The sequence below is a fragment of the Catenulispora pinisilvae genome, assembly GCF_015356865.1.
GTDB classification, from domain to species: domain Bacteria; phylum Actinomycetota; class Actinomycetes; order Streptomycetales; family Catenulisporaceae; genus Catenulispora; species Catenulispora pinisilvae.
The window spans coordinates 1-55,789 of the sequence record NZ_JAAFZA010000021.1 but is presented as its reverse complement, the minus strand read 5'-3'; the positions used below and the strand labels follow the sequence as shown (position 1 = coordinate 55,789).

The 55,789-nt window shown below is 70.4% G+C and carries 51 protein-coding genes and 2 pseudogenes (1 of these 53 cut by a window edge); 31 read left to right on the top strand and 22 right to left on the bottom strand.

The genetic code is table 11. The features are described from left to right. On the top strand, positions 1–117 hold the end of the coding sequence (locus tag IZR01_RS08590; protein ID WP_194923514.1) for a HutD/Ves family protein. 459 nt of this gene lie to the left of the window's left edge; only the last 117 of its 576 coding nucleotides appear in the window; its start codon lies off the left edge, out of view; it ends in the stop codon at positions 115–117. A gap of 13 nt (positions 118–130) precedes the next feature. Here IZR01_RS08590 and IZR01_RS08585 read toward each other — a convergent pair whose 3' ends face one another. Further along, a complete protein-coding gene (locus IZR01_RS08585; protein ID WP_228559058.1) occupies positions 131–430 on the bottom strand; it encodes a MarR family winged helix-turn-helix transcriptional regulator in 300 nt (99 codons plus the stop codon). On the opposite strand from IZR01_RS08585, the gene IZR01_RS50175 reads away from it, so the two are divergent. Together IZR01_RS50175 and IZR01_RS08580 are read left to right on the top strand one after the other, a co-directional pair. Next, positions 323–571, top strand: coding sequence for an SDR family oxidoreductase (locus IZR01_RS50175; RefSeq protein ID WP_323746952.1), 249 nt, complete (start codon positions 323–325; stop codon positions 569–571). The genes IZR01_RS08585 and IZR01_RS50175 overlap by 108 nt on opposite strands. Before the next feature lie 119 nt (positions 572–690). Continuing rightward, a complete protein-coding gene (locus IZR01_RS08580; protein ID WP_194923513.1) occupies positions 691–1,785 on the top strand; it encodes a winged helix DNA-binding domain-containing protein in 1,095 nt (364 codons plus the stop codon). A gap of 60 nt (positions 1,786–1,845) precedes the next feature. Here IZR01_RS08580 and IZR01_RS08575 read toward each other — a convergent pair whose 3' ends face one another. Further along, positions 1,846–2,415: a TetR/AcrR family transcriptional regulator gene (locus IZR01_RS08575; protein WP_194923512.1), complete on the bottom strand. Its 570-nt coding sequence runs from the start codon at positions 2,413–2,415 to the stop codon at positions 1,846–1,848. A gap of 100 nt (positions 2,416–2,515) precedes the next feature. Here IZR01_RS08575 and IZR01_RS08570 point away from each other — a divergent pair, with 100 nt between their 5' ends. Both IZR01_RS08570 and IZR01_RS08565 read left to right on the top strand, forming a co-directional pair. After that, a complete protein-coding gene (locus tag IZR01_RS08570) occupies positions 2,516–3,445 on the top strand; it encodes an NADP-dependent oxidoreductase (RefSeq protein ID WP_194894389.1) in 930 nt (309 codons plus the stop codon). Positions 3,446–3,774: 329 nt separating this feature from the next. Beyond that, on the top strand, positions 3,775–4,578 hold the full coding sequence (locus IZR01_RS08565) for a neprosin family prolyl endopeptidase (RefSeq protein ID WP_323746951.1): 804 nt from the start codon (positions 3,775–3,777) through the stop codon (positions 4,576–4,578). Between the two features lie 15 nt (positions 4,579–4,593). On the opposite strand, the gene IZR01_RS08560 is transcribed toward IZR01_RS08565, so the two are convergent. Both IZR01_RS08560 and IZR01_RS08555 read right to left on the bottom strand, forming a co-directional pair. After that, positions 4,594–5,442: an ABC transporter permease gene (locus IZR01_RS08560; RefSeq protein WP_194923511.1), complete on the bottom strand. Its 849-nt coding sequence runs from the start codon at positions 5,440–5,442 to the stop codon at positions 4,594–4,596. A 24-nt stretch (positions 5,443–5,466) separates the two neighbouring features. Next, positions 5,467–6,459: an ATP-binding cassette domain-containing protein gene (locus IZR01_RS08555; RefSeq protein WP_194923510.1), complete on the bottom strand. Its 993-nt coding sequence runs from the start codon at positions 6,457–6,459 to the stop codon at positions 5,467–5,469. Between the two features lie 115 nt (positions 6,460–6,574). Between IZR01_RS08555 and IZR01_RS08550 the strand changes: the two genes are divergently transcribed. Further along, positions 6,575–7,195 carry a TetR/AcrR family transcriptional regulator gene (locus IZR01_RS08550; RefSeq protein ID WP_194923509.1) on the top strand — a complete coding sequence of 207 codons (621 nt, stop codon included), beginning with the start codon at positions 6,575–6,577 and terminating at the stop codon, positions 7,193–7,195. Here the strand turns inward: IZR01_RS08550 and IZR01_RS08545 are convergent. Then, the gene (locus tag IZR01_RS08545) at positions 7,167–8,081 is read right to left on the bottom strand and encodes a LysR family transcriptional regulator (RefSeq protein WP_194923527.1); all 915 of its coding nucleotides are present in this window, start codon (positions 8,079–8,081) and stop codon (positions 7,167–7,169) included. The genes IZR01_RS08550 and IZR01_RS08545 overlap by 29 nt on opposite strands. Before the next feature lie 38 nt (positions 8,082–8,119). Here IZR01_RS08545 and IZR01_RS53050 point away from each other — a divergent pair, with 38 nt between their 5' ends. Further along, on the top strand, positions 8,120–9,223 hold the full coding sequence (locus IZR01_RS53050) for an EamA family transporter (RefSeq protein ID WP_323746949.1): 1,104 nt from the start codon (positions 8,120–8,122) through the stop codon (positions 9,221–9,223). A gap of 66 nt (positions 9,224–9,289) precedes the next feature. On the opposite strand, the gene IZR01_RS08535 is transcribed toward IZR01_RS53050, so the two are convergent. Together IZR01_RS08535 and IZR01_RS08530 are read right to left on the bottom strand one after the other, a co-directional pair. Continuing rightward, a complete protein-coding gene (locus tag IZR01_RS08535) occupies positions 9,290–11,443 on the bottom strand; it encodes an alkaline phosphatase family protein (protein WP_194923508.1) in 2,154 nt (717 codons plus the stop codon). Positions 11,444–11,669: 226 nt separating this feature from the next. Further along, on the bottom strand, positions 11,670–12,482 hold the full coding sequence (locus IZR01_RS08530; RefSeq protein WP_194923507.1) for a TetR/AcrR family transcriptional regulator: 813 nt from the start codon (positions 12,480–12,482) through the stop codon (positions 11,670–11,672). Between the two features lie 117 nt (positions 12,483–12,599). On the opposite strand from IZR01_RS08530, the gene IZR01_RS08525 reads away from it, so the two are divergent. The 3 genes from IZR01_RS08525 (at position 12,600) to IZR01_RS08515 (ending at position 15,756) form a co-directional block, all read left to right on the top strand. Then, entirely contained in the window at positions 12,600–13,187 is a 588-nt protein-coding gene (locus IZR01_RS08525; protein ID WP_194923506.1) for a flavodoxin family protein, read from the top strand. Positions 13,188–13,306: 119 nt separating this feature from the next. Next, the gene (locus tag IZR01_RS08520; RefSeq protein ID WP_194894396.1) at positions 13,307–13,945 is read left to right on the top strand and encodes a maleylpyruvate isomerase N-terminal domain-containing protein; all 639 of its coding nucleotides are present in this window, start codon (positions 13,307–13,309) and stop codon (positions 13,943–13,945) included. Between the two features lie 194 nt (positions 13,946–14,139). Then, the gene (locus tag IZR01_RS08515) at positions 14,140–15,756 is read left to right on the top strand and encodes an MFS transporter (RefSeq protein WP_194923505.1); all 1,617 of its coding nucleotides are present in this window, start codon (positions 14,140–14,142) and stop codon (positions 15,754–15,756) included. Between the two features lie 144 nt (positions 15,757–15,900). Here the strand turns inward: IZR01_RS08515 and IZR01_RS54095 are convergent. From IZR01_RS54095 to IZR01_RS54090, 4 genes and pseudogenes are all read right to left on the bottom strand, one after another. After that, positions 15,901–16,146: pseudogene (locus tag IZR01_RS54095) on the bottom strand (CGNR zinc finger domain-containing protein); the annotation flags it as partial. A 146-nt stretch (positions 16,147–16,292) separates the two neighbouring features. Then, on the bottom strand, positions 16,293–17,042 hold the full coding sequence (locus tag IZR01_RS08505; protein WP_194923504.1) for a hypothetical protein: 750 nt from the start codon (positions 17,040–17,042) through the stop codon (positions 16,293–16,295). Beyond that, positions 16,982–18,568 (bottom strand): NB-ARC domain-containing protein, encoded by a 1,587-nt coding sequence (locus IZR01_RS08500; protein WP_228559061.1) that lies wholly within the window; start codon positions 18,566–18,568, stop codon positions 16,982–16,984. The genes IZR01_RS08505 and IZR01_RS08500 overlap by 61 nt, the downstream gene beginning before the upstream one ends. 108 nt (positions 18,569–18,676) lie before the next feature. Further along, positions 18,677–19,303 (bottom strand): annotated as a pseudogene (locus IZR01_RS54090) (EamA family transporter); the annotation flags it as partial. A 53-nt stretch (positions 19,304–19,356) separates the two neighbouring features. On the opposite strand from IZR01_RS54090, the gene IZR01_RS08495 reads away from it, so the two are divergent. The 4 genes from IZR01_RS08495 to acs all read left to right on the top strand — a co-directional run bounded on the left by IZR01_RS08495 (position 19,357) and on the right by acs (position 24,221). Next, entirely contained in the window at positions 19,357–20,253 is an 897-nt protein-coding gene (locus IZR01_RS08495) for a LysR family transcriptional regulator (RefSeq protein WP_194923502.1), read from the top strand. Between the two features lie 116 nt (positions 20,254–20,369). Then, the gene (locus IZR01_RS08490; protein ID WP_194923501.1) at positions 20,370–21,185 is read left to right on the top strand and encodes a DUF899 family protein; all 816 of its coding nucleotides are present in this window, start codon (positions 20,370–20,372) and stop codon (positions 21,183–21,185) included. 291 nt (positions 21,186–21,476) lie between these two features. Further along, positions 21,477–22,073 (top strand): acetate uptake transporter, encoded by a 597-nt coding sequence (locus tag IZR01_RS08485; RefSeq protein WP_194899617.1) that lies wholly within the window; start codon positions 21,477–21,479, stop codon positions 22,071–22,073. A 132-nt stretch (positions 22,074–22,205) separates the two neighbouring features. Then, positions 22,206–24,221, top strand: a complete 2,016-nt coding sequence (acs, locus tag IZR01_RS08480) for an acetate--CoA ligase (RefSeq protein ID WP_194923500.1) — start codon at positions 22,206–22,208, stop codon at positions 24,219–24,221. A gap of 121 nt (positions 24,222–24,342) precedes the next feature. Here the strand turns inward: acs and IZR01_RS08475 are convergent, their stop codons facing one another. Beyond that, complete coding sequence (locus IZR01_RS08475) at positions 24,343–24,885, bottom strand: DinB family protein (protein WP_194899616.1); 543 nt, start codon at positions 24,883–24,885, stop codon at positions 24,343–24,345. Positions 24,886–24,920: 35 nt separating this feature from the next. Beyond that, positions 24,921–25,772 (bottom strand): helix-turn-helix domain-containing protein, encoded by an 852-nt coding sequence (locus IZR01_RS08470; protein WP_228559053.1) that lies wholly within the window; start codon positions 25,770–25,772, stop codon positions 24,921–24,923. A 154-nt stretch (positions 25,773–25,926) separates the two neighbouring features. Between IZR01_RS08470 and IZR01_RS08465 the strand changes: the two genes are divergently transcribed. Next, a complete protein-coding gene (locus IZR01_RS08465; RefSeq protein WP_194923499.1) occupies positions 25,927–26,493 on the top strand; it encodes a TIGR03086 family metal-binding protein in 567 nt (188 codons plus the stop codon). A gap of 1,683 nt (positions 26,494–28,176) precedes the next feature. On the opposite strand, the gene IZR01_RS52185 is transcribed toward IZR01_RS08465, so the two are convergent. Both IZR01_RS52185 and IZR01_RS08455 read right to left on the bottom strand, forming a co-directional pair. After that, positions 28,177–31,167: an AfsR/SARP family transcriptional regulator gene (locus tag IZR01_RS52185; RefSeq protein ID WP_194923498.1), complete on the bottom strand. Its 2,991-nt coding sequence runs from the start codon at positions 31,165–31,167 to the stop codon at positions 28,177–28,179. Positions 31,168–31,384: 217 nt separating this feature from the next. Further along, complete coding sequence (locus IZR01_RS08455; protein WP_194923497.1) at positions 31,385–33,085, bottom strand: hypothetical protein; 1,701 nt, start codon at positions 33,083–33,085, stop codon at positions 31,385–31,387. A 212-nt stretch (positions 33,086–33,297) separates the two neighbouring features. On the opposite strand from IZR01_RS08455, the gene IZR01_RS08450 reads away from it, so the two are divergent. From IZR01_RS08450 to IZR01_RS08425, 6 genes are read left to right on the top strand one after another with little or no spacing between them, the layout of a single operon-like run. Further along, positions 33,298–33,597: a WXG100 family type VII secretion target gene (locus tag IZR01_RS08450; RefSeq protein ID WP_194894435.1), complete on the top strand. Its 300-nt coding sequence runs from the start codon at positions 33,298–33,300 to the stop codon at positions 33,595–33,597. A 56-nt stretch (positions 33,598–33,653) separates the two neighbouring features. Further along, positions 33,654–38,087: an FtsK/SpoIIIE domain-containing protein gene (locus tag IZR01_RS08445; RefSeq protein ID WP_194923496.1), complete on the top strand. Its 4,434-nt coding sequence runs from the start codon at positions 33,654–33,656 to the stop codon at positions 38,085–38,087. Further along, positions 38,087–38,371, top strand: coding sequence for a hypothetical protein (locus IZR01_RS08440; RefSeq protein ID WP_194894437.1), 285 nt, complete (start codon positions 38,087–38,089; stop codon positions 38,369–38,371). Before IZR01_RS08445 ends, IZR01_RS08440 begins: the two co-directional genes overlap by 1 nt. Before the next feature lie 16 nt (positions 38,372–38,387). Beyond that, the gene (locus tag IZR01_RS08435; RefSeq protein ID WP_194894438.1) at positions 38,388–39,824 is read left to right on the top strand and encodes a WXG100 family type VII secretion target; all 1,437 of its coding nucleotides are present in this window, start codon (positions 38,388–38,390) and stop codon (positions 39,822–39,824) included. A 22-nt stretch (positions 39,825–39,846) separates the two neighbouring features. After that, complete coding sequence (locus IZR01_RS08430) at positions 39,847–40,602, top strand: hypothetical protein (RefSeq protein ID WP_194923495.1); 756 nt, start codon at positions 39,847–39,849, stop codon at positions 40,600–40,602. Next, a complete protein-coding gene (locus IZR01_RS08425) occupies positions 40,599–41,267 on the top strand; it encodes a hypothetical protein (protein ID WP_194894440.1) in 669 nt (222 codons plus the stop codon). The genes IZR01_RS08430 and IZR01_RS08425 overlap by 4 nt, the downstream gene beginning before the upstream one ends. A gap of 1 nt (position 41,268) precedes the next feature. On the opposite strand, the gene IZR01_RS08420 is transcribed toward IZR01_RS08425, so the two are convergent. Together IZR01_RS08420 and IZR01_RS08415 are read right to left on the bottom strand one after the other, a co-directional pair. After that, positions 41,269–42,390 (bottom strand): hypothetical protein, encoded by a 1,122-nt coding sequence (locus IZR01_RS08420; RefSeq protein WP_194923494.1) that lies wholly within the window; start codon positions 42,388–42,390, stop codon positions 41,269–41,271. Next, positions 42,387–42,932: a SigE family RNA polymerase sigma factor gene (locus tag IZR01_RS08415; protein ID WP_194923493.1), complete on the bottom strand. Its 546-nt coding sequence runs from the start codon at positions 42,930–42,932 to the stop codon at positions 42,387–42,389. The genes IZR01_RS08420 and IZR01_RS08415 overlap by 4 nt, the downstream gene beginning before the upstream one ends. A 122-nt stretch (positions 42,933–43,054) precedes the next feature. Between IZR01_RS08415 and IZR01_RS53045 the strand changes: the two genes are divergently transcribed. Both IZR01_RS53045 and IZR01_RS08405 read left to right on the top strand, forming a co-directional pair. Next, positions 43,055–43,354, top strand: coding sequence for a DUF6412 domain-containing protein (locus IZR01_RS53045; RefSeq protein ID WP_194894443.1), 300 nt, complete (start codon positions 43,055–43,057; stop codon positions 43,352–43,354). Positions 43,355–43,580: 226 nt separating this feature from the next. Then, positions 43,581–44,339, top strand: a complete 759-nt coding sequence (locus IZR01_RS08405; RefSeq protein ID WP_194923492.1) for a YidC/Oxa1 family membrane protein insertase — start codon at positions 43,581–43,583, stop codon at positions 44,337–44,339. Here IZR01_RS08405 and IZR01_RS08400 read toward each other — a convergent pair. Then, a complete protein-coding gene (locus IZR01_RS08400; protein ID WP_438939692.1) occupies positions 44,330–44,827 on the bottom strand; it encodes a DinB family protein in 498 nt (165 codons plus the stop codon). The two genes, IZR01_RS08405 and IZR01_RS08400, sit on opposite strands and share 10 nt — an antisense overlap. Before the next feature lie 133 nt (positions 44,828–44,960). Between IZR01_RS08400 and IZR01_RS08395 the strand changes: the two genes are divergently transcribed. The 5 genes from IZR01_RS08395 to IZR01_RS08375 all read left to right on the top strand — a co-directional run bounded on the left by IZR01_RS08395 (position 44,961) and on the right by IZR01_RS08375 (position 49,302). Next, positions 44,961–45,923 (top strand): metal ABC transporter solute-binding protein, Zn/Mn family, encoded by a 963-nt coding sequence (locus IZR01_RS08395; RefSeq protein WP_194923490.1) that lies wholly within the window; start codon positions 44,961–44,963, stop codon positions 45,921–45,923. Between the two features lie 69 nt (positions 45,924–45,992). Further along, the gene (locus tag IZR01_RS08390) at positions 45,993–47,087 is read left to right on the top strand and encodes a metal ABC transporter ATP-binding protein (protein ID WP_228559060.1); all 1,095 of its coding nucleotides are present in this window, start codon (positions 45,993–45,995) and stop codon (positions 47,085–47,087) included. After that, on the top strand, positions 47,077–47,979 hold the full coding sequence (locus IZR01_RS08385; RefSeq protein WP_194894446.1) for a metal ABC transporter permease: 903 nt from the start codon (positions 47,077–47,079) through the stop codon (positions 47,977–47,979). Before IZR01_RS08390 ends, IZR01_RS08385 begins: the two co-directional genes overlap by 11 nt. Further along, a complete protein-coding gene (locus tag IZR01_RS08380) occupies positions 47,976–48,887 on the top strand; it encodes a metal ABC transporter permease (RefSeq protein WP_194923489.1) in 912 nt (303 codons plus the stop codon). Before IZR01_RS08385 ends, IZR01_RS08380 begins: the two co-directional genes overlap by 4 nt. A 16-nt stretch (positions 48,888–48,903) precedes the next feature. Beyond that, positions 48,904–49,302, top strand: coding sequence for a Fur family transcriptional regulator (locus IZR01_RS08375; RefSeq protein ID WP_323746948.1), 399 nt, complete (start codon positions 48,904–48,906; stop codon positions 49,300–49,302). A 74-nt stretch (positions 49,303–49,376) separates the two neighbouring features. On the opposite strand, the gene IZR01_RS08370 is transcribed toward IZR01_RS08375, so the two are convergent. Together IZR01_RS08370 and IZR01_RS08365 are read right to left on the bottom strand one after the other, a co-directional pair. Beyond that, entirely contained in the window at positions 49,377–50,405 is a 1,029-nt protein-coding gene (locus IZR01_RS08370) for an NAD(P)H-dependent flavin oxidoreductase (RefSeq protein ID WP_194923487.1), read from the bottom strand. Between the two features lie 9 nt (positions 50,406–50,414). Beyond that, positions 50,415–51,740 carry an MFS transporter gene (locus IZR01_RS08365; protein WP_228559052.1) on the bottom strand — a complete coding sequence of 442 codons (1,326 nt, stop codon included), beginning with the start codon at positions 51,738–51,740 and terminating at the stop codon, positions 50,415–50,417. An 84-nt stretch (positions 51,741–51,824) separates the two neighbouring features. On the opposite strand from IZR01_RS08365, the gene IZR01_RS08360 reads away from it, so the two are divergent. Then, positions 51,825–52,169, top strand: a complete 345-nt coding sequence (locus tag IZR01_RS08360; protein ID WP_194923486.1) for an ArsR/SmtB family transcription factor — start codon at positions 51,825–51,827, stop codon at positions 52,167–52,169. A gap of 49 nt (positions 52,170–52,218) precedes the next feature. Here IZR01_RS08360 and IZR01_RS08355 read toward each other — a convergent pair whose 3' ends face one another. Then, the gene (locus tag IZR01_RS08355) at positions 52,219–52,833 is read right to left on the bottom strand and encodes a TetR/AcrR family transcriptional regulator (RefSeq protein WP_194894453.1); all 615 of its coding nucleotides are present in this window, start codon (positions 52,831–52,833) and stop codon (positions 52,219–52,221) included. Between the two features lie 216 nt (positions 52,834–53,049). Here IZR01_RS08355 and IZR01_RS08350 point away from each other — a divergent pair, with 216 nt between their 5' ends. Next, a complete protein-coding gene (locus IZR01_RS08350; protein WP_194923485.1) occupies positions 53,050–53,703 on the top strand; it encodes a peroxiredoxin-like family protein in 654 nt (217 codons plus the stop codon). Positions 53,704–53,787: 84 nt separating this feature from the next. On the opposite strand, the gene IZR01_RS08345 is transcribed toward IZR01_RS08350, so the two are convergent. After that, positions 53,788–54,513, bottom strand: a complete 726-nt coding sequence (locus IZR01_RS08345) for a Type 1 glutamine amidotransferase-like domain-containing protein (RefSeq protein ID WP_194894455.1) — start codon at positions 54,511–54,513, stop codon at positions 53,788–53,790. A gap of 196 nt (positions 54,514–54,709) precedes the next feature. On the opposite strand from IZR01_RS08345, the gene IZR01_RS08340 reads away from it, so the two are divergent. Then, positions 54,710–55,561, top strand: coding sequence for an SAM-dependent methyltransferase (locus tag IZR01_RS08340; protein WP_194923484.1), 852 nt, complete (start codon positions 54,710–54,712; stop codon positions 55,559–55,561). Positions 55,562–55,789: the final 228 nt, after the last annotated feature.

Genomic DNA, 55,789 nt, shown 5'->3' with positions numbered 1-55,789 from the left:
GGGGGAGTGGCGATGGACGCCTTGGACGCGGTGCTGGTGGATGCGTCCGGCAGCGTCACTGTCACCGGGAACGGTTTGCTCGCCGAGCTCAGGGTCGATCAGCGCAGAGCCGACTAAGGCTCTTCCGTAGTCATCGCCTGGCGCGCGTCTTGGGATTGGGCGCGTCGTTGATGGCCAGCAGGAGCAGGTCGTTCAGCTGCCGTTGCTGACTCGCGCTCAGCCCTTCCAGCGGCGAGTCCACGACCAGACTCGCGAGCAGGTCGTCGCGGACCTTGCTCCCGCTGTCGGTGAGCACCAGCTGCTTGGCACGGCGGTCGTTGGGATGGGGCTGGCGCTCCACCAGACCGAGGCGCGCCAGCCGGTCGACGACGTAGGTGACGTTGGACGGTTCGCACGAGCCTCGTGGCTCCGTACCGACGAGGCCGCGCAAGCCGCCGTCGCTGCCCGCTCGCCGCTGAACCGGCTCGGGGTTCCCGATGACGTGGCGGGGATCGTCGCGTTCCTGGTCTCCGCCGACGCGGGGTGGGTGACCGGCCAGACGATCGACGCCACCGGCGGGGCGTTGCTCTGACGAGCCGCCGCAGTAGAGGCCAGAAGCTGACCTCTACTGCGGCCATAGTGGGACCGCCGGCAACGGAAAGAGGCGGTCACCATGAGCAGCGGCGGAGAAGCATTGGGCGGAGAAGGATTGTGAGCGTCCTCGACAACCGCGCGCTCAATCGCGCCACGCTCGCTCGCCAACACCTGCTGGAGCGCGGCGCGGCCTCCGCGGTCGAGGCCGTGTCCCACCTGTGCGGACTTCAGGCGCAGGAGCCGCAGGAACCGTTCGTCGGGCTGTGGTCGCGGGTGGCGGGCTTCCGGTCTCAGTACCTTGATGACGCGCTGACCGGGCGCGCGGTGGTGCGTACTCACCTGATGCGCCGCACCGTCCACCTGGTCACCGCCGATGACGCGCTCGCCTGGCGGGCTCGCCACGACGCCATGCTGCGCCAGCGGGTGCTGGGCACCTACCGGAGCGAACTGGCCGCCATCGACGTGGAGGAGGTCGCCGCTGTGGGCCGTGCGGTTATGGCTGACGGAAGGCCTCGCACTATGAGCGAGCTCGTGCAAGCCGTTGATGACGGCCGGTCGGGCTCACCGCGCCGGGCACTCGGCGAACTGCTCGTCGTGGCCCTCATCCCCATGGCACAGCTGCCGCCTCGCGGTCTGTGGCATCAGCGTGCCGGCGTGCGCAACCTGCCGTTGGCCGCGTGGCTGGAGCGGGACGTCGCGCCGCTGCCCGCGGACGATGCCGATCCCGTCGGGCAGCAACTGCTCCGCCGCTACCTCGCCGCCTACGGTCCGGCCAGCACCTCGGATCTCCGTGCCTGGTGCGGCCTGGCCGGGCTGCCCGCGGCGGTGAAAGCGGTCCGGGACGAGCTCGTCGCGTTCCGGGACGAGAACGGTCGCGAACTGCTCGACCTGCCCGACGCACCGCGCCCCGACCCCGATACGCCTGCCCCTGTCAGGTTCCTGCCGGCCTTCGACAACGCGATCCTCGGCTACCACGATCGCAGTCGCATCATCGACGACGCGCATCTCGGCTTGTCCGTCGCGGGGCACCGGGTCGTTCTGGTCGACGGACGCGTTGCCGCGACCTGGGCTGTCCGAGATCACCGACTCGATATCAGCCCTTTGCGAATGCTCACCGCCTCTGAACAAGAAGCCGTCCACGCCGAGGCCCGGGATTTGATCGAGTTTCTCGACGAAGGCATCGAGGGTGCGATCGTGAGCCGCACTGAGTGACGGTGTGAGGGTGGGACGGTGTGACGGCGCGCGCCGTGGCACAGAGTGACGCGACGTGGCTCAGCCCTGGTTCGCGGCCGCGCGCACCTCGTCGAGCGCCTGCCGCGCGGCGTCCCCGAACTGCTCGACCTCGGCCGTGTCGCTCCACTGCTCGTAGGCGATGGCCATGGCCAGTGCCCCCAGCTCCGCTGTCACGCGTGCGGTGAGGTCGGGTATGCCGCGTTGAACGAGCGCGTCGGCGATCGACGTGGTCAGGTCGCGCCCCTTGCGCGCTTCGCGCTCGCGCAGCTCCGGGTTGGCGGCGATCACCGCGCGCCTGCGGGTGCTGAACCCGCGGCGTTCGGGGGTGAAGACGAGCTCGCCGACGCTGTCGAAGGCGTGGGCGACGGCTTGGAGCGGGGTGGCTGTGGCCGGGGCCGCGGTGATCCCGTCGATGAGGAGCCGGGCCATCGTGTCGCCGCCGAACAGGACTTCCCGTTTGTCCTGGAAGTGCCGGAAGAAGGTGCTTTTGGTCAGGCCGGCGCGCTGTGCGATCTCGATCACAGTCGTGTTCTCGTAGCCGTGCTCCTCGAACAGGTCCAGGGCGGCGGCGGCGAGGCGGTCTGCGGCGTTCGGTTTCCACCGGGTCATGGCGACAGTCTACGGGACCTACGGGACTTGGTCCCATCGCCGGTGCTACAGTGATGGGACAAAGTCCCGTCACGGGGCTTCCCACCCTTTGGAGGTCGTCATGAGCCGTGCTGTCATTTACGAGAAGTTCGGCGGCCCCGACGTTCTGGAGCTGCGCGAGGTCGCCGAGCCGCACGCCGGGCCGGGTCAGGTCCGGATCGCGGTGAAGGCCGCCGGACTGAACCCGATGGACTGGCTGATCTCCTCGACGCCGCAGGTGGCGGGCATGTTCGGGGTCAGCGTGCCGGCCGGTTTCGGGTATGACTTCGCCGGGGTCGTCGACGAGGTCGGGCCCGGCGTCGAGGGCTTCGCCGCCGGCGACCGCGTCTTCGGCGGCGCGATGGCGAAGGCCGTCGCCGACTTCGCGATCGTGAGCGTTCCCTCCACGTCGGTGGACGCGCTGTTCCACACGCCCCAAGGGCTCAGCGACCAGTTGGCGAGCGCGGTGCCCACGCCCGGCATGACGGCCGCGGCCGCGTTGGAGGCGATCGACGTGCGCGCCGGCCAGACCGTTCTGATCGGCGGCGCGTCCGGCGGCGTCGGCGTGTTCGCGGTGCAGCTCGCGAAGCTCGCCGGCGCCCGGGTGATCGGCACCGCCTCGCCCAGTACGTTCGACTTCCTGCGCGAGCTCGGCGCCGAGCCGGTGGCGTACGGACCGGGCCTGGCCGATCGGGTGCGCGCGTCGGCGCCCGGCGGGATCGCGGCGGCGACCGACCTGTTCGGCACCGAGGCCGCCGAGGCCGCGCTCGAACTCGGCGTGCCGGCCGAGCGGATCTCCACGATCGCCGCGGGCCCGAACCCGCCCGGCGGGGTGCGCGCGACCGGCGGCGCCGAGGCCGGTCCGGAGGCCCTGGGGCGGATCACCGGGGCGATCATCGACGGTACGATCACCGTGCCGATCGCCGCCACGTTCCCGATGGAGCAGGTGCGCGCCGCCGTGGAGTTGCAGGCCGGGCGGCACGTGCACGGCAAGGTCTTGATCGTGATGTGAGTCGCGTGGTGTGAGTCGTGGTGAGCGGTCGGTCGCTTTGGGTAGCCTGCGGTCGGTGCGCTGGGGGCGGGGCAACCTGCCGGGACGTCGGGCGTCATAGTGGGTGAGCGCCACGTTCGTTCTTGGGGAGGAAACACATGAACGTCAAGGCATCTGTCGCCCTGGCCGTCCTTGTGGTGTCGACGGTCGGGCTCAGTGCTTGCGCGTCGTCGGCCACCGTGCCGGGTGCGGCGGTGCCGCCGGCGGGGTCTGTGACGTCATCGAGTGCGTCTGTTTCCCCGTCGACTAGCACGCCGTCCCCGAGCGCGTCCCCGAGTGCGTCCAGGAGTGTGTCCGCGACCCCGCCCAGCGATACGGACTCCTCCAGCCTGCCTAGCGACACGGACTCCTCCACCCCGCCCAGCACTGCGGACTCCTCAAGCCCGACCGCGGCGCCGCCGAGCGGCAGCGAGACCGGGAAGTGTTGGTACGGGGCCTGCTACAGCTACGTCACCGGCCGGCAGTACACCGACACAACCGGGGCATCGGTGAACATGGAGCAGGCCTCGCCGGCGAATGTCGCAGCTGACGGTCACTCGCTCCAAGAACTCTCATTGCAGAACTCTGATGACACCACCACCGCGAACACCATAGAGATCGGGTGGACCGTCGACCCGGGTGCCAACGGCGACTATCAGCCCCACCTGTTCGTCTACCACTGGATCAACGGCCATCAGACCTGCTACAACGGCTGCGGCTTCGTCCAGGTGTCGACTTCGGTGACCGCCGGTATGGCGCTGGCCCCGGGTAGGACGGGCACGTTCGGGCTTCGCTTCAACCAGGGGAACTGGTGGGCCTACTACAACGACGTCGCCTTCGGCTACTTCCCCGAGTCCGCATGGAGCGGGGCCTTCACCAGCGCTCAGGTCATATCGGCGTTCGGTGAAGTGTCCGCGGACAAGGAACCCAGTTGCACGCAGATGGGGAACGGCGTCTTCGGCAGTAAGAACGGGGCGTCGTCGATATCCGGCTACAAGCTCTTCGGGGCGACCGATCAGCCGGAGTTCCAGGTTTCGGCGACCGACCCGAACTCGTACAACTACGGCTCGGTGACCGGGACGTCGTTCAGTCTCGGGGGTCCCGGCGCCTGCTAGGTCTTGGCTTCGATCTCAGCTCTTGCGGTTGTAGGCGTGCATGGTCAGTGGTGCGAACACCGCGATCGTCGCGAGTGCCGTAAGCAGTACCGCGCCCACCTGCGTGCCGCTCGCCGTCCCGGCCATGGCGTCGCGGGTGGCGGCGACCAAGTGGGAGACGGGGTTGGCGTCGACGACGGCGCGCAGCCAACCGGGCAGGGTGTGCGGGTCGACGAAGGTGTTGCTGGCCATGGTCAGCGGGAACAGCACCAGGAACGCCAGGTTCGTCACGGCGTTCGGCGTGCGCAGGACCAGGCCGAGCCAACAGAACACCCACGACAGCGCCAGGGCGAACGCGACCACCAGCGCCACGCCGATACCGACGCCGACGGCCCCGCCGTGCGGCCGGAACCCGAGCGCCAGGCCGAGCCCGACGACGAGCGCGGAGGCGAGCAGATAGCGCGCGGTGTCGCCGAGGAGCGCGCCGATGATCGGGGCGGGACGCCAGATCGGCAGGGTGCGGAAGCGGTCGTAGACGCCGGCCGCGTGGTCGGTGTTGAGGTTGATGCCGGTGTACATGGTGGCCAGCAGCACGGCCATGACGAGGGTTCCGGGCAGCAGGGTTTGCAGGTAGCGGTGCGTGGAGCCGGCCAGCGCGCCGCCGAACAGGTACGTGAACAGCAAGGTGAAGATGATCGGTACGGCGATCACGTCAGAGAGCTGTTCCGGGACGTGCCGGATCTTCAGCAGTGCCCGCCAGGCGAAGACGCGGCAGGCGGCCCATGCGGTGGGGCGAGGTGGGCGCTGCGCGGCGAGAATCGTGGCTAGTGGCCGTGGCGCCGGTTGGGTCGCGTTCGGCGTGTCGGCGGTAGGTGTCAGGGTCATGCGAACCTCCGGTGCTCGCCTTGGTTAGGACGCCGCCGCGGCGGGTGCGGCAGTCGTAGTCAGGGCCAGGAACACTTCTTCCAGGCTGGGTTGGTCCAGGCTGAAGCCCGTGAGAGCGATGCCGCCGCGGCTGAGTTCGGCGATCGCCTCGGTGGCGCGTGCCGCGTCGGCGACGGCGACCGTGACGTCGGCGGGATCGGAGCCGGCTGCTTCGACCGATCCGGATCCGGAGCCTGACCCGGAGCCGCCCAGCAAACGGTGCAGCAGTTCGGCGGCATCCGGGCGCCGCTCGGCATCGGCCAAGCGCAGCCGCAGCCGACCGGTTCCGCCGGCGGCACGCAGTTCGCCCGGGGAGCCCTCGGCGATCAGGTGGCCGTGGTCGATGACGGCGACGCGGGACGCCAACTCGTCGGCCTCGGCAAGGTATTGCGTCGTCAACAGGACTGTGGTGCCAGCGTTGGCCAGGGCTCTGATTGTCGCCCAAACCTGGTTGCGGCTGGCCGGATCCAACCCGGTCGTCGGCTCGTCCAGAAACAGCACCTCCGGAGTGGCGACCAGACTGGCGGCGATGTCCAGGCGCCGCCGCATCCCGCCGGAGTATGTCTTGACCTGCCGGGGCGCGGCATCGTCCAGCCCGAACCCGGACAGCAGTTCCGCGGCGCGGATCCGCGCGGCGCGGGGCCGGTAGCCGAGCAGCCGGGCGGCGACGGTCAGGTTCTCGGCGCCGGTCAGGTCCTGGTCGAGCGCGGCGAACTGGCCGGTCAGCGCGATACGTTCGCGCACTGATTCGGCTTGGCGGACGGTGTCCAGGCCCAGCACGCTCGCGGTCCCGGCGTCCGGCCGCAGCAGGGTGGCGAGCATGCGCACGGTGGTGGTCTTGCCGGCGCCGTTCGGTCCGAGGAAGCCGTAGACGCATCCCTTCGGGATGGCGAGTTCCAGGTTGTCCACGGCGTGCGTGCCGCCGAAGTGCTTGGTCAGGCCGGTGGCGTGAATAGCCAGGTCGGATGGTGGATTCATGAACGGTGATCCCCTCGCGAGGCATGGCGGCGGATCGTGATCCGCGGCGTAAAGGTGACAGCAGTGTCACGGTAAGCCCGACCGGGTAAGCTTGGCAAGCGTGTCACCTTTATCTGTGGAACCCGGCTCTGGCCCCAGCCCTCGGCGCCGCCGTGCCGACGCCATCCACAACACGCAGGCGATCCTCGACGCGGCCTCCGCCGTGCTCGCGGAGCGGCCGGAGGCGGGCCTGGCCGTGATCGCCGAGACCGCGGGCATCAGCCGCAAGACGCTCTACGCGCACTTCGCATCCCGCGACATCCTTATCAATGCCCTAATTGAGCGGGCCTCGGCCCGCGTGGTGGCGGCCATAGACGCGGCGGATCTGGATATCGGCCCCGCGGACGCGGCCTTGGTGCGGCTGCTGGAAGCCGGCTGGTCGAGCCTGGACGCCGACCCGTTCCTCCTGCACCTGGCCACGCCGCCGGTCAGCCCCGACCAGGACCGCGACCGGCACGCCCCGATCCTGGAACGTCTGCGATCAGTGGTCGAACGCGGCCGGCGTGCCGGCGACATCGCCGCGGACCTGTCGACCGACTGGATCCTGGCCGCGGTGCTGGCCCTCGGCCACGCCGCCGGGGAGGAGGTGCGGGCCGGGCGCATGACGTCGGGCGAGGCGGTCGAGACGCTGCGCGTCAGCATTCCGCGCCTGGTCCGACCGGCGCGCTCTACGCGCGCTGCGCGGCCAGCAGGCTGAGTACCAGAGCCAGCGGTGGCCAGCGCTCGCCGTCCCGACGCGTGACCGCGAACGCCCGCAATGTCACGTCGGGGTTGTTGAGCGGTAGCAAACACACGCCGGGCAGAACGCGGTGGTCGACCGGCAACAGCCCGATCCCGAACCCGGCCACGATCAGGTGCTGGACGAGATCGAGGCTGTCGGCGTGGTGCGCGATGCGTGGCTGGTGGCCGGCCATCGCGGCGAGGACGCGCACGACTTGCTCGTCAGCGGTGTTCCTGGAGTTGACGATCCAGTCGTGATCGCGGAAGTGGCGGAAGACGGTCAGACTGTCGATGTCGATTTCGCTGTCGCTCGCGGGACGCAGCGGCCGCGCGTCACCGTCGGGGACGGCCAGGCCCCAGCTCACCGGCCACAGCGGCCTGGCTTCCAGCGCGTCGTCGACGGTCGCGGGCGCGAGGTTGTAGTCGTAGGTCAGGGCCAGATCGATCTTGTCCGCGGTGAGCAGGGCGAGGGCTTCGGGCGGGTCGTGCTCGTAGATCCGGAGCCGCACTTTCGGATGGTTCGCCCTGAGCTCCGCGGCGACCGGCAGCAGCGCGCGGCGCACGCCGGTGGTGAATCCCGCGACCCGGAGCAGCCCGGCCGGCTCGCCCTCCGGATCCAGGTCGCGGCGCGCGGCCTCCATCGTCGCCAGGATCGTCACGGCGTGCTCGGCCAGGCGCCGTCCGGCGGAGGTCAGCCGCACGCCGCGGCCCTGCTGCTCGATCAGCGGGGTTCCCACCTGCCGGGCCAGGGCGGAGATCTGCTGGGAGACGGTGGACGTCGCCAGGCCGGTCTCGTCGGCGACTTCGCGCATGGAACCGAGGCGGGACAACAGGAGCAGTAGTTCCAGGCGGCGCGGGTCCACAGGATTATTGTTCACGGTTCCCGAACGGTATGTCTACTGTGGGCACGTGGACGCGAACGGTTGCGGTTGCGTCTACTGGGCGCATGGCCTCGCAAAGCACCGCGTCGGAGCGCGGCATTGCCCTCGGACCCGCGCCGCACGCCGGGGAGCGATCGCACCCCGGGCAGAATCCGCACGCCGGGCAGAATCCGCACGCCGGGCAGAATCCGCACGCTGGGCAGCGAACGGGCACCAGGGCCGGCGCGGCCATGGTGCTGTCGTCGATGACGTGCATCCAGCTCGGTATGGCGGCGTCCACCTCGTTGCTGCACCAGATCGGCCCGCTCGGGGTGGCGTGGCTGCGGCTGGCGTGGGCCGGCGCGCTGTTGCTGGTCGTGGTCCGGCCGCGGCCGTCCGACTTCAGCCGCTCCAGCCTGGTGGCGTGCCTCGCACTCGGCGTGGTGACCGCGGGTCAGACCATCGCGTTCCTCGCCGCGCTCGGCCGTCTTCCGCTCGGGACCGTGAGCGCGCTGGACTTCCTCGGCCCGCTCGGCGTGGCGGTGGCGCGGGGGCGCGGCGTGACGCGGATGTGGGCGCTGCCCGCCGCGCTCGGTGTCCTGTGGCTGACTGAGCCTTGGCGCGGTGCGGTTGATCCGGTCGGGGTCGCTTGCGGCTTGGCCTCTGGTGTCTGTTGGGCTGGCTACATCCTGCTGGCTCAACGGGTTGGCGATCAGGTCACCGGGCTGCGAGGGCTTTCGGTGGCGATGCCGGTGGCCGGGCTGGTTGCCACGGCTGCGATCGGCGTGGCGGGGCTGGATGTGGTGCCTGGGCTGGACGTGGCCGGACCGCATACGTTCGCACAGCTGACGTGGCCGATCGTGGCGGCGGGGCTGGGGCTCGCCGTGCTGTCGCCGGTGATTCCCTACGCGCTCGAACTGATCGCCCTGCGCCGCCTCGACGCCGCCTCGTTCGGTGTGCTGATGAGTGTCGAGCCGGCGATCGCGATGGTCGTTGGTCTGGTCGGGCTGAATCAGGTTCCTGGGATGGGTGCGGTCGCTGGGATTGTCTTCGTTGTCGTGGCTGGAGTTGGTGCGGAGCGGACTGGGTCGCGGTCCGGGCCGGCCAAGCGGCCGCCGGCATCGTTCGCCGACGGCCGCCCTTGATACTGCCTGCTCAGAGGTGCCCGCTGGTCAGCGGTGATGGCTGGCCAGGGGTACCGGCTGCGCAGCCTAGTGCGAGTGCCGCTCGTGGGTGGCGACCCGGCCGGCGTACCGCTGGGTCCAGGTGCTGTCGCTGTCGACCGTGAGGACCACGTCGTAGTAGCCCTGCTGCGTCGGCCACGTCACGGATTTCGTGTGGCCCGGGGCCACCGAGACGCGGCGGGTTCCGCCGGCGTAGTCGTTGGCCGTGAGGGTGTAGGTGACCGACTTGGTGCCGTCGTTGTGCAGGGTGAGTTCGACCTGGGCCTGGTGGCGGGTGCCGTGGCCCTTGTGCAGGTCGACCTTTACGCGGGGGAGGGCGCCGTCGTGGTGTCCGGCGGGTGCGAGTTGGCCGGCGAAGGAGCGGACGAAGCCGTCGTTGGAGTAGATCGAGAAGGCGTACTTGCCGTCGTTGGCCTTGGCGTTCCAGGTGTACGTGCGCTCCTTCTTCTCGGTGACCGTGAAGGGAGTGCTGGAGAACGGCTGGTACTTGTCGGGGAAGACCTGGAAACTCAGGGCCTTGCCGGTCGGGCCGCCGGACAGGGTCATGGTGGCGGTGACGGTGCCGGCCTTGCGGTCTTCGGAGATCGTGGCGTGCGGGTGGAAGCTCAGCGCGCGCGGTGCCATGTGGTCGGCGGTGATCGCCACCGGCTGCTCGGCGAGCGGGCTGGGGAAGGTCGCCGGGCCCGGCTGCGGGTGGGCGAAGTCGATGGCGCTGGTGAGGTCGCCGGCGATGGAGCGGCGCCAGTCGCTGATGTTGGGGCAGGTGAAGGGCTTGCCCAGGGACTTGGCCCAGACTTCGAGGAAGCGGATCGTGGAGGTGTGGTCGAAGACTTCGGTGGCGACGTGGCCGCCGCGGGTCCAGGGCGAGACCAGGAGCATCGGCACCCGGGCGCCGAAGCCGAGGGGGTAGTCGCCGGCGTACTCGCGGGGCGTGCCCGGCTCCGGCCACGGCGGCAGGACGTGGTCGAACTTTCCGTCGTTCTCGTCGTAGTTGAGGATGAACAGGGTGTGGTTCCAGATGTCGGGGTTGCCCTGCAGGATGTCCAGGACCTTCTCGACGTAGCGCTCGCCGTGCATCGTGTCCGCGCCGGGGTGCTCGGACCAGCCGTAGGGCGCGACGATCCACGAGACCGCCGGCAGCGGGTTTTCGGCGCCGGGCTGGCAGGCGTCGTGGAGGTTCTTCAGGACGGCGTCGAGGTTCGTGTCGGAGTCGTCGTCGGGGGTGGTCGAGCCGGCGTAGTAGGCGGCGTTGCCGCGCCAGATCAGCCCGGTGCCGGGCCGCAGCTTGGGGTCATCAGCGCTCAGCCCCGCCGGTTCGAAGCCCTTGAAATACTTCAGCTCGTTGTCGCCGTAGTCGCCGATCCAGCTGCTGACGTAGCCCTGGCGCCCGTCGCCGCTGTTGTCGGAGTAGAGCCGCCAATCGATGCCGACCTGCTGGAGCTGTTCGGCGACCGTGACCCAGGGCCGGGAGTAGTTGGACTCGTCGGTGTTGCCGGTCTCGCTGTTGGCGGTGCCGCTCCACAGGTACTTGCGGTTCGGGTCGGTCGGCCCGAACTCGGAGCAGAAGTTCTGGTCGGCGATCGTGTACTGGGCGGCGACCGAGTGGTAGAAGCCCATATAGGCGCTGCTGTGGTAGTTCATGCAGCTGGTGCCGTTGTGCTGCACCCACAGGTCCCACTTGCGGTGGTTCACGTCGCCCCAGGCGCCGTGGTCGTTGCCCCACGCGCCGTCGTCGACCTGCGGGGTCACGATCTTGCCGCTGCCGTCCCGCTGCTGGAAGACGTTGGTGCCGTCCTGGAACTTCAGCGCCTGCTTGTCGTTGAAGCCGCGGACGCCGGGCAGCGCGCCGAAGTAGTGGTCGAGGGACCGGTTCTCCTGCATCAGGATGACGACGTGCTTGAGGTCGGATATGTCGCCGTTGAAGCCGCGGGGCAGGCCGCGGTGCGAGGTGGCCGCGTTGGCGGTCGCGGTCGTGTTGGTGTTCGCGGCGTCGGCGGCGGTGCTATCGGCGGCGTGGGCGCTGCTCGCTTCGGCGAACCCGCTGAGCGCGAGGCCGCCGGCGATGACCCCGGAGCTCTGGAGGAAGCGGCGACGCGACGCGCCGGCGGTCGTCTCCGGGTTGTCGCCGTGCTCTGACTCTGCACTCGACTCAGGTTCGGGGAGGTTCGGATTGCGGGTCATGGAATCTCCTAGCAGGGGCGTCGATGCTCGGAAAGCGGGTGCCGCGGCGGCCCGATCTGCTTATGGAAGCAGGGGATGCCGGCCCCGTTGGAGCTCCCGCTGATCGATGGTGAGCAATGGTCGGCAAAGTTGGCTGTACAACTTCGCCCTCTAGTAGGCGCGGTGATCAAGGCTCTTCTGTGAACCGGAGATGGCGGGGAACCGGAAGCTGGCCGAAGACTTCGTCTCAGCCCGCCAGCCGTAGCAGCCATTCGCGCAGCAGCGCCGTCTCTGTTTCCCGCAGCGGCGAGCCCGTGCCTGTGCCCATGCCTGTGCCCATGCCTGTGCCCGTGCCTGTGCCCATGCCTGTGCCCATGCCTGTGCCCATGCCTGTGCCCATGCCTGTGCCCATGCCAGCGCCCGCGGGCTCGGCGCTCAGTGCCGCGTCGAGGGCGAGTGCGCGGGAGGCCAGATCCGATCCGGTGGGCGCCGGGGCGTCCGTGGTGACCGAGGCGATGACGGTGTCCCGGAGCCGGGCCGAGGTGGTCAGGTCCCGGGCCGCGGGTTCCTCGCCGATCAGGGCCAGCGTGGCGCCGGTCGTCGCCGCGTGCATGACGCGCGTCGCCTGTTCCACCGGGATCCGGAGGCGGCCGGCCTCGGCGGCCCGGGTCAGCAGCCTCACCAGCAGGGCGTGCGCCTCGTCCGCGGCCGGGGGACGTTGGCCGGGCTGCGCGGTGCCGTACATGAGCACGTAGAACGCGGGGTGCTTCACGCCGAAGTCGACGTGCAGGTCCCAGCCGCGGTAGAGGTCTGCCACCGGGTCGTCGGGGGTCAGCGCCAGCGCCTCCTGCTTCTCGGCCAGGTACATCTCGAAGCCGTACGCGGCCAGCTCGGCCAGCAGTCCGTCCTTGTCGTCGAACATGCGGTACAGCACGGGAGCGGTGATGCCCGCGGCGGCGGCGACGGCGCGCGTGGAGACCGCCTCGCTGCCGCCCTCCTCCAGGAGCTCGGCGGCGACCTGGAGTACCTGGCGTCGGGCGGCGCGGCGTTCCTCGTTCACGGAACAACGATATCGCATCTTGCGTAGCGCCGTAATATCGATGCTACGCTCAAAGGCGTAACGATGATCCGCGCTGGTCGCGGAACACGCCGCCATTCGCGGCAGGAGAGGAACACCGTGTCCGACATCTCGATCGTCATCGCGTCGCATTCCGGCTACGGCCACACCGCGCAGATCGCCATAGCCGTGGCCGACGGCGCGGCCTCCGTCGCCGGGACGCACGTCCACCGCGTGGACGTCGCCGCCCTCGGCGACGCCGACTGGGCATTGCTGGACGCCGCGGACGCCATCATCTTCGGGACCCCCACCTACATGGGCACCGCGTCCGGGGCGTTCCACGCCTTCGCCGAGGCCACCAGCAAGCGGTGGATGACCCGGGCCTGGAGCGACAAGCTCGCGGCGGGCTTCACCAACTCCGGCTCGATGAGCGGCGACAAGATGCACACCCTCCAGTACCTGGCGCTGCTGGCGGCCCAGCACGGGATGCTTTGGGTCAGCCTGGGCCTGCTGCCGGGCTGGAACACCACCACGTCCAGCATCGAGGACGACAACCGCCTCGGCTTCTACCTCGGTGCCGGCGCGCAGAGCTTCAACGACACCGCCGCCGTCCACGACGCGGACCTGAGCACCGCCCGCCACCTCGGCCGACGCGTCGCCGAGCACACCCGTGTGCACAGCGCCGGGCTTACCGTCGCAGCACACTGACACAACGGCCAGCCCGGAAGCAGCGCGGAAGCGAGGGAGAGTCGAAGCGCCGGGAATGCCTCCCACCCCGGCGAAGTTGATCGCGCTGACATGACTCGCCGACCACAGGGAGCAGCAAGATGACGCAGGCCAGGGAGCTCTACCTCAGCGTGGCGGACGCGGCGGCCCGGTTGCTGGCCGCGCCGGAAGTCGCAGAGCACTGGGACAGGCCTTCGGCGCTGGCCGAGCTCAGCGTCCAGGGGCTGGCGGGCCACCTGGCCGGACAGGTCTTCTTCATCCCCGCGGTCCTGGCCGAGGCGGTCCCGTCCGAGCCCGGGATCCCGCTGCACGAGTACTACGCGCGGGTCAGCTGGATCGGCTCGGATCTGGACACGCCGTTCAACCAGGCCATCCGGTCCGGCGGCGAGCAGGAGGCGGCCGACGGCCCCGGCGCGCTGGCCGCCAGGGTCGCCGCCTGCGTCGCGGAACTCCGGCGGACGCTGCCCGCCGCGCCGCAGCGCCTGGTGCGCCGGCCCACGTGGGGGCCGTGGTCGATCACCCTGGACGACTTCGTCACCAGCCGGATGCTGGAGCTCGTCGTGCATTCCGACGACCTCGCCTACAGCGTCGGGCTGCCGACGCCGGAGTTCCCGTCACAGGCTGTTGAGACGGTCGTGGATGTGTTGTCGCGCATCGCGTTGCGGCGGCACGGCGCGACCAACGTTCTCCGGGCCCTGAGTCGCGCCGAACGCGCGCCGGCGTCCATCTCGGCACTCTAGGCGTAGATCTAGGACTCTTGGGCTCTTGGGCTCTGGGCGCTCTGGGCGCGACCGTCTCGTGACCCCTTGCGGCGCCGCGCACTGGCGAGTACGTTCTGCCCCGCCTACTTCATGAAGCTTTGTTCACTGGGCGAACAGGCCGAACGAACAGGCACAGCAGGGTGATTCCGGACGCGGCTCGCGAGGAGTTGTCGATGAAGGCACCACAGGAAGCAGCAGAGCCGGGGCCGAAGACGTCGGCGGTGGCCTCCCGCGGCCCGGCCCTGACCCTCGGAACACTGGTCGCGGCCTGTTTCGCCGTGGCCCTGGCCCAGATCGGGGTCGCCATCCCGGCCACCCTGAACGGTCTGTTCCAGCAGGATCTGCGCCCGATCGGGTCCCAGCTGACCTGGATATCGGACGCGTTCCTGTTGCCGGTGGCCGCTTTGGAGCTCAGCTTCGGAGTGCTCGGCGACCTGTTCGGCCGTAAGCGCCTGCTGCTGGCCGGCGCGGTCCTGCTGGCCGTCGGCGAGTTCGTCGGCGCCGCCTCCTCCGGCGTCTACCAGCTCTGGGTCGGTCAGGCCGTCGCGGGCCTCGGCGCGGCCGCGCTGTTCCCGACGTCGCTGGCGATGCTCGCCGCCGCCACCCACACGCCGCGACAGCGGGCGCGCGCCATCGCGCTGTGGGCGGGATTCCTTTCCGCGGGCGGGTTCCTGGCGCCGGTGCTCGGCGGCGTCACCGGCAACTACGGGTCCTGGCGGTGGTCGCTGGTCGTGGTCGGGATCCTCGGTGCGGTGTCGGTCGGGCTGAGCCTGGTGCTCGCCGGGGACTCCAAGGCGCCGGAGGGCCGGTCGTTGGACTGGGTCGGCCAGGCGACGTTGGCGGTCGGTCTGATCGCGTTGCTGTACGCGGTGATCCAGGGCCCGACTGACGGGTGGAGCGCGCCCGCGGTCGTGGCCGGGTTCGTGGTGGCGGCGGTGTTCCTGGCGCTCTTCGTGCTGGCCGAGGCCCGGGCCGCTTCCCCGTTGCTGCGGCTGGATCTGTTCCGCAACCGGGGATTCGCGATGGCCTCGGTGGTCGCGGTGATCGGGATGTTCAGCTTCCTCGGCACCGCTTACGCCACGAGCATCCGTCTCGGGCCGATCCAGCACCAGAGCCCGCTGCGGACGTCGGTGCCGTTCCTGTTGTTGCAGGGTCCTGCGTTCGTCCTGATCCCCCTCACATCCCGGCTGTTGGAACGCGTCAATCCACGCTGGCTGCTGGGTTCCGGGCTCGTCGTCATGGCGGGCGGGCAGTTCCTCGCCGCCCGGATGCCGATCGCCGACAGCACCCTGACTTCGCTGGTCGTGCCGATCGGGTTGGTCGGCGTCGGGTTCGCGCTGGCGGTGGCGTCGATCACCGCGACCGCGGTCAACACGGTTCCCATCCACTACGCGGGCATGGCCAGCGCCACCACCAGTCTGCTGCGCGACTTCGGCTTCACCCTCGGGCCCGCCGTCATCGGGGCGGTGGCTTTGGGACGGGCGGCCGCGCGCTTCGGTGCGGCGTTGCCCGCGGCCGGTCTGCCCGCCGGTCAGGAGGGTGCTGCTCGGGCAGTGAGCCAGGCCGGTGGTCCGCTCGCGGTGAACGGGATCGAGCCCGGGCAGCCGGGGTCGGCGGCGCACCAGATCGCCTTCGACGCACTCGGGCACGGCTATGCGCTCGGGTACGTGGTCTGTGGTGTCGCGGCGCTGGCGGCCGCGGTCGTCACGGTCGCGGCGCTGCGCGGTGGGAGGTCGGACAACACGGTGCGGCCCGAGGCACTGGCGGAGGATGTCGGCTTGCCGGCGTGATGACCAGCCGCGCAGAGCCGAGCCTAGTCGTACCGCGTTGAGTCGTACCGCGCCGAGTCGTAACTCATCGAGTCGCGCCGAGTCGCATCGGCGACGGCTCGCAGTGGCCTGCGTCAGCTGCCGCCAGCCGCCAGCCGCCAGCCGTCAGCCGCGAGCCGCCTTGCGATGCCGCCGAACTGCGTCGCGGTTGGCGCACGCGTGTGAGCAGTAGCGCTGGCGTCCGGGGCGGCTGTGGTCGACGAAGGCGTCGCCGCATTCGGGCAGTGAGCAGCGGCCGAGCCGGTGCATGCCGTGCCCGGTGAGGTGCTGGGCGATCGCGACGGTGGTCGAGGCGGTCAGGATCTCGCCCAGGGAAGCCTCGGCGGGGCGGTAGTGGAGGTGCCAGCCGCTCTGGGAGAATCCGGCTGGAGCGCGCCGGGCTCGGTCCTAGCCTGGATAGTCGGCGGTGCGTCGGCGGCCGGGTTCGTGCTCGCCGAGCGGGCCGCCGCGCGCCTCCTTCACGGCGGCGGCGGTCACCGGTCACCGGAGCGGTGACGTCACGAACGCTTGATGGGGCGCCGCCACCAACCGGATTCCTGGAGATCGTAGGAGAGCAGCAGGGAGTGCGCGGCGTTGTGCGGGAACAGCGCTTCGCAGAAGTCGCTCAGACCGAGCTTCATTGTGCTGTATCCGCCTATCGCGAGGATGTAGCTGCGGTAGGCGATACCCGCGGCGGCGGCTATCCGCATCATGTCGTCCTCGGTGAAGCCGACCATGGAGAACCGTGACAGTTCGCGGGCATCCTCGTCCAGGAAGACGACCCGGTTCAGCTCGTACCCGCTCAGCCCGACCGTCGCGATCGCCGCGATCTGGGTCGGACACTCGCCGGAGGTCATCGGGCGCGATCGGTGCCGGAAGATCTCGGCCGCGTCGGTGCCCGGCCGGAGCCCCTTGGGGGCCGGCTCCCACGTGCGCGGCCGCCCGAAGTTGCCGGTCGCGGTCAGAGCCTTGCCGTCCCACACGATCTCCGCGCTCAGATACCAACTCCGCAGCTCTGATCGCCCATTGGGATAGGTGAAGCCCGCGCCCTTCGGCGGAGAGTACGACCCGTTCGCCGACGCCTTGATCCGCGACGGCGGCCCGGGCTCTTTCCCGTCGACCGCCTTGCGCGAGGTCACCGACAATCCCGGCGTCGACAGCACTCGCGCGGTCTTCTTCGCTGCTTGTAAGTCGAGGTTCTGCTGTGTCATCCGGTATTTGGTCTCCGGCGGCGCGGCCAGCCAGGTGAACAAGGAGCGCAGACCCATTGGGCGAGTGAAGCAGAAGTGCGGCGCGGGTCGCCACGGTGTCGGGTTAAAGCCCTGGTGCCGGTGTGAAATTTGCGTGCCTCGGCCTCGGCGAATCCCGTCCGGCGCGCCATGTCTGCGGCGTGCCGGTAGAGCCATGCCCCGTCGTCCCAGCGGCGGTAGTTAGTGACGTACGGCCACACGCTTCCGGCGATCCGCAGGGCGGCGTCGTCGTCACCCGATCGCGCGCACGCCAAGAGGTCCGGGAGGTGCGCGTCTACCCATTGCAACCCCTCGGCTCCCGTCGCGAACCGTCCGCTGCCCGCCGCGACCTCCGGGACGCGCAGCGGCCGGTCGGGCGAGGCAGCCACGTCAGCCTCCTGAACCGTCGCGACCAGCATGTCCCGCACGCGCCTCAGCGCTGCGGTACGGGCCTGGACGCCGAACTCCCCGGCCCGCTGAGCGGCCTCCCGTGTGTGGTTCCGCTGCATGTCGCCGACGCGGTAGCCGGTCGAGGGCCACTCGTGCTCGGTGACCATGTACTTGGCGAGCAGCGTCTCCAGCGCGGCGACGGTCGCCGGCTCGGACAGGCCGGCGAGCGCCGCGAGGACGCCGGGCTGGAAGTCGGCACGCTCCAGGTGGCCCATCGCCCGGTAGGCCTGGGCGGCGTCGGAGTCCAGTTCGGCATAGCCGGCGTCGAAGACCAGGTCCACGACGTGCCGCCCGCCGCCTCGCTTGCGCAGCACGTCCAGCTGCCGCTCGCCGTCGGCCAGCAGCGCGGCCAGCTGCGCGACCGGCCAGTCCCGCTTCTGCCCCAGGATGCCCGCGGCCAGCGCCAGCACCGCCGGAATCCCGTCGCAGGCCTCGACGACCTGGTCCACGGCCTCCGGCTCGGCGTCCACGCGCGCGTCGCCGATCAGCCGCCGCATCAGAGCCACGCCGGCGTCCGCGTCGAACGGTCCGACCTCGACGAACTCCGCGCCCTGGCCTGCCAGCTCGGCCAGCGGCTCGGCGCCGACGGCGACCAGTAGGCTTCCGCCGCCCGGCAGGCCCTCGCCGCTCTCCGGAATCAAAGCCCGCACCTGCCCCGGCTGCGCCACCTCATCAACCACCACGCAGTACCGCTTCCCCCGCATCACCGAGTGCCACAGCGCGACCCACTCCGCATCCGACCGCGCCACCGACGTATCCACCCCGACCCGCCGCAACAGCTCCCGCGCGACGTCGCCGACCCCGACATCGCGCCCCCGGTCCGGCAGTTCGAGGTAGACACAGACCTCGAAAGCCTTCGCAGCCACCAGATCCGCCAGCCACTTCCCCACCAGCGCCGTCTTCCCGATCCCCGGCCGCCCCGCGACCACGATCACACCGGCCGCGGCCGCGTCCGTCAGGTCCGCCTGTTCCGCGACCCGGTTCACGAATACCCGCGGCGGCGCGATCACCGGCGGCACCACTGGGAGCCGCGGGATGTCGCCGGCCTCGCGCGCCGTCGCGAGGAGGTCTGCCACCTCGCGTGCCGTTTCCGGGTCCACCGCCGCCCGCCGCATGATCGCCACGGCGTACTCCTCTGCGCGCGCCGGATCGAGCTCCACCCGCTCCAGATCCACGTTCCCGCCGGCGGCCGCACTTTCGCCGAAGCCTGTGCCCCCGCCCCCGCCCGAGGTGAGCCGGCCGACCAGCGCCACGTGCCCGGCCCGCACCACCGCGGCGGCCAGCATCAGCAGGTCGCCGGCGCTGGGCGCGTGCAGACCGCCGCTGCCGCTCATCAGCAGGCCGACCGCGACGACGCACACGCCCGAGGCGGCGAAGTAGCGCGCGGGCAGAGCGGCCCCGCGGCGGTCGAGCAGCGGGGTGAGGATGATCGTCAGGCTGATGATGAGGCCGGCGTTGGCCGCGGAGGTGTGGGCCACACCGTAGGTCTCGATGATCAGGACACTGGCTTGGGTGAGGCCGAGGATCGTGCCGGTGCGCAGTTCGGCGCGGGTCGGGCGGAGTCGGCCGCGTGCGGCCAGCAGCGCGGAGCCGGAGATCGCCGACAGGGCGTAGCGGGCCAGCAGGACGGCGAGGACCGACGTCGCTGCTGCGGCCGACTTCGCGGCGAGGTAGCTGGAGCCCCAGACGAAGGCGACGAGGAACAGGGCCAGATCTGTGGAGCGGTCGGGGTGGTCGGAGCGGTCGGGGTGGTTGGTGCGGTTCGAGCGGTCGGTGCTGCGGTCGGCGCGGTTCGCGGTGGTCACCCGGCCATGGTCCGGGCCCGCGCTCGGTGTAGTCGAGGGCGTCATTGTCAACCAACCATGAAGTTCTCCTACACTGTCCCGCCCTACACTGTCCCGTCATGGACGAACGCCAGCTACGCATCCTGCGAGAACTCGGCGAGCTGGGCAGCGTCGCCGCCGTGGCTGAGGCACTGCTGGTGACGCCCTCGGCGGTGTCGCAGCAACTCCGGCTCCTGCAACGCACCATCCCGGTCCCGCTCACCGAGCGCGCCGGGCGCCGCCTGGTCCTCACCGCGGCAGGGCAGGCGCTCGCCGAGGCCGCGATCGAGGTCGAGGCGGCGCTGGCCCGGGCCCGGCAGACGGTCGAGGAGTTCGTGGCCGAGCCGGCCGGGACGGTCTCGGTCGCGGCGTTCCACAGCGCGGCGCTGGTGTTCTTCCCGAGGCTGCTGCGCGCGCTCACCGGCCCGGACGCGCCGCGGCTGGCGCTGGCCGACGAGGACGTCGCGCAGGAGCGGTTCCCGAAGCTGACCCGCGACTACGACCTGGTCCTGGCCCACCGCTTCGACCACGCGCCGCCCTGGCCGCGCACCGTCGCGGTCACCCCGCTGCTGCACGAGCCGCTGGACATCGCGCTGCCGACCGGGCATCCGCTGACCGCCAAGGCCCGGCTGACGGCCCGCGAGGTGGCCGCCGAGCCGTGGGTCTGCGTGCACGACGGCTTCCCGGTGCTGCCGCTGGTCGAGGCGATCGCCACCGCCGCCGGCCGGCGTCCGGAACTGGTGCACCGGGTCAACGAGTTCGCGGTGGTCGCCGAACTGGTCGCGGCCGGCGGCGGCATCGCGTTGCTGCCGCGCTGGACCACCCGGCCGCACCCCGGCGTCGTGCTGCGGCCGCTGGCCGGGGTGCGGGCCCGGCGGCACATCGACGTGCTGCACCGGCCCGAGCGCTCGGCGCGGCGGGCGGTGCGGACCGTGCTGGCGGAGCTGCGGCGCGCGGCGGCTGAGGTGCAGGAATAGCTGCACCACAGAAAGTCTGCCCGCGAGCGATTAGTTTCGCCCGCGCCGATCGTCTGTTCTCCTGAGCGGAGCGGCGTTCGACGCTGCCCCGGTACGAGACACCGTGGAGGAACAGCATGACGAACACATCAGAGGCTGGCACATCAGAGGCTGGCACATCAGACGCCGGCCAGAGCACCACACAGGCCGGCCGTCCGCCCATCGTCGACCTGGCCGCCTGGCAGGCCGCGCGGGACGAACTGCTGATCCGGGAGAAGGCGCACACCCGCGAGGGCGACGCCATCGCCGCGGCCCGGCGCCGGCTGCCGATGGTGGAGTTCGACGGCAGCGTCAAGGTGGTCGGCCCGGACGGCCCGGTGTCGTTCCTGGACCTGTTCCAGGGCCGCGACGAGCTCATCACCTACAAGCACATGTGGTGGGACGGCACGCCGCACCAGGGCCAGTGCGAGGGCTGCACCGTCGCGGCCTGGCATCTCCAGGCCACCGAGGCCTATCTCAACGCCCGCGGCGTGTCGCTGGCGCTGGTGACCGTCGGCGCGTGGGACGAGGTGGCCCCGTTCGTCGAGTTCATGGGCTACACCAGCCCCTGGTACTCGGTGCTCGGGGTCGACGGGCCGGTCGGCGGGGACATGGGCTACGTCACCAGCTACCTGCGCGACGGCGACCGGGTCTTCATGAACTACTCCACCACCGGTCGCGGCACCGAGGCGATGAGCGGGTCGTTCGCGCTGCTCGACATGACCCCTTACGGCCGTGGCGAGTCGTGGCAGGACATGCCCGAGGGCTGGCCCGCGGGCAAGCACGCGTGCTGGTACTGGCGCACCGACGTGGACGGGAACGGCACGTGGGAGGGGACCGGGCGTCCGGCGCCGCAGTGGACGCGTCCCGGCGCCACCCCGGAGACGACCCTGGGCCGGCAGGGCTCGCACTGACCGATCGGCCTGATTGGTCTGATCGGCCCGATCAGCCCGATCGGCGTCGGGGCCGGCACCGGGGCTGGGGCCGGGGCCGGCTCCCACGCCGGGGCCGTCGGGGCGGCGACCACTCAACCGCCCCATCGGCCCCATTCACCGCATCCCACCAACCGTTCACCGCACGCCACGCACCGATGGTCCACTCCGCGGGCCCGGGGCCATGTCCACTTCCCGCACGGCTTCCTACGGTGAACAAGACGCGGCCGGTGTCGGCCGGCGGCGTCCGTCAACGGAAGGGACGCACCTGCCGTGAGTGAGACCCCCAACACCCCCGCCCCGTCCTCGGGCACCGCCGATCCGGCCCCGCTGGGCCTGGCCGGATTCGCCATGACCACCTTCATCCTCAGCGTCGTCAACACCAACATGATCTCTGAGAAGGGCAGCGGGGACGTCGTCCTCGGCCTGGCCCTGTTCTACGGCGGGATCGCGCAGTTCCTGGCCGGCATGTGGGAGTACCGGCGCGGCAACACCTTCGGGGCCACCGCGTTCTCCTCCTTCGGTGCCTTCTGGCTCAGCTACTGGGGCATCGTGCACTGGAGCACCGGCGCCGACGCGCACAAGACGCTCGGGCTGTACCTGTTCGCGTGGTTCATCTTCACCGGCTACATGACCGTCGCCGCGCTGCGCACCAACGGCGCCGTGCTCGCCGTCTTCGCGTTGCTGACCCTGACGTTCCTGTTGCTGGCCATCGGGGCCTGGCAGAACGCCGCCACCCCGCCGGCCACGTTCACCGAGATCGGCGGTTGGGTCGGCCTGGTCACCGCGCTGGCGGCCTGGTACGCCTCGTTCGCCGCGGTGGCCAACGAGACGCACAAGAAGCAGATCCTCCCGACCTGGCCGCGCTGAGCCACTGGCCCCGCTGAGCCACCGGCCCGCGATGAACCACTGGCCGCGATGAACCAACAGGAATAGCGTGGAATGAGGGCCGCCGTGTGCGGTCCTCATTCCCTTCCGTCGTGACGACTGGGGCTGGGAGACATGACTGATAAGCAAGAGGCGTCGGCCGACAGCCAAGAGACTGACACCCAAGCGACTGGCAGCCAAGAGACTCTGGCCAATCTGCTCAGCGAGAACCGGCGGTTCGCCCCGTCGCAGGACGTGCGCGACCACGCCAACGTCACCGCGCTGGCCTACGCCGCCGCCGACGCCGACCGCGAGGCATTCTGGGCCACGCAGGCCGAGCGGCTGCACTGGGAGCAGCCGTGGACGCAGGTCCTGGACTGGTCCGGGCGGCCGTTCGCCAAGTGGTTCGTCGGCGGGAAGCTGAACGCCGCCTACAACTGCGTGGACCGGCACGTCGAGGCCGGCAACGGCGACCGCGTCGCGATCCACTTCGAGGGCGAGCCCGGCGACTCCCGTTCGCTGACCTACGCCCAGCTCAAGGACGAGGTGTGCAAGGCCGCCAACGCGCTGGCCGAACTCGGCGTCGTCGATGGCGACCGGGTGGCGATCTACATGCCCATGATCCCGGAGGCCGCGGTCGCGATGCTGGCCTGCGCCCGGATCGGCGCGGTGCACTCGGTCTGCTTCGCCGCGTTCTCCCCGGAGGCGCTGCGCGGCCGGATCGAGGACGCCGGGGCCAAGCTGCTGATCACCGCCGACGGCTACCACCGGCGCGGTTCGGTCGTGAACCTCAAGGCCAACGCCGACGAGGCGGCCGCGGCGTCCCCGACGATCGAGAAGGTGCTGGTCGTCAAGCGCACCGGCCACAACGTGGCGTGGGACGACTCGCGCGACGTGTGGTGGCACGAGTCGGTGGACCGGCAGTCCACCCAGCACACGCCGGTCGGCTTCGACGCCGAGCACCCGCTGTTCATCCTCTACACGTCCGGCACCACCGGTAAGCCGAAGGGCATCCTGCACACCACCGGCGGGTACCTGACGCAGGCCTCGTACACCCACCACGCGGTGTTCGACCTGAAGCCGGAGACCGATGTGTACTGGTGCACCGCGGACGTCGGCTGGGTCACCGGCCACTCCTACATCGTCTACGGGCCGCTCTCCAACGGCGCGACCGAGGTCATGTACGAGGGCACGCCGGACACCCCGCACCAGGGCCGGTTCTGGGAGATCGTCCAGAAGTACAAGGTCACGCTCCTCTACACCGCGCCGACGGCCATCAGGACCTTCATGAAGTGGGGCGCGGCGATCCCGGCGAAGTTCGATCTCAGCTCCCTGCGGCTGCTGGGCTCGGTCGGCGAACCGATCAACCCCGAGGCCTGGATCTGGTACCGCGAGACGATCGGCGGGGGCCGGACCCCGGTGGTGGACACGTGGTGGCAGACCGAGACCGGGGCGATCATGATCTCCCCGCTGCCCGGCGTCACCGAGGCCAAGCCGGGCTCGGCCATGCGACCGCTGCCGGGCATCTCGGCGAACGTCGTGGACAAGAGCGGCACGCCGGTGCCGAACGGCGGCGGCGGGTACCTGGTGCTGGACAAGCCGTGGCCCTCGATGCTGCGCGGGATCTGGGGCGACCCGCAGCGGTTCGTCGACACCTACTGGGCCCGGTTCGCCGAGCAGGGCTACTACTTCGCCGGCGACGGCGCGAAGAAGGACGAGGACGGCGACCTGTGGCTGCTCGGCCGGGTCGACGACATCATGCTGGTCTCCGGCCACAACATCTCGACCACCGAGGTGGAATCCGCGCTGGTCTCCAACCCGATGGTGGCCGAGGCCGCGGTGGTCGGCGCCAAGGACGAGACCACCGGCCAGCGCATCGTCGCCTTCGTCATCCTGCGCGGCGGCAACGAGGAGTACGCCGAACTGGCCGAGACGCTGCGCGAGCACGTCAGCAAGGCGATCGGCCCGATCGCCAAGCCGCGGCAGATCATCGTGGTCCCGGAGCTGCCCAAGACCCGCTCGGGCAAGATCATGCGGCGCCTGCTGCGCGACGTCGCCGAGGACCGCGCGGTCGGCGACACCACGACGCTGGCCGACTCCACGGTGATGGAGCTGATTTCGGCGAAGCTGCCGCACGCTGAGGAGGAGTGAGGCGGCGGGCTGTGCTTATTGCGGCCCCGGGACGCGGTTGCCGTGTCTCGGGGCCGTAGAAATGAACGTGCTGATCGGGCGCGAAGGCCAGGTCATCCAGATCAGTCCAGATCAGTCCAGGTCAGGCGTCTTCGCGTAGGTAGAGGTCGCGGAGCAGGCCGATCTCGCCGCCGTGGTGCGCGACTTCGTCCAGGGCGTGCAGCGCGAGCTTCAGGTAGCTCTCCTTGCCGAACTCGCCGCCGAGCCCCATGGGTTCGAGCAGGCGCTTGTCGCCGAGGGCTGCGATGCGGGTGGTGAACCGCTCCCAGTCCTCGGCGAGTTCCTGCAGGCCCTCCTTCGCGGTGCCCGGCCACTCGTGGCGGTCGCCGAGGGCGGGGACGTCCTCGAAGAAGTGGATCAGGTAGCCGCGCAGGCAGAGGTTTCCGATGTGCCAGACGCGCCAGGCGATGGTGGTGACCGGCTCGGGTATGCCAGGAGTCGGTTCCGGGATCAGGGTGTCCACGCGGAAGACGCCGTCGGCTCCGGGGCTGATGGTGAGGCTGTCGGGGACCGGCTCCCACAGGTACTCGGCGTCGGTCAGGCCTTCCAGCCGCGCGAACAGCCGGTATCGCACGTCCTCGAAGACCGCCAGCAGGTCGCGGGTGACAGGGTCGGAAACGGTCATATCAGCTCCTGGATTCGGCGGCATGTTCTGGTTGATCAGTGTTGATCAGTATGGTCGCCGCGGTCCCGGGCCGCCGCGGCGTACTGCGCCGGCGGCACCCCGAACGCCGCCGTGAAGTCCCGGGTCAGATGCGCCTGGTCGGCATACCCGAGGTCGGTGGCGAGTTCGGCCCAGTCGATCCGTTCGCGGTGTGCGATCCGCTCCCCGGCCTCGTAGAGCCGGTAGCGGCGCAGGAACCACTTCGGGCCGATGCCGACGTGTTCGGTGAAGGCCCGCTGGAGGGTGCGGACGCCGACGCCGGCGGCGCGCGCCAGGTCCTCCACCCGGGTCAGGTCGCGGTCGCGCACGGCCAGTTCGGCCCACTCGGTGGTGGCCTCGCAGTCCTGCCGCTCGGCCGGGACGCGCTCGGCGAGGGCGGCGTCGGCCGTCGTGGCGAGGTGTTCGGCCGGCACGTCCAGCTCGCCGACCAGCGGTACCAGCAGCGCCTCCAGCTCGGCCAGGGCCGGGACCTGCGCCAGCGGGAGCTCGGTGTCGGTGAGCTTGGTCAGCGGGCCGTCGAAGAAGGGGGCGAAGGCGGCGGGACGGAACATGACGCCCAACCCGCGTCCCTGACCCTCCAACGTGATCGAGAACCGCCCGGTGTCCACCCCGCTGACGATCGCCCGGTCCGCCTCGAACACCACATTGACCACCGGATGGACCAACACCTGCTGCTCGTGCCGCACCCCCGGCGGCAGCCGCCACGTGGAGATCCAGTACCGGTCCACAAAGCGCGCCGGGCCGTCGGTCGGCGGGAAGCGGTCCAGGCTGAAGACGGTGTGCGCGGCCGCCGGGTGCACGATGCCGCGGCTGTCTTCCTGCACCGGCTTGACCTGGAGTTCGGGCATGAGGCCAGGCTATGGCACGGGTCCGACACTGACGATCGGTGCTGCTGAACCATCGGTGCTACTGACCGCTACTGATGACTGCCAGTGACGATGAGCGCCGGCCACTGACGCGTTTCTTCAAGACGCACCGCGCCGCCCGCCATAGCGTCGGGGTATGAGCACCATTCACGAGCAGTTGACCGAGGCCGCCGACGAGGCCGCGCGCATCGTCGCCAATACCAAGCCCGATCAGTTCGGCGACAAGACCCCCTGCACACAGTGGGATGTCAAGGAGCTGCTGAACCACCTGATGCTGTGGACGTCGTACTCCTTCGAGCGCCGCGCCCGCAGCGAGCAGGTCGGCCCCGACCTGATGGAACGCGACTTCACCGCCGACCCCGACTACGCCGCCCGCTACCGAGCCCAACTGGACCGTGCCCTGACCGCCTGGACCCCCGCCGAGGTGTGGCACAGCGAGATCGACACCGGCAGCGGCAAGACCCCGGCCCCGCAGATCGCCGAGATGATCCTGATGGAGATGGTCCTGCACGCCTGGGACCTGGCCACCGCGACCGGCCAGCCCTACGCGGTCTCCGACCAGGTCGCCGCCACCGTCGGCAAGGCGGTCGAGGCCTCCGCGGAGATGTACCGGCAGTACGACGGCTTCGCCGCCGAGGCGCCGGTCGGTGCGGACGCGACGGCGCTGGACAAGGCGCTGGCGGTGTCGGGGCGGAGGCCGTAGCTGTAGCTGAGGTCGTAGCCGCCGCCGGGGGTGGTAGGAGGCGGGTGGTAGGTGGGGAATGATCGATCGCCGTGTGGGGTCGGCGATCGATCATCGCCTGTTGCTCGGCGCTACGCGGAGGAACTGCGGGGTGTTCGGGGTTCGGATCCCTTTCCGGGTGCTGGAGTTTGCGGGCCGGGTTGCTGTTGGTGTGGGTTTCAAAGCTTTTTACGGCCTTCGGTTATGGTTGTGCCGGTTCGGGGTTCGGGTCGGTGGGTGTGTTTGTCGGCTGCCGGTTTCCGCGTTCACGACCCCGCCGCACCTCAGGCCTCTTCAACTCCGGCAAGTTGGATCAAGAGCCAGGTCAACAGCAAGATCAACAGCCAGGTCACAGGCAAGATCAACTGCACAAGCAAGATCAAGAGCCAGATCAAGGTCAAAAACTGTGATGAAGGGCCCGGCGCCTCCGGCGGGGGCTCTTGGCTCCCTCGGGGAACTGGCGCGGTTCCATAGGGTGGCTGGGTCAGGGCCCTGCGCCTGCGGTTTGTGAGGTGGTTGCGGTCCGTTCCCCTCGGTCGCGTCGTCAGCCCCAAGGGGTACAGCACCGGTGTCCGGGAGTAAAGTCCGCGCGCTTGCGGTCGGGCCTGCAAGCTGCGGTTTGTATAGCGCGAACTTGACTCCCGGCCACCGGCGCTGTAGGCGAAGCCCTGCCGACGCGACCGAGGGGAACGAACCGAAAACCGACCGGATAAGTACAAGACTGGTGGTGCGGTACCGGCGACTCGGCGAGTTCGGCTGCCGGTCCAGGTGCTGACAACGCGGCAGTCCCGAGAATGCGCATCTTGGGCTGGCGAGTGCGGGCGCGGACAGCAACATCTGCCGGGGATGTCGACAGTCGACACCCGACAGTCGACACCCGACAGTCGACAGTCGGCGGCTGGCTGCTGCGAGCGCAGCTGGTCCGTTGCCGCATACCGCACCCGGGCACGCCGTCGACCAGCTGCCCACCGGCCCGTCGCCACAACCTCACCGACGGCCGCATCGCTGAGCTGCGTCTACGGGCCCTGCGGTTGCTATTCTTCCGGTCGGTTTTCGGTTCGTTCCCCTCGGTCGCGTCGGCAGGGCTTTGCCTACAGTGCCGGTTCTCGGGAGTCAAGTTCGCGCTGTACGCAGCCGCCGCCTCCACGCCCGACCGCAGCGCGCGGACTTTACTCCCGGGGTTCGGCGCTGTACCCCTTGGGGCTGACGACGCGACCGTGGGGAACGGACCGCAACCACCTCACAAACCGCCGCCGCAGGGCCCTAGCCGGACCACCCTATGGAGCAGCGCCAGTTCCCCGAGGGAGCCGAGAGCCCCCGCCGGAGGCGCCGGGCTCTTCATCACAGTTTTTGATCTTGATCTTGCTTGGGCTCTTGCTGTTGATCTTGCTTGAGTTCTTGATCTTGATCTAGCCCCTGGTTCAGACCTGCTGGAGTCGAAGAGGCCTGAGGTGAGGCGGGTTCGTGAACGCGCAAACCGGCAGCCGACAAACACACCCACCAACCCGAACCCCGAACCGGCACAACCATAACCGAAGGCCGTAAAAAGCTTTGAAATCCACAGCTCAACAGCAACCCGGCCAGCAAACTCCAGCCTGCCCCAAAAGCACCGCCCCGTACCGCAACGGAAGCCGCCGCTCAGGCGACCGCAACGCAAGCCGCCACTCAAACGACCGCAACACTCCCAGCCAGCTGTAGATCCCCCAAGAAAGCCAGCACGTCCTTCGCCTCCTCGGCCGCCAGCTCCTGGAACTGCGCCAGCGCCCGCTTCGCCATCGCCGCTGCGGCACCCCGCTCCGCAGCCCGCGCCCGCGCCAGTGCCAGCAGCGCCAGGCCCTCGTGGTAGCGGTCGCCGGCGGCCTGTGTGATCTGCAACGCTCGTACCAGGCAGCCTTGGGCGGCGCCCGCGTCGCCGAGTCCGGTGTGGGCCAGGCCCAGGTTGATCAGGAGGTTCGCCTTCAGTAGCGGGCTGCCGCAGGCGTGTGCGTCGATGAGGCCGGTCTCGGCGTGTGCGACTGCCTCGGGCCAGCGGCCGGTCTCGGCGTAGAGCTCGCAGAGCACGTCCTCGGCTGCCGCGCGGTGATAGCCGTCTTCGCGTTCCCCGGCCAGCGCCACTGCTTCCAGCGCGGCAGCCAGCCCCTCCTCGTAGGACTTCGACACCCGCAGCACCGAAGCAAGCGTGCTCAGCAGGCTGACCCGCAGCAACGGCTCGTCGGAGGCGTTCAGCAAGTCCAGTCCCGCGCACAGATCCGCTACCGCCGCATCCGTCTGCCCGGTGCGGCAATGCGCGACGCCCATGTGGTTCAACAGCACCGCACGTGCCCGCCGATCGCCCGATGCCTCGGCCGACCGCATCGCGATCCGCAGCAGTTCCAGCCAGTCCGCCGCCGATCCGCTCGCATAGAAGTAGTCGAACATCAGGTACGTCAGGCGCCATGTGGACAGGTGATCGGCCGACCGTGCGGTGCTTCGGATGAGTGCGCTGATATTCGGCCACTCCTGTGCACACCAGCGCAGGAATTCGCCCTGGCTGCCAAACGGTCGCGGCTCGTGCTGGAAGCCCTCCGGCTCGAAGTCAGGACCAACCTCCACGATCCGCTGCCGTCCCGCACCCACCACCTGCGAAAGCGTCGCCGCGTACCAAGCGCTCACCCGATCCCGCGCCGCCCGGACCTCGCCGTCGCGCAGGCCGCGTGCCAGCTCCCTGATATACGTCCGGGTCAAGTCGTGCATCGTATAGCGATCGCCGTGCTGCTCCAGCAGGTGCTGCGCACTGAGCTTCTGCAACACCTCCGTGGCCTCGGCGACCGACACATCCAACAACGCAGCCGCGCAATAGCGCCCGATGCTCACGCCCGGGAACGCCCCGAGCATCCGGCAGGCGCGCGCCGTGTCCGCGTCCAGCGCGTCGAACGAGCACGCCATGACGCTGCGCACCGAGCACAGGTCGTCGTTCTCCAACCGCAGCGTGTCCAGCCGCTGATGCGCGTCCTCCAGGTTTCCGACCAGATCCGCGATCCGCCCGTCGGTGACCGTCACCAGCTGCTCGGCCGCGATCCGCAACGCGAAGGGCAGGTGGTCGCACAGCTCCGCCAGCCGCCGTGCCGCCCCGACCTCGGCGTTGACGCGCTCCGCGCCGACCGCGTCGGCCAGCAGTCCCAGCGCCTCGGCCACCGGCAGCGGGGCCAGTGTGACCCGGCGGGCGGCGTACTTCACGGCCAGCCGGCCGAGGCGTTCCCGGCTGGTGACCATCACGAAGCTGGAACCGGTGCCCGGCAACAGATCCTCGACCTGTTCGGCCGACCGTGCGTTGTCCAGCAGCACCACCATCCGGCGTCCGGCCACCATGCTCCGCCACAACGCCACCCGCTGCTCGTGTTCGGCCGGGACAGTCGAGACGCCCAATGACGCCAGCAGCTGGTGCAGTGCGGCCGAAGGGGTCAGTGCCGGATGCGTCGGGTCGAAACCGCGCAGGTTGATGTAGATCTGGCCGTCCGGGTACGCCGAGCGCAACAGATGCCCGCAGCGCACGGCCAGGGTGGTCTTGCCGATGCCGCCGACCCCGACCACCATCACCACCCGCGGCGACGAGGCATCGTCGGGGCCCGCGTGCTCCAGGACCTGCTGTACCTCGTCCGCCCGGCCGATGAACGACGCGCTGTCCCGGGGTAGCTGTGCCGGCAACGTCGGCGACGGCTCGGCGGCCGGGAGGCTCCGCAGGCTTGGTAGATCGGGCAGCTTGGGCAGCTCGGGTAGCTTCGGGAGGTCCGCGAGGTCCGCGAGGTCCGGGAGCACCGGCGGCGCCACAGACCCGACAGCTGTAGCCCCAACAGCCACAGCCCCGAGCGGACGCAGCAAATCCGTCGCCCGACCACGCCGACCGGGCGCGTCCTGAGCCAGGATCGCCATCTGCACCGCCCGCGTCGAAGCCTCCGGCTCGATCCCCAGCTCGTCGGCCAGCACCCGGTGCAGCATCTGATACTGCGCCAACGCGTCAGCGGTCCGGCCGCTGCGATGCAACGCCATCATCAGTGCCGACCGCAGCCGTTCGTCGAACGGATGCGCCCGCGCGTGCCGCTCCAACTCGTCGGCCGCCGCCGCGAAATCCGCGGACCGTGCGTCCCCGGCGTCGACCATCAGCTCGGTCCGGTCCACCAGCAGCCGCAGCCGCATGTTCGCCAACCGGGCCCGCTGCTCGGCGGCGAACGGCCCCGGCAGTGCTTCGAGTGGTCGGTCGCTACGCCACAACGCCAACGCCGAATCCAAAGCGGCGATGGCGCTCGGCCGGTCGCCGCCGTCGCGAGTCGTCCGGGCCCGGGCCGCCGACTGCTCGGCGCGGTTCAGGTCCAGCGCTTCGGGCGACAGCCGCAGCAGATAGCCGGAGCTGCCGCCGGCCAGGACATCGCCGAGTCCTGACAAAGCCCGTCGCAGCCCGGAGACGTAAGTGTGCAGGTTGCCCGCGGCGGTCATCGGGGCGTCCTCGCCCCAGATCCGGTCGATCAGCTCCCCGCGCGCCACCACCGTGTTCGCGGCCATCGCCAGCACGGCGAACGCCGCCCGCTGCTTCGGCGCGCCCAGGCTGATCTCCCGGTTCCCGGCGTACGCCCGCAGCGGACCCAGGACCTCGACGCGGAGCCGTCGACCGCCGTCTTCCATGCGCGCGTCCCTCCCTGCCGATCCGCTTCCCGCCGGCGAATGTTGCTTCGCCTGTGATTCGGAGTGGTATTCGCATTGTTTACGCTTGGATCGGTGTCAGGTCAAGGTGTCAGTGGTCTGACGTGGCCACGGAGGCCGTGTTCGAGCAGGTTTGCGCCAGACGCGCCAAGGCCGCGCGCTCCGGGTCGATCCCGGAGAACGCGGCCCTGGCGGCACCTCAGGCGTGTTCCAACGGCCGCTTCCCGTGCAGCCGCACCGGCTCACCCAGCAGCCCGGTGTCCAGCGTCCCGGTGGCATCGGCGACCAGTCGCCAACTGGCGTTCTTCAGGCTGCCCAGCACCACCACCGACCACCGGCCGTCCGCCGTGCCGGCCAGGGTGCTGATCCGCTCCGGCTCCCGGCCGCCCGGCGCGCGCGCCAACACCAGCACGCCGCCGTCGGCCTCGTCCAGAATCGCCGCCGCGGCCTCGATGTTCGGCGCGTCCTCGACCCCGGGCATCTCCCCGGAGGCAGAGCCAGAACTGGAACCGGAACCGGAACCGGCAGCACTAGCACCAGAACCGAACCCGATCCGCAGCACCACGGTCCCGCGCGACCAAGGACTGCCGGACAGCTCGCGGACCCAGTCCGCGACCAGTGTCCGGGCCAGGCGCGCGTCGCCCTCCAGGCTGATCACGCCGTGTGCCTCGGCCAGGTTCAACAGAACCCTGCCTTGGTCGGAATCGCCGGTGGAGACCAGCCGCGGATACGGCGCGGGCAACGCGTCGTCGACCGGCGCGCTCTGGAGCAGCCGCAGCGGCGCGGCCCACGACCGGCCCTGGTGCTCGGCGCTCCAGCCGTCCGGCGGCTGCTCGTCCGGGCGGGCCAGCCGCAGCGTGAGGGTGTCGGTGCCGACCACGACCGCCGCGACGCCCGGCAGCGGACGCCCGGCCTGCACGCAGGCGGTGGCCAGGGTGCGCAGCACCCGGTCGATGGTCCACGCCGCCGCGTCGTCCCGGGGCGCGGCCGGACTCGGCTTGCGGGACCGGCGCCCGCGCATCCCCGCGCCCAGCTTGGCGAACAGCCCGGCCCGCAGCGCCCACCACACCAGGGCCGCGATCACCAGCACCGGCACCGCGATGGCCAGTATCAACACCACAGGACTGCTCGACGAGCTATTGGACTTCGACGAAGCCGGGGCAGAGGCGGGGGCCGAGGCCGGCGCGCTGTGCGAGGCGCCGGCGCCGGTACTCGCCGAGCCGGTCGTGGTCGGCGCCACGGCTGAGCCCTGAGAAGGTGCCGGCTGTCCGGGCGGTGCCGGTCCTAGGAACGGCAGCGGACCGGCGATGAGCCCGTCGCCCTTGGCGTCGTCGGGCAGCTTGACGAACCAGCCGGGGGTGAGCTTCGCCGGGTCGGTCAGCAGCTGGCCATCAGGCTCCTGACGGTTCTTGTTGAGCGCGAAGATGTCGGTCGAGCGGGCCCCGTTGCCCAGGAACCGCTGTGCGATCTCGGCCAGGAACTCCGGCTTGCCCTTGTAGCCGTTCGCGATCCAGTAGTACTTCACCGGCGTGCCGCTCGGGTCGAAGTGCAACGTCGGGAGCACACCGGTGATGACGCCTTCCCCCTTGGCGTCGTTCGGCAGTTGCAGAAGCCAGCCGGGGGAGATCTTCGTCGGATCGGCCACCGTGGTGCCGTCCGGCTCCAGATGCCCCTTGTTCAGGTCGAAGATGTCGGTCGAGCGGTTCCCGTTGCCCAGGAACCGCTGCGCGATCTCGAACAGGAACTCCGGTTGCCCCTGGTAGCTGCTGCTCACGACGTAGTACTTCACGGGGGGCGGCGCCTGGGCCGCCCGGGCCGGCGCCGACCACGCTCCGGCCAGCAGGAATAGCGCGGCCGCGACGACGGACGTCAGGGCGCGGCGCAGCACGGTCACCGACATCGGGGCCTCCTGCCTCACGGGCGGTTCACTTCGTTTGAATCGTTGGCCCGGCCGGGCCTGGGTGTCAACGCAGGACCCTGGGTCCCTGGACCCATACGCGCAGATCAGAGCCTGGCCCGGGGGCCGGGCCCGCGCCTAGCGTGTCCGGTGTCCGCCGCACACATGTGTCGACGCACCAGCGCCCGGCACCGTTTCGAAGGGAGCATCCACCGATGCCGAACCTCAACGTCACCTACGGGGAGATGTCGGATGCCGCGACCCGGATGCGCAACGACAAGGCCGACATCGACTCCAAGATCGCCGAGTGCAAGAGCATCGTCGACACCCTGACCGCCTCCGGCTTCGTCACCGACCAGGCCTCCGGCCGGTTCGACGACGTCCACAACGAGTTCGTGACCTCCGCGAACCAGCTGATGGACTCGCTGGACCAGCTCTCGCAGTGGCTGGACAAGGCGGTCTCGGCGATGCAGGACATGGACACGCAGATGGCGCAGTCCCTGCCGCAGAAGTGACCGGGATCTGAATCAGCACTCTGGCTCAATCAGCGGATCTGGGAGAGGCGACCGCCATGCGCATGCTGATCACCGTGGCCCGGCCGGCGGGCCGGTCGCATGACGTCGTGGTGGACGCCGATCCCACGACCCCGGTCCGGGACGTCGTCAAGGGGCTGCTGGACGTGGTCGGCGCGGACGCCGCGGCCGACGCTGCCGAGGCCGTGTTCCTCGACGGCGTCCGCGTGGACCTGTCCGGCCCGCTGGGCACCGCCGGGATCCACGACGGCGCGGTCCTGTGGCTGGGTGCCCCCGGCGAGGCCGGGGAGCCCGGCCGTCCGGCGGCGTCCGGTTCCGGTCTGGTCACCATCCGCGCCGTCGCCGGCGTGGACAGCGGCCGGGTCTGGCATCTGGGCGCCGGCGTGCACCAGATCGGCTCGGACCCCTCGTGCGCGGTCCGGCTCGGTTCGGGCCAGCCCGGCGTCGTGGCCACGGTCCGGGTCAGCCTCGACGCCTCGGTCCGGATCCGGCCCGTCTTCCTGCGCGAGCCGCCGGAACTGGACCGGGTGCCGCTCGCCGACGCCGAGACCGAGACCGACTGGCCCGAGACCGTGCAGGTGCGGATCGGCGAGAGCCGTTACGAACAAGGCGCGGTCCGCCAGCCCGACGCGATGATCGAGGTCTCGCCGGAAGGCGAGTGGCTGGACTACAACCGGCCGCCGCGGCTGCTGCCGCCGGAGGCCCGCAACGCTTTCCGGCTCCCCGCCGAGCCGCCGCCGGCCCGTCAGAGCCCGCTGCCGTGGATCACCGCCCTCATGCCGGTCGGCCTGGGCGTGGTGATGACGGCCATCCTGCACAACACCAGCTATCTGCTGATGGCCGGGTTCTCGCCGGTGATGATGGTCGGCAACTGGCTCAACGGCCGCCGCACCGGCAAGGTCGGGCACCGCCGGATGCAGGCCGAGTTCGTCGAGCAGCTGGCCTCGGCCGAACAGGAGGTCGACCGCGCGATGGATCTGGAGCGGTTGCGGCTGCGGTCCTGGAGTCCGGACGCCGCCGAACTGCTGCTGATCGCGACCGGTCCGCGAAGTCGTCTGTGGGAGCGGCGTCGTAGCGATCCCGACCACCTCCTGGTCCGGGTCGGCCTGGCCGATCTGGACAGTTCGGTGGTGGTCGAACAGGTCGACGGCGCGCAGCGCACCTCGCAACACCGCACGGCCCACGACGCCCCCGCGGCGTTCTCCATCGCGCAGGCCGGTGTGGTCGGCGTGGCCGGGCGCGGGGAATGGCCGCGGCGCATGGCCCGCTGGCTGGTCGGCCAGATCGCGGTTCTGCAAAGCCCGCGCGACCTCCAGCTCTACGTCCTCACCGACCCCGCCGGCGACAGCCTGTGGGACTGGGCCACGTGGCTGCCGCACGCCCGCCCCAGCCTGGGACAACGAGCCCTGACTCTGGTCGGCGCGGACGCCGAGACGCTCGGCCATCGCGTCGCAGAACTCGGAGATCTGATCGCCGCGCGCCAGCGGGCCCGGCTCGATTCCGGCTCCGGCGCGGGCCGGGTGGACCCGGACCTGGTCGTCGTCCTGGACGGCGCGCTGCGGCTGCGCGCGCTGCCCGGCGTCGTCACGGTCCTGCGCGAGGGCCCGGCGGTCGGCGTGTACAGCATCTGCGTCGACGCCGACGAGCGCACGCTGCCCGAGGAGTGCACGACGATCCTGGCCGGCGGCATCCCCGGCCAGCCGGTGAGCCTGCGCCAGCAGCGGGCCGCGCGGATCGACGCGATCCTGGCCGACGACGTGAGCGCCGAGTGGTATCCGGTGGTCGGCCGCCGCCTGGCGCCGCTGCGCGACGTCAGCGAGGTGGCCGGCGGTATGGCGCTGCCGGACGCGGCCCGGCTGCTGGATCTGCTGGACCTGGCCGACCCGAGCCCGGCGGTGCTCAGCGGACGCTGGCATGCCGCAGGCCGCAGCACCAAGGCGGTCATCGGCGCCTCGCTCGACGGCCCGTTCGCCCTGGACCTGGTCGCGCACGGCCCGCACGGCCTGGTCGCCGGGACGACCGGCTCGGGCAAGTCAGAGTTCTTGCAGAGTCTGGTCGCCTCGCTCGCGGTGGCCAACCGGCCGGACGCGATGACCTTCGTCCTCGTGGACTACAAGGGCGGCGCGGCTTTCAAGGACTGTGTCGACCTCCCGCACACCGTCGGCATGGTCACCGACCTGGACACCCATCTGGTCGAGCGCGCGCTCACCTCGCTGGGCGCGGAGCTGACGCACCGCGAGCGGCTGCTGGCCGCCGCCGGGGCCAAGGACCTGGAGGACTACCTCGACTACGCCACCCGGCGGCCGGACCTGGCGCCGATCCCGCGGCTGCTGATCGTCATCGACGAGTTCGCCTCGATGGTCCGCGAACTGCCGGACTTCGTCACCGGTCTGGTGAACGTCGCCCAGCGCGGCCGGTCCCTGGGCATCCACCTGATCCTGGCCACCCAGCGGCCGTCCGGCGTGGTGTCCGCCGAGATCCGGGCCAACACCAACCTGCGGGTGGCGCTGCGGGTCACCGACGCGGCGGAGAGCACCGACGTCATCGACGCCCGGGACGCGGCGAACATCTCGCCCACCCACCCCGGCCGCGGCTACGCGCGTCTGGGCCACAGCTCCCTGCTGCCGTTCCAGACCGGCCGGGTCGGCGGCCGGCGGCCGTCCAAGGACCGCTCGGTCTCCGCCCCCGCGCCGTTCCTGCGTCCGGTGGACTGGCTGGATCTGGGCCGGCCGGCGCCGGAGCGGCCGGCCGCGGTCACCGAGACCGACGTGGTCACCGACCTGTCGGTGCTGGTCTCCGCCCTGCGTCAGACCACTGATCTGCTCGGCCTGCCCGAGCAGCGCCGCCCTTGGCTGCCGCCGCTGCCGACGGCCCCGGTGGTGGAACTCGCCACCGAGCCGACGCCGGCGGAGTCCGGCGAGCCGGTGTTCTCCTGGGCGATCCAGGACCTTCCGGCGGCGCAGGCGCAGGAGCCGGTCGCCATCGATCTGGCCACGTTCGGCCACTTCCACATCATCGGCGCGCCGCGCTCGGGCCGGTCCCAGACGCTGCGCACCATCGCGGCCGCCGCGGCCAGCGCCGCCTCGGTACCGGACCTGCACCTGTACGGCCTGGACTGCGGCAACGGCGCGCTGCTGCCGCTGAGCAAGTTCCCGCACTGCGGCGCGATCGTGCAGCGCTCGGAGACCGAACGCGCCTCCCGGCTGCTCAAGCGGCTGCACGCCGAGGTGATGAACCGGCAGCGGATCCTCGGCGAGGGCGGGTTCGCCGACCTCACCGAGCAGCGTCGGGCCGGTGCGCCGGAGGAACGGCTGCCGCACATCATGCTGCTGCTGGACCGCTGGGAAGGGTTCATGGGAACGCTCAGCGAGCACGACAACGGCTCGCTGACCGAGATCATCCACACCCTGATGCGCGAGGGCGCCAGCGTCGGCGTGCACGTGGTGATCGCCGGTGACCGGACCCTGATGTCCGGACGTATCAGCTCCCTGACCGAGGACAAGCTGGTACTGCGACTGCCGGACAAGTCCGACTACTCGCTGGTCGGCCTGAACCCGCGCACGATCCCGGAGAACATGGCGCCCGGCCGGGGGTACCGCTCGATGGGCGCCACCGAGACACAGGTCGCCCTGGTCGCCGCCGATCCCTCCGGGCCGGCACAGGTCGCCGCGCTGCGGGCACTGGCTTCCCGGCTGACCGACCGCGAGGCCGACGTCCCCAAGAACCAGCGGCCCGGCCGGATCGCGGTGCTGCCGGCGCAGCTGACGTTCCAGGAGGCGTGGGGCTATCTCGAAGAGGAACGCAAACAGCCCTGGGCGCTGCTCGGCGTCGGCGGCGACGAGTTGGAGCCGGTGGGCGCGACCCTGTTCGGCGACCGGCCGACGTTCCTGATCGCCGGCCCCTCCGGATCCGGACGCAGCACCGCGCTCGGGGTGATGGCCGAATCGCTGCTGCGCACCGGCGCCGAGATCGTGATCGGCGCGCCGAGCGCGACGCCGCTGAGCGCGCTGGTCGGCCGCCCGGGCGTCCGCGGCCTGGTAAACGCTTCGGACCCCGTCGAGGAGGAACTGTCCGCGCTGCTCGACCCGGGCGAGGGCCCGGTGGTGCTGATCATCGACGACGGCGAGGCCTGGCGCGAGTGCCGGGCCCGGGAATGGCTGCGGGCCTACGTCCGTTCCGGTTCGGGCCGCAACAGAGGCCTGATCCTCGGCGGCGAGATCGGCTCGGTGGCGATGGGCTTCTCCGGCTGGCAGGCCGAGGTGAAGAAGAACCGCCGCGGCGCGCTGCTGTCCCCGCCCGAGCTGAGCAACGGCGACCTGGTCGGCATCCGGCTGGCCCGCTCCCAACTGGCGCCGCGGGTGGTGCCCGGCGCCTGTCTGGTGCACCTCGGCGACGGCGTCCTGACCACCGCGCAGATCCCGACCATGAGTCCCAACCAGAACCGGAACCAGAACCCGAACAAGGAGTCCTGATGGCCGACCTCATCGTCCGAGACGACCTGGTGAGCCTGCTCAACGATCTCAATTCGCTGATCGGCGAGTTCGAGGGCGCGCTGGACTTCCAGAACGAGGACAAGGGCCTGTGGGGCCAGCAGAACGCCAACTCCTCGATGGGCGACTTCGCCGCCAATTGGCGGATCCACCGCGACTCCATGGTCAAGGACATGAAGTCGCTGCGGGACTCGGTCGACAAGATCAACCAGGCTTGGCAGCAGGGCGACCAGCAGCTCGCCGACAGCCTGAACCAGCAGTCGTGACCCGGCGGGAGGAACCGTGAGCATCCGCAATCTGGGGAGCTGGGAGGCGCTGGGCCTGGGCTCCGACCCGGTCCACGCCGACCCGGACGAGATCGCCTCGGCCCAGCAGCGCTACCAGAACATCGCCTCCACCATCGACGATGCCGTGTCCCGGCTACAGAAGGTGATGGACGACAACTCCGACGGCCTGGTCGGCCAGTACATCGACGGGCTCCGCAAGAGCGCGGGCTCGCTGCACGACGAGCTGCAGAAGGCCGGCGTCCGCTACCACGACGTCACCGACCAGATCAAGATCTACGAGCCCGAGCTCCAGACCGGCCTGGACGAGACGGCCGCGGCGCTGAACGACGCGAACAACGCCGCGGGCCAGCAGAAACAGGCGACGTCGATGCCCGACCCGCAGAAGGGCACGGACGGCACCGTCACGCCGCAGGAACAGCAGAAGGGCACTGACAAGACCAACGCCGAGAACCAGGCCAACGACGCGCTGTCCGCCGCCAAGAACCGGCTCAACAACGCCCTGGACCAGCTGAACGTGGCCGGCAAACGGTTCGGCGACGCCGTCAACAGCAAGAACTACCACGACGGCCTGACCGACACCTGGAAGGACAAGCTCGACGAGATCCTGGGCTGGTTCAGCAAGATCCTGGGCTACATCGGCATGGCGCTCGGCGCGCTGGCGCTGCTGGTCCCCGGGCTGGACGTGGTCGTCTTGGCCGGCGTGGTGGTCGGCGCGGCGTCGCTGATCGTCAACTCGATCCTCTACGCCGACGGCAAAGGCAGCGTGCTGGACGTCATCTTCGGCGCGGTGGGCCTGGGCCTGGGCTTCATCGGAATCGGGGCGGCCCAGCTGGCCAAGGGGCTGGCCAACGACGCCAAGGCGCTCGCCGGCCTCACCGGGCGGCCGGGCGCGCCGCAGCTCGGCTTCGCCGACAACACCTTCGGCGGGGATCTGAACAACATCCCGCTGCGCCCCATCGGCCCGGCCCCGTCCAATATGAACGACCAGTTCATGATCGACCCGGTGACCAACGCGGCCACCAAGTGGGACCACATGTCCGACTGGTACAACAACCCCGTCACCAACAGTGCCCTGAGCTGGCTCGGCGGCAAGGCCGGCAACCTGCCCGGCATGCTGGGGTTCTACGGCGGCAAGATGGGCGCCGTGCCCGAGATCGGGTTCTGGGGGTCGGCCGGCAAGCAGATCGGCGACGCCTGGAACATGTGGAAGGGCCTGGGCACCAACCCCCTGAAGAGCATCGCCGACTGGGCCGGCGTGCTCGGCGGCTGGAGCGGCTACAAGGGCCTGGCCGGGATCATGGGCGCCGTCGGCGGCAAGATCAACCCGGCCTGGTACGTCTGGGGCGGTTTCAACGCGATCTTCGGCCTGGGCATCGGCATCTCCTACACCGGCGGACGCGAGTCCGGCCTGATCCCCGCAGTGAACCCCTGATGGCGGTAAGGAGATGACAGCCATGACAGCGGACGATGATTCGGCCGAGATCACAGTGCCCTGGTTCTGGGGCCGGGTCCCCGACCCCGGCGCCACCGAGGACGAACAGAGCGCCTGGGCCGACGGTGTGGTCGAGATGTTCACCGAGTGGACCCGCGAGGGCTGGGGCGAGGAGTTCCGCCAGAGCTGGATCGCCGAGGAGAACCTCCCCGAGGACTACCCCTTCACCGCCGACAACGTCGGCCGCGGCATCGCCCGCTGGCTGACCGCCCGCGCCGCCACCCTCCCGGTCTGGCAGCGCATGGCCTGGGGCACCGCCTTCATCCAGGGCTGGCCGCGCTGGTCGCCGGTGCCGGTGGTGGTCGAGTACCGGGCACCGGTCGCCGACGACCCGATCTACCTGATGGAACTCGTCGGGGCCGACTCCGGCGGCGGCGAGCCGGCGTCGTCCGACGGCGGCCTGGGCCTGGGCCGGCAGATCGAGTACGTCAGCACCCCGTACGGCGACGGACTCCGCGTGCTCAGTGTGCAGCGCACCAACGACCACCTCGCCTACGGCCGCTTGGACGCGGCGATGCGGCTGGACTGGCCCGCCGCGGATGACCGGCCGGCGGCGCGGGTGGACGTGCTGCTCACGACCCGGGTGATGGATCTCCAACTGATGGGACTGATCGGTCCGGGGGTGGACAAGCTGATGCAGCAGATCGCCGAGCATCCCAGGCCGATCGCGCCGGATCTGGAGCCCGCGGGCGGAGCCCGCCAGGAGGTGAACCGATGATCGACGTCGAACTGGTGCTGCCGGCCGGCTGGGCCGTCCTGCCGACCGCCCCGGACACCGAACGCGTGCGCAAGTGGGCCATCGACCGCATCATCGGGCGCGCCCTGCCGCCCACCCTGCCCCGCGACCGCGCCGAACCCTGGCGCCGCGAACTGCGCAAGCAACTCACCGCCAGCACCGACGAGGCCAGCCGCCAAGGCGCGCGCTGGGTCGTCCTGCCCCTGCGCGAGTTCAACAGCACCCGCATCCCGGGCTCGATGCTGATCACCATCCTGGAAGACCAGGACCCGCAGGACCCTGAGCAACTGCTGGCCTCGATCCTGGACGACGCCGGGCCGGACGGCTCGTGCGTCGACATCGGCGGCGCCACCGCCGCCCGGATCTCAGCCGTCATCCACCAGGAGATGTACGGCAGGGACACCGTCGGAGTCCGGGTGTCGTACTACCTGCCACACCCGGACCGCCCCGGCGTCTGGGGCCTGATGACGTTCTCCGTCCTGGCCGGGGCCGACGTCGACGACCCCGTGGTCCGCGCCATCGTGTTCCTGTTCGACACCATCGCCGCCACCCTGCGCTGGGTGGACCGCGATGCCGCGCCGACCCAGGACGAGGTGCTGGCGATGGTGACCGCTACGGTCGCGGAGCTGGAGGAGGTCGCCTCCTGAATCAGGGGACGATGACGTTCGTCGTCCACTGCTTCTCATCGAGACCGAGCAAAGTGAGGAGTTTGAGCAGTCCCTTCGGCCCGCCGACCTCGTTGAGCCCCGCGACCTTGCCCGCCAGCTCCACGCAGGCGTCCAGACCCGCCGAGGTCTTGCACTTGTCATCCTTCGTTTTGCTCACCGAGCCGTGCGGGCCGACCTCGATGGTGACTGTCCCCACGTCTGAATCGAAGGTGAGCAGGGCGCTCCAGGTTCCCGGCGCCCCGTCGCCGAATGCGGCCGGGCGCCACAGGAAAGCCTTGTCCGGCTGGAAGTTCGCCGGAAGTCCGGCCACGGAGAACGGCATGGGAACCGGCACTGGAGTGTCATTCACCTGCGTTGCTATGCGCAGCAGCGTCGCCTGCCATTGCGCCGAGACCGGGACGGAGGTCGGCGGAGCGTTGTCGGCAGAGGCCGCCGAGTTCAGCGGTACTCCGCTGATCTTGGCAACGCTGGCGGGGGACTCGTTCCAGTTGACATCCCAAGCCAGCGCGAACCACCGGCCTTCCTTCGAGGGGAAGCGCAACTGGAAGAACCCCGCGAACTGACCCTGATTCCCGGATTGCGTGACCCAGTACGCCTTGCGCCCATCGTCGAGAGTCACCGGGATCATGCGCTCGTGGGCGTTCGGTCCGCCGGGGCCGTCGCCGGGAAGCGGCTGGAGATCGACGCGGGGCGCGCCCTCAGGCGACTTGTTCCCCTGCGCGACGACATCACTGTCCTCGCGCTTGATCGGGGCCTCGTAGCTCACGTTCGGCAGCGAGTCGGGCAGCCATCCGAAGTCGGCGTACTTGACCAGCGGATCGGCGCCGATTCCGGATCTGGGCGCCGCGGCGGCCGCGATCGCCGATGGCGCCGACGGAGCGAACGCCGCCACGATCCCGAAAACCGCCGCCACCGCGAGTACGCCGCTGCCCCCGACCGCCGAGGCCCGAGTCGCCAGCACCCGCCGTCGGCCCACGGCCGCCACCCGAGCCGGATCGAACGGGCTCGGCGGTGCCGGGGCGTCGGCCAGGTCTGTCAGCCGGGAGCTCAGAGCGTGAAGGTCGTTTCCGGTGAAGTCGCCTGCGTGCAGTTCGTCGTTCACAGTCCTTGCCCTTCCGTAGTGTCACCGGCCGCGGATTCCAAACGGACCCGTAGCGTCCTCAGGCCGTGCCAGGTCTGGCTTTTGACGTTGCCCGTCGAGCACTGCAAGATCTCAGCGGTCTGATCCACCGACAGGTCGCAGTAGTAACGCAGCACCACGGCCGCACGCTGCTTCGGCGGCAGCGCCGCGAGCGCGGCCCGCAGGTCCAGCGCCGCGTCCAGGTCCAGCGCCGTCACCGACCGGGCGTCGGCCAGCACCTCCGGGTCCGGCTCCCGCTCGTGGTTGATGACGCGCTGCCACCAGGGCCCGCGTTGTTCGGCCAGGAACACGTTGATCAGCGTGCGGCGCGCGTAGCCGTCGACGTTCTCGACCTGTCCGGCCCGGTGCCAGCCGGTATAGAGCTTGAGCATGCTGGCCTGGACGAGGTCGTCCGCGCGGTGCCAGTCCCCGCACAGCAGATACGCGACCTTGCGCAGCCACGGAGCGCGTGCCCTGGCGAATTCGGTGAACTCGGCGTCCCGCACCAGTTCCCCCACAGCCATCCCCCTCTCGATCACAGCATGGATGCACACTGCCAGATCACTAATGCGTGGGCCCGTGCTGTGGGTTGCATCGCGTGGACCGACTTCTTCACAGTCGCGGCGGCGGTTGTACGCTGACCCCTGTGACGAACCGAGGAGCGACCGCCGCGAGCCTGCTCGCCGCCTTCGCCACGCTCCTGGTGCTGTTCGGCGGGCAGAACACCGCCGTCTTGGTCGCGTCGGCCTCCGCCCTGGCGTTGCTCGCCGCCGCACTGCGGCGCAGCGCGTTCTCGGTGCTGATGGCCGGGACCGCGGTGGCCGCGCAGACTGCCGCCGCCGCGCGATCCTCGTTGCGCGACACGGCGTTCCTGCCGCAACGCGACCCCGATGCGGCCGGCAAGCCCCATCCCCGACCGCCGGGATCGAACCCCGCGACCGTCTGACCGGCCGCCGCGCAGATCCGCAATCGCTGATCTCCTACGGGGGATCTGCAATCGCTGATCCGCTACTGGTGATCCGCAATAGCTGATCCGATATCGCTGATCCGCTACTGGTCATCTGCTATCGCTGATCCGATATCGCTGATCTGCCACCGCCGACCCGCGGCCATGCCGGCACGGTCCATCTCGCCGATCTCATCCATCCGCAAGATGCCCGAAGGGGTTCGCCATGCCGTTCTACTCCCTGCTCACCCCGGCCATCGTCGCCGCCTACCACGCCGTCACCGGCCTGTCCGTCGTGCTGGTCCCGGTGCTCGGCGGCCTCGGCCCGGCCGTCGCGATCGTCGTGTTCACCGCTGCCGTCCGGCTCTGTCTGCACCCGCTGAACCGGGCCCAGATGACGGCGCAACTGTCCGCACAGAAGGCCCGCGCCGCGCTCGCCCCGGCCGTGCAGAAGCTCCAGCGCAAGTACAAGAACGACCCGCTGCGCGCCCAGCGCGAGACCGTCGAGTTGTACCGGGCCAACGGTGTGAAGCTGGCGCCCGGCATCGGGCTCGGGCTGGTGCAGATCCCGGTGTTTATCGTCGTGTACCGGCTGTTCGTCTCGCCGACCATCGGCGGGCACCACAACGGGCTGCTCAGCGACCAGCTGTTCGGGGTCGGCCTCGGCTCCCACTTCCGGGACGTCTTCAGCGGGTCGTCAGTGGCGCTCGGGCACGTCGCGGTGTTCGTGGCGCTGATCGCGGCGCTCGCGGTCCTGGCCACGTGGTCCTCGCGCCGGATGCGGGGGAGTGCCGCGCTCGACGCAGTCCCGGCGACCGGTACAAGTACCCCCGCCCCCGGCGTCACCAAGCTGATGTCCCTGCTGCCCTACTTCTCAGTCCTCGGGGCCGTCGTACTCCCGGTCGCCAGCAGCCTCTACGTCGCGACCACGACCCTGTGGACCCTCGTAGAGCGGCGCCGCATGGTGCAGCCCGCTCAGTCCTGAATCACCCACTGGCTGCCGTCGATCAGCTCCCGCACCACATCCAGATGCCCGGCGTGCGCCGCGGTCTCGGTGATGTGGTGCAGGACGATCTGCCGCACCGAGTCCAGCCGCCACGTGCCGAACACGTACTCCGGCCACCACGTCGGGGCGGCGTCCAGATCGCACTCGGCCAGCACCGCGTCGGAGCGTCCGGCCTCCGCGCGGTAGCGGGCGAACACCTCCTCGGCCGGCAGGTCCGCGTCGAGCTGCCAGCCGCCGGGCTCCCGGCGCTCCACGGCGTCGATGACCTCCTGGTCGCGGGCGATGACGCCGCGGAACCAGAAGCGCTCGTCGTCATATGTGAGATGGCTCACCAGCGCCAGGCAGGTCCAGCCGGACGGCAGGATCGGGCGACGCAGCGTCTCGGCGTCCAGGCCTTCCAGGGCGCCGAGGACGTGTTCGCGCTGGATACGCAGGTAGCGGAGCAGGTTCGCGCGTTCGTCGGTCACCCCGCGCATTGTTCGCTACCCGGCGTGACCTTGCCAAGTGGAAACGATTTTCATATGCTTCCGGCTGTCGGGACTTGAAAACGGTTTTCATCATCAAGCTCATGAACTGAGCCTGCACATAGAGGGGGCCTCCATGGACGGGAGTCTGAAGCGCGCGGCCGGCGGCCTGCTGGCGGTCGGCGTGGCCGTGGCGCTGACCGCGGGGTGCTCGACCAAGTCGACGGCCAAGCCCGCCGCCGTGGTGGTCCCGGGCGGCCAGACGACCGGGTCCACCACGAAGATCACGGTGGTCGCCGCCGAGAACTTCTGGGGCTCGATCGCGCTCCAGCTCGGCGGGACGCACGTGGCCGAGACGTCGATCATCACCAACCCGGACACCGACCCGCACTCCTATGAGGCCACCCCGAACGACGCCAAGCTCATCGCCGGCGCGCAGCTGTTCATCCAGAACGGCATCGGCTACGACACCTCCTGGGCCCCCAAGCTGGTCTCGGCCAACCCGGCGTCCGGCCGTGACGTCCTGACCGTCGGCGACGTGGTCGGTCTCAAGGACGGCGACAACCCGCACCAGTGGTACTCCCACGACAGCGTCTACAAGGTCATCGACGCCATCGTCGCGGAGTACAAGAAGCTGGACCCGGCCGACGCCGCGTACTTCGACACCCAGAAGCAGACCTTCGAGAACACCACGCTGGCCGGTTACAACCAGCTGGAGTCCGAGATCAAGACCCAGTACGCCGGCACCCCGATCGGCGCCTCGGAGTCCATCGTCTCGCCGCTGGCCGACACCCTCGGCCTGAAGATGCTGACGCCGTACTCGTTCCTGAAGGACATCTCCGAGGGCAACGACCCCTCGGTGGCGGACAAGACCGCGATCGACAGCCAGATCAAGGGCAAGCAGATCAAGGTCTACGTCTACAACTCGCAGAACTCGACGCCGGACATCTCGGCTCAGGTCAACGAGGCCAAGGCCGCCGGGATCCCGGTGACCACCGTGACCGAGACCCTCGCACCGGCGTCCGCTACCTTCCAGGACTGGATGGTCGGCGAATTGCAGGGGCTGAAGGCGGCACTGGCCCAGGCGACGGGCCACTGACGCCCTGGCGGAAGCAAGCAGGCGACGGCGGCGTTGGCAGCCGACGGGCCCAGGAGAGCGGTGGAGACGATGACGGCGGTGGACGCAGTGGATGCGGTGAATGCGGTGAATACGGATTCTGAGGCGGCGGCCGCGCTGCTGGACGGCGCGAGCCGGGTGTGCAACGCGGGCAACGAACCGGTGGCGGTCGTGGAACTGCGCGGCGCCTCGGCGTCGGTCGCGGGCCGCACCTTGTGGGGCGGCGTCGATCTGACGGTCGAGTGCGGCGAGTTCGTGGCCGTCCTGGGTCCGAACGGCGTCGGAAAGTCAACGCTGGTCAAGGTTCTGCTCGGGGTGCTGCCCGCGGCCACCGGCGAGGTCCGGGTCCTGGGCCACCGCCCCGGCACCGCCGGCGCCCAGATCGGCTACCTGCCCCAGCGCCGCTCCTTCGACGCCTCGCTGCGCATCCGCGGCATCGACGTCGTCCGCCTGGGCCTGGACGGCGACCGCTGGGGCATCCCGCTGCCGGGCACCGGCCGGTTCGGCGGCGCCAAGCGGCGGGAAGCCGAGGCCCGGGTCCGCGAGGCGATCGAACTGGTCGGCGCGTCCGCCTACGCGCACCGGGCGATCGGCGAGTGCTCCGGCGGCGAGCAGCAGCGGCTGCTGATCGCCCAGGCGCTGGTCCGCAAGCCCCGGCTGCTGGTGCTGGACGAGCCGCTGGACTCCCTCGACCTGCCGAATCAGGCCTCTGTCGCGGCCCTGATCGGCCGGATATCGCGCTCGGAGGACGTGGCCGTGGTGATGGTCGCGCACGACGTGAACCCGATCCTGCCCTACCTCGACCGGGTCGTGTACCTGGCCGACGGCGGCGCGGCCTCCGGCACGCCGGAGGAGGTCATCACCACCGAGACCCTGTCCAAGCTGTTCCGCACCCCGGTCGAGGTGCTGCGGGCCTCCGACGGCCGGCTGGTCGTGGTCGGCGGCCCGGAGGCGCCGGTGATGCACTCCGATCGGCACGCCGGCGCGCTCGTCGGCGGCGACCGGCGGGCCACGGATGGTCGGGTCACGGATGGTCGTGCCGCGGATGGTCGCGCCATGGACCGCCGTGTCGCGGATGGTCGTGCCATGGACCGCCGCGCCACCGACCGCCGTCCGGCCGGATCGGAGGCCGACGATGCCCGCTGACTCCGGCCTGTCCTGGAACCTGCTCTCCGACATCGACCAGATGTGGAAGCTGGACTCGATGGTGAACGCCTACCGGGCCGGCACGATCGTCGCCGTCCTGGCGGCCGTCGTCGGCTGGTTCGTGGTGCTGCGGCGTCAGACCTTCGTCGCGCACACCGTCTCCCTCGCCGGCTTCCCCGGCGCCGCGGCCGCGGTCTTCCTCGGCGTGAGCGCCTCGTGGGGCTACTTCGGGTTCTGCATCGGGGCGGCGGCGGTGATCGCGGCCCTGGCCCGCAGCGGCAAGGGCGGGATGGCCGAGGAGTCCGCGCTGACCGGCATAGTGCAGTCCTTCACACTGGCCTGCGGGATGCTGTTCGTCGCGCTCTACAAGGGTTTCCTCAACGGGGTCAACTCCCTGCTGTTCGGCAGCTTCCTCGGCGTCACGCCCGGCGACATCGCGGTGCTCGCCGTCGTCGCGGTCGTGGTGCTGCTGGCCATGGCGCTGATCGGACGCCCGCTGCTGTTCGCCTCGGTCGACCCGGCCGTCGCCGACGCGCGTGGCGTCCCGTCCCGCACGCTCAGCTTGCTGTTCCTGGTGCTGCTCGGCGCCACCGCCGCCGAGGTCTCGCAGATCACCGGCTCGCTGCTGGTGTTCGCGCTGTTGGTGATGCCGGCGGCCACGGCGCAGCGGATCACCGCGCGGCCCGGCCGCAGCCTGGTCCTGTCCGTCGTGTTCGCGTTGGCCGTGACGTGGTTCGGCTTGGGGGCGGCGTACTTCTCGCCGTACCCGATCGGCTTCTGGATCACCACTTTCGCGTTCGGTTGCTACCTCTTGGCCAACCTCTACGGGTTCGCGGCGCGATGGCGCGGAGCCGGACGTCGGCAGGTCGCAGAAGCCTTGGGGGTCTCATGAGCATGTTCAGCCATCCGTTCATGGTCTACGCGCTGCTCGGCGGAACCGGCATCGCGGCGGCCTGCGGGGCGGTCGGATTCTTCCTCGTGCTGCGGGCGCAGGTGTTCACCGGCGACGCCTTGTCGCACGTGGCGTTCACCGGCGCGCTCGCCGCCCTGGCGTTCGGCATCGACCTGCGGGTCGGCCTGTTCGCCGCGACGATCGCGGTCGCGCTGCTGCTCGGCGCGCTCGGCCGGCGCGGCCGGGCCGACGACGTGGTGATCGGCAACGTCTTCGCCTGGATCCTCGGGCTCGGGGTCTTCTTCCTGACGGTGTACACGACCAACCGTTCCGGGGCCGGCAACGGCTCGGCGACGATCAACGTGCTGTTCGGCTCGATCCTGGGCCTGTCGTCCTCGCAGGCCCAGACCGCGCTGTGGATCGGCGTCGGCGTGCTCGCGGCGCTGGTGTTCATCGCGCGGCCGCTGCTGTTCGCGACGCTGGACGAGGCCGTGGCCGCCGCCCGCGGCGTGCCGGTCCGGGTGCTGGGCTTCGTGTTCCTGGCGCTGGTCGGCGCGGCCACCGCCGAGGCCACGCAGGCCGTCGGGGCGTTGCTGCTACTCGGATTGGTCGCGGCGCCGGCCGGCACCGCGCTGGTGCTGACCGACCGGCCGTTCCGGGGCCTGGGCCTCGCGATCGCGCTGGCCGTGGGGGAGATGTGGGCCGGACTGACGCTGGCCTACTTCGTGCCGCGCATGCCGCCCAGCTTCTCGATCACCGCGGTCGCCACGGCCGTCTACGCGGCGGCCATGATCTATCGGTGGTCCAGCCGGCGCCGCGCGGCGGTGCGTTCCGCGGCGACCGCTGCGGCCCCGGTGCACATCCGGGTTGCGGAACCGGTCGCCACCGCGGACACCGTCTCCGTCTGACGGGGCGCGCGCCGCCGTGCCCGGTTACGTCACCCGGCAACGCCAGATCATCGCCGAATGCCTCACCGGCCACGCGGAGTTCATCACGGTGCAGGACCTGCACCACCTGATGCGCTCCGCGGGCCATCGGATCGGCTTGTCTACGGTCTATCGCACGCTCGGTGCTTTGGTGGCCGCCGGGGCGGCCGACACGTTCCGCGACACCTCTGGAGTGCAGCACTATCGGGCTCGGACTACTGGCGACCATCGGCACTACTTGGTGTGCCGGGAGTGCGGGATCGGAGAGCCGGTCGCCTCCGACGTCGTCGAGCGTTGGGCTGAGGACACGGCGCGGCGGCTCGGATTCGCCGAGGTCGCGCATGTTGTCGAGTTGTCAGGGGTCTGCCGAACATGTCAGAAACCTGACGGCTTCTAGCTACTGCTTCTAGCTACTGCTTCTAGCTACTGCTTCTAGCTACTGCCTCTAGCTACTGGCTCTGGCTACTGTGGCTACAGTCCGCGCGCCAGCTCCCGAATCACCTCAGCCGCCGGGCCTTCCTTCGCCGCGCGAAACCCGGTGCCGGCCCACAGATGCAGCCGGTCCGCGTCACCCGCCTTCGCAGCAGCCTGACGCAGGGGACGCGTCAGGTGGTGGAGCGCCGGGTAGCCGTAGGGAGCCGTGGACTCGTGCCGGTCGATGAAACCGTTGTGGAGCCCGCGTGCGGGGCGCCCGGTGAAGGCGTGGGTGATGACCGTCTCGGTGAAGGCCGGGTCGGCGAGCGCGTCCTTGTGGGTCTGCGAGGCGCCGGACTCGTCGGTGCGTAGGAGCAGCGTTCCCACCGCGACCGCTTCGGCGCCGGCCGCTAGGAGAACTCTGACATCCTCGGCGCGCGCCACCCCGCCTCCGACCACGACCGGCAGCTCCACGGCCGCCCGTACTTCGCGCACCAGGTCCGGCGCGCTGACCGATGTGAGCGTCCGCAGCGGATCGTAGGTCCCGCTGTGCCCGCCGGCTGCGGGAGCCTGGACCACGAGTCCGTCGACTCCGGCGTCCCGCGCGATCTTCGCCTCGGCGGCTGTCGTCACGGTCGCCAGCACCCGGCTGCCGACCCGGCGCAGCGCCGCGATGTCGCGCACGTCCGGCAAGCCGAACGTCAGCGACACCACCGGCACCGGCTCGGCCAGGAGGAGCGCGAGCTTGTCAGGCCACTCATCGTCGTCGTCCACGACCGGCTGCGGGTCCAGCTCCAGCCCGTACTGAGCGGCCTCGGGTGCCAACTCCGCGGCGTAGGCGCGGAACGCCGCGGCGTCCACGGCATCCGTTCCCGGCACGAACAGGTTCACGCCGAACGTCCCGCTCCCGCCGAGTTCCCGAACCTGCCGGACTTCCGCAGCCAGCGCCTCGGCTTTCTTGTAGCCGCCTGCCAGAAACGGGAACGCCCCGGCCCCCTGCATCGCGCCCACGAGCGCGACCGTAGTCGGCCCACCCGCCATCGGCGCGGCCACGATCGGCAGTTCGGACTCCAGAAACCCGGTCATGGGTAATGCCTACCTGACTTCCGCTCGCCGAGCCATCCGGGCGAGTACCGCCAGCACTATTACGCACAACACCGCAGCTCCCCAGGCGAAGTACTGCACCGCTGTGAGCAACCCCACTCGCGTCGCGACGAAGCCGACTCCGACCACCGGCACGCCGACTCCCAGATACAGGATCACGAAGAAGCTCGACATCACGTCCGCACGCCGGTCCGCCGGCGCCGCGCTGTTGATCGCCGTCAGCCCGCCGAGGAACGTCAGCCCCTGCCCGACGCCGGCCACCACGGTCGCGCCGAGCAGCAGCGCCAGCGACGACACGTTGCCCGCCACCGCGAGCGAGGCCAGCCCGATCGCCAGCAACGGCAGTCCGGCGATCTCCAGCCCGCGCGCCGAACGGCCGTAGCCGAGTACCTGCGCGGTCGCCGAGCAGGCGAGCATCAGGGCCACCGCCGCGCCGCCGAGGAACAGGTTCTTGCTGCCGGACAGCGTCGCGACGTAGGTCGGGATCAGGGTGAGGAACAGCCCGACGACGGCGAACGCCGCGAAGCACGCCGTCCCGCTGGTCGCGAACTCCGAGCGCAGCGCCGCCGGGATCTCCGGGCGCCGCGGACGCCAGCGCGTGCGGGCCTGGTGCGCGGGCAGCGACAGGACCAGCGCCATGGCCGGGACCAACAGCACGATCTCCAGTACGAACGGGAACACCCGCGGCGCCGGTGCGTATTGCGCCAGGAAACCCGCCAGCAGCGGCCCGAGCCCGAGGCCGCCGGCCGTGGCCACCGTCGACACCAACGCCGCCTTGCGCCGGTCGCCGTTGGGTTCGAGCCCGGTCAGCGTCGCGGTCAACGGCCCGGTCGCCGCGCCGATCGCGACACCTTGCAGGATGCGCCCGGCGAACAACCACCCGGTGCCGGACGCGAACGCGAACACCAGCGCTCCGCCCGCCGCCACGACCAGGGCCGGCACCAGCATCACGCGATAGCCGACGGCGTCCGCGGCCGGGCCGACCACGAGGAGCGAGGGAATCAGGACCGCGACATACGCGGTGAAGATCAGCGTCAGGGTCAGCGGCGAGAAGCCGAAGCGGGCCTCGTAGCCCTTGTAGAGCGGGGTCGGCAGGTTCGTGCCGGTGAGGAGGATCAGGAACGTGTAGGCCGTTCCCCAGAAGCGGATCCGCTGACCTGTCGCTGATAGCCCGGGCGGGCCTTCGACGCGGGCTGGACCTGGATCCTCGCTGTCGGATGGCGGCGGCCCGTCGTGTGCGGCAGCGGTAGTAGCGGTGCCGGTTGCGGCGGTTGCGGTGGTAGCGGTGGTAGCGGTGGCAAGGCGATCGGGCGCCATGAGTCCTCCCGGGGCGGCATGTTCGGTAATCTCGAACATAGCAGATGTTCGGGAAACGCGAACATGATGCTCTAGACTGGACCCATGGCCAGTCGCACCGCCACCGAACTCATCCACCCGGACCGCACCGAGCTGCGCTTCACCGCGGTCTTGGCGGCGTTGAGCGACCCCATGCGGCTGGCGATCGTCGCCCGCCTGGCCGACGTCGAACCGGACGGCGAGCTGGCTTGCGGCGTGTTCCAGCTGCCGGTGAGCAAGTCCACGCAGAGCGGCCACTTCCGGACGCTCCGCGAAGCCGGTGTCATCCGGCAGCGCGACGAGGGGACGCGCCGGCTGAACCGGTTGCGGCGCCAGGATCTGGACGAGCTGTTCCCAGGGCTGCTCGATCTGGCGATCCCGCAGGGACGCGCGGTCATGGCCGGTTTCTGATACCTACACACCCCAGCATCTTTCGCCCCCGCATCCAGCTCCGCGTTGGTCAGGCCTTTGTCGTGCGGTAGGTCGCGATGAGGCGGATCGCGCCATCGAGGGCACGGCGAAGCGGCAGCGGGTCGCGGCGGGCCTGCGAGAGGACGAGCCCGCCCTGGAGGCTGGCGAGCGTAGAGGCCGCGAGCCAGTCTGCGTCGGCGTCAGCCTGAAGCTCGCCGGACGCGACCATGGCGGCGAGTCCGGCTCGGATGCTGGCCTCCCAGCGGTCGAAGCCATCGGAGAGGACCACCCGGATCTCGTCGTCGCGCTCGCCGAGTTGGCCGAGGAGGTTGGCGATCGGACAGCCCCCCACCCCGCCGCGCTCCTCTTGCAGGGCTACCAGCGCGTCGGTCCAACGCACCAGGCCCGGCCACGTGCCGAGGCCGGCGAAGAGATCGTCTTGCGCGCCGAGCACCGCGTCGTTGGTCGACTCGGCGACCGCGCGCAGCAGGTCGGATTTGTCGTCGAAGTAGTGGTAGAGCTGGCTGCGCGAGGCGGCGGCGCGTTCGCCGACCTCGTCCAGGCTCGCCCCGAGCGCCCCCTTCTGCGCGACGACCTCGGCCGCGGCGGTCACGATGCGCTCGCGGGTCCGGCGCCCCCGCTCGGTTGTCGGCTGTACTCCCATGCCTGGAGTATCCCACCGACTGGACTTGACAGTCCACTCCGGGTCGGTCAGGGTGGAAGTAGTGGACTACGCAGTCCACTAGCGTCGCTGACGTCACCAGCGGCAGCAACGTCACTAACGCCAGCAACGCGTCACTAACGCCAGCAACGCCAGCAACGTCACCAACGTCACCAACGGCTCCGTCACGCCGAGCCCTTGCCGACCCATGGAGGTCCGATGTCCGCCACCATCAGCGAACAGTCCGGTCAGATCAAGGCCGCCTCGGCCGAGCGACTCCCCGGCGAGGTGGTCGCGACCTTCGAGCGCAGCGTCGCGGACCTACTCGAGACCGGGATCCCCGCCGACGCGGTCAAGGTGGGCGACCGGCTGGAGCCGTTCACGCTCGACGACGCCACCGGCGCCTCCGTCAGCCTCGATGAGCTCGTCGCGGCCGGCCCCGCGGTGATCGTGTTCTACCGTGGCGGCTGGTGCCCCTACTGCAACGTGGCGCTGCGCACCTACCAGCGCGAGCTGCTCCCCGAGCTCGCCGCGTTCGGCGCCCGGCTGGTGGCCATCAGCCCTCAGACACCCGATGAATCCCTGTCCACCGTCGAGAAGGCGGAGCTGGCCTTCACGGTGCTCTCCGACCCCGGCAGCCGCGTGGCCCAGAGCCTCGGAATCGCTTTCCGGCAGCCCGACGAAGTCCTCGCCGCCCAGCTCAAGCTGGGCCTGGACCTGGCCGCGGTCAACGCCGAAGGCTCGGTCAATCTGCCCCGCCCGACCGTGCTGATCGTCGACCAGGACCGAACCGCGCGGTTCGTCGACATCCAGCCTGACTACACCGCTCGCACCGAGGTCGCCGAGGTCCTCGCTGCGCTTAACAGCCTCTGAACCGACATGAGCTGACGGGCATTTGCCCGGCCGGGCAGGCTTCAGGCCGCTGTTTCAGGCTGCCGTTTCCTGCCCGGCGCCCCCTTACTCACCACCCAGAAAACGCGTCGGCAACGCGGTCTCCTCAACCACGCCGTCCGCACCGCGCCGCACCGAGAACGCCTCGGCCCCCGGCCGATCCGCGACGGCCTCCGCCAACTCCTCGTCCACGTAGTGCAGCCCGACCCCGTCGTCGCACGCGAACCCGTCCGGCAGCGCGCCCTCGGCGACGAGCCGGTGGAACAGCGGGCGGCGCCGGGCCTCGGAGGCGTAGTGCGGGCAGTACGAGCCCTTCAGGAACCCGAGTCCGTCGGTGAACGGCCGCAGTTCCGGGCCGAACGAGTCCGTGGTCCCGCCCTCGAACCAGCAGATCCCGCCGGCGCTGGAGCCGAGCAGTACCACGCCGGCTTCCCAGGCCTTGCGGAACACCTGGTCCAGGCCGTGCACGCGCCACACCGCCAGCATGTTGGCCACGCTGCCGCCGCCGACCCACACCACGTCCTGGGACAGCAGCAGGTCTTCGGGGTCTGCGACGTTCGGCATCGGGAACAGGGCCAGATGGCGCACGTCCGCCGGGGCGCCGGCGAGGCGGTCGTAGAAGCGCAGAGTGGTGGCCGGGTTGTCGCCTTCGGCGGTGTTCAGCACACACATCTTCGGCCGGGTCTTGCCGCTGAGCCGCCACGCCAGCTCGAAGTAGAGCGGAACGTCCTCGCGCGGCATCAGGGCGCCGCCGCCGATCGCCAGGATGTGCTTCCGTCCGTCTGCTGCCATGGCATCGACGGTAGCGCACGGGCGCATGGGGGCGACGCGCTGGCGCGTGGGCGCACTGGCTCCAGTTGCACAGACGCCGCCACCGAGGCAGGCTGGCCCGGCAATGCGGTGCTGCCGTCCGGATCCTCAAGGACGGCACGCCGTTCCTCACGCTCAACCCGACCCCGGATCCGGCGTCGGCGATAATTTGGTGTCTATGGACGAGATCGACGTTGCGGAGCTGGCCTTGAGTCTTCCGGACATTGACCCTTCGCAGCCCAGTCCGGCTCGCATTTACGACTTCTGGCTGGGCGGCAGCCAGAACTTCGAGGCCGACCGGGAGGCCGGACGGCGGGCCGCCGAGGCCATGCCGACCCTGGTCGGCGCTATCCGCGCCAACCGCGCCTTCCTCGGCCGCGTGGTGCGCCGCCTGGCCGAGTCCGAAGGCATCAGTCAGTTCCTGGACCTGGGCTCCGGTGTGCCGACCGTGGGCAACGTCCACGAAGTCGCGATGGAGACGAATCCCGAGGCGCGCGTGGTCTACGTCGACGTGGACCAGGTCGCCATCGCCCACGCCCGAGCCCTGCTGACCGACGTCCCCAACACCGTCGCGATCCTGGCCGACCTCCGCCGCCCCGAGAGCGTGCTGGCCCACCCGCTGCTCCAACAGACGCTGGACATGTCGCAGCCGATCGCGGTGCTGATGAACGCGGTCCTGCACTTCGTCCCGGACAGCGAGAACCCGGCCGGCATCGTCGCTGCCTACGTCGCCGCCACCGCCCCGGGCAGCTACCTGGCACTGTCCCACGCAGCCCCGGACCTGGCCCACCCCGGCGAGCAGCAGCAGATGCTCGACGACTACCAGCGCTCCACCCGAGTCCCCTTCATCAACCGCGAGCCCGAGGTGGTCGCGGGCTGGCTGGCCGATCTGGAGATCCAGCCCCCGGGCCTGGTGACGGTCGACCAGTGGGAGCCCGAGCCGAACGCCACCGAGACGCCGATCCTGCGCACCTACGGGGTCCTGGCCCGCAAGCCGCTGTCAGGACACGAAGACGGAAGCACCGGCTGAGCGGTATTGGCTGGGCGGTACAGGCTGGGCGGTACAGGCTGACCAGTACAGGCTGAGCAGTACAGGCTGAGCAGCCGCACCCGGGGGAGATAGCCTGCCGTCATGTTGCGTCCTGCAAGCTGTCCCAGACCGGCGGGTGTGAGTCCCGCCTGGGTAAGCACCGGAGCGCCCAGTAGCAGGCCCTGGTTCGTCGGAGAGATCTGGCGGGCTGAGCGGGGTGTCGAAAGC

What these genes read in the sequence shown, in the direction of transcription:
- IZR01_RS08455 (WP_194923497.1), bottom strand. Translation starts at nt 33,085, where the DNA reads ATGTCGGTGACCGTGCTGCGCCGCGCCCTGACGTCCGTCGTCGCGGCC.
- IZR01_RS08415 (WP_194923493.1), bottom strand. Translation starts at nt 42,932, where the DNA reads ATGGCTGTGGGGGAACTGGTGCGGGACGCCGAGTTCACCGAATTCGCC.
- IZR01_RS08575 (WP_194923512.1), bottom strand. Translation starts at nt 2,415, where the DNA reads ATGACCCGGTGGAAACCGAACGCCGCAGACCGCCTCGCCGCCGCCGCC.
- IZR01_RS08570 (WP_194894389.1), top strand. Translation starts at nt 2,516, where the DNA reads ATGAGCCGTGCTGTCATTTACGAGAAGTTCGGCGGCCCCGACGTTCTG.
- IZR01_RS08380 (WP_194923489.1), top strand. Translation starts at nt 47,976, where the DNA reads ATGAGCATGTTCAGCCATCCGTTCATGGTCTACGCGCTGCTCGGCGGA.
- IZR01_RS08345 (WP_194894455.1), bottom strand. Translation starts at nt 54,513, where the DNA reads ATGGCAGCAGACGGACGGAAGCACATCCTGGCGATCGGCGGCGGCGCC.
- IZR01_RS08490 (WP_194923501.1), top strand. Translation starts at nt 20,370, where the DNA reads ATGACGAACACATCAGAGGCTGGCACATCAGAGGCTGGCACATCAGAC.
- IZR01_RS08370 (WP_194923487.1), bottom strand. Translation starts at nt 50,405, where the DNA reads ATGACCGGGTTTCTGGAGTCCGAACTGCCGATCGTGGCCGCGCCGATG.
- IZR01_RS08495 (WP_194923502.1), top strand. Translation starts at nt 19,357, where the DNA reads ATGGACGAACGCCAGCTACGCATCCTGCGAGAACTCGGCGAGCTGGGC.
- IZR01_RS08500 (WP_228559061.1), bottom strand. Translation starts at nt 18,568, where the DNA reads ATGCGGCGGGCGGCGGTGGACCCGGAAACGGCACGCGAGGTGGCAGAC.
- IZR01_RS52185 (WP_194923498.1), bottom strand. Translation starts at nt 31,167, where the DNA reads ATGGAAGACGGCGGTCGACGGCTCCGCGTCGAGGTCCTGGGTCCGCTG.
- IZR01_RS08475 (WP_194899616.1), bottom strand. Translation starts at nt 24,885, where the DNA reads ATGACCGTTTCCGACCCTGTCACCCGCGACCTGCTGGCGGTCTTCGAG.
- IZR01_RS08520 (WP_194894396.1), top strand. Translation starts at nt 13,307, where the DNA reads ATGACGCAGGCCAGGGAGCTCTACCTCAGCGTGGCGGACGCGGCGGCC.
- IZR01_RS08560 (WP_194923511.1), bottom strand. Translation starts at nt 5,442, where the DNA reads ATGACCCTGACACCTACCGCCGACACGCCGAACGCGACCCAACCGGCG.
- IZR01_RS08505 (WP_194923504.1), bottom strand. Translation starts at nt 17,042, where the DNA reads ATGGGTCTGCGCTCCTTGTTCACCTGGCTGGCCGCGCCGCCGGAGACC.
- IZR01_RS08360 (WP_194923486.1), top strand. Translation starts at nt 51,825, where the DNA reads ATGGCCAGTCGCACCGCCACCGAACTCATCCACCCGGACCGCACCGAG.
- acs (WP_194923500.1), top strand. Translation starts at nt 22,206, where the DNA reads ATGACTGATAAGCAAGAGGCGTCGGCCGACAGCCAAGAGACTGACACC.
- IZR01_RS08445 (WP_194923496.1), top strand. Translation starts at nt 33,654, where the DNA reads ATGCGCATGCTGATCACCGTGGCCCGGCCGGCGGGCCGGTCGCATGAC.
- IZR01_RS08340 (WP_194923484.1), top strand. Translation starts at nt 54,710, where the DNA reads ATGGACGAGATCGACGTTGCGGAGCTGGCCTTGAGTCTTCCGGACATT.
- IZR01_RS08355 (WP_194894453.1), bottom strand. Translation starts at nt 52,833, where the DNA reads ATGGGAGTACAGCCGACAACCGAGCGGGGGCGCCGGACCCGCGAGCGC.
- IZR01_RS08350 (WP_194923485.1), top strand. Translation starts at nt 53,050, where the DNA reads ATGTCCGCCACCATCAGCGAACAGTCCGGTCAGATCAAGGCCGCCTCG.
- IZR01_RS08470 (WP_228559053.1), bottom strand. Translation starts at nt 25,772, where the DNA reads ATGCCCGAACTCCAGGTCAAGCCGGTGCAGGAAGACAGCCGCGGCATC.
- IZR01_RS08365 (WP_228559052.1), bottom strand. Translation starts at nt 51,740, where the DNA reads ATGGCGCCCGATCGCCTTGCCACCGCTACCACCGCTACCACCGCAACC.
- IZR01_RS08465 (WP_194923499.1), top strand. Translation starts at nt 25,927, where the DNA reads ATGAGCACCATTCACGAGCAGTTGACCGAGGCCGCCGACGAGGCCGCG.
- IZR01_RS08535 (WP_194923508.1), bottom strand. Translation starts at nt 11,443, where the DNA reads ATGACCCGCAATCCGAACCTCCCCGAACCTGAGTCGAGTGCAGAGTCA.
- IZR01_RS08395 (WP_194923490.1), top strand. Translation starts at nt 44,961, where the DNA reads ATGGACGGGAGTCTGAAGCGCGCGGCCGGCGGCCTGCTGGCGGTCGGC.
- IZR01_RS08405 (WP_194923492.1), top strand. Translation starts at nt 43,581, where the DNA reads ATGCCGTTCTACTCCCTGCTCACCCCGGCCATCGTCGCCGCCTACCAC.
- IZR01_RS08450 (WP_194894435.1), top strand. Translation starts at nt 33,298, where the DNA reads ATGCCGAACCTCAACGTCACCTACGGGGAGATGTCGGATGCCGCGACC.
- IZR01_RS08440 (WP_194894437.1), top strand. Translation starts at nt 38,087, where the DNA reads ATGGCCGACCTCATCGTCCGAGACGACCTGGTGAGCCTGCTCAACGAT.
- IZR01_RS08555 (WP_194923510.1), bottom strand. Translation starts at nt 6,459, where the DNA reads ATGAATCCACCATCCGACCTGGCTATTCACGCCACCGGCCTGACCAAG.
- IZR01_RS08385 (WP_194894446.1), top strand. Translation starts at nt 47,077, where the DNA reads ATGCCCGCTGACTCCGGCCTGTCCTGGAACCTGCTCTCCGACATCGAC.
- IZR01_RS08425 (WP_194894440.1), top strand. Translation starts at nt 40,599, where the DNA reads ATGATCGACGTCGAACTGGTGCTGCCGGCCGGCTGGGCCGTCCTGCCG.
- IZR01_RS08430 (WP_194923495.1), top strand. Translation starts at nt 39,847, where the DNA reads ATGACAGCGGACGATGATTCGGCCGAGATCACAGTGCCCTGGTTCTGG.
- IZR01_RS50175 (WP_323746952.1), top strand. Translation starts at nt 323, where the DNA reads ATGGGGCTGGCGCTCCACCAGACCGAGGCGCGCCAGCCGGTCGACGAC.
- IZR01_RS08515 (WP_194923505.1), top strand. Translation starts at nt 14,140, where the DNA reads ATGAAGGCACCACAGGAAGCAGCAGAGCCGGGGCCGAAGACGTCGGCG.
- IZR01_RS08390 (WP_228559060.1), top strand. Translation starts at nt 45,993, where the DNA reads ATGACGGCGGTGGACGCAGTGGATGCGGTGAATGCGGTGAATACGGAT.